This window comes from Novosphingobium sp. fls2-241-R2A-195, from assembly GCF_030209485.1.
Classification (GTDB): Bacteria; Pseudomonadota; Alphaproteobacteria; order Sphingomonadales; family Sphingomonadaceae; genus Novosphingobium; species Novosphingobium resinovorum.
The window spans coordinates 1-57,671 of sequence record NZ_JARVRY010000024.1 but is presented as its reverse complement, the minus strand read 5'-3'; the positions used below and the strand labels follow the sequence as shown (position 1 = coordinate 57,671).

At 63.4% G+C, this 57,671-nt stretch carries 48 protein-coding genes and 1 pseudogene; 19 read left to right on the top strand and 30 right to left on the bottom strand.

Annotation, left to right across the window (positions count from 1 at the left end; all coding sequences use genetic code 11):
* Nucleotides 1–104 precede the first annotated feature (104 nt).
* A complete protein-coding gene (locus QRN25_RS18090) occupies nt 105–971 on the top strand; it encodes an NmrA family NAD(P)-binding protein (protein WP_285020596.1) in 867 nt (288 codons plus the stop codon).
* A 36-nt stretch (nt 972–1,007) separates the two neighbouring features.
* On the opposite strand, the gene QRN25_RS18085 is transcribed toward QRN25_RS18090, so the two are convergent.
* Genes QRN25_RS18085 through QRN25_RS18070 form a run of 4 tightly spaced genes read right to left on the bottom strand, consistent with a single transcriptional unit; the run spans nt 1,008 to nt 3,208 of the window.
* The gene (locus QRN25_RS18085; RefSeq protein ID WP_285020595.1) at nt 1,008–1,700 is read right to left on the bottom strand and encodes an EthD domain-containing protein; all 693 of its coding nucleotides are present in this window, start codon (nt 1,698–1,700) and stop codon (nt 1,008–1,010) included.
* Between the two features lie 40 nt (nt 1,701–1,740).
* Nucleotides 1,741–2,166 (bottom strand): nuclear transport factor 2 family protein, encoded by a 426-nt coding sequence (locus QRN25_RS18080; protein WP_285020594.1) that lies wholly within the window; start codon nt 2,164–2,166, stop codon nt 1,741–1,743.
* 11 nt (nt 2,167–2,177) lie between these two features.
* Nucleotides 2,178–2,774, bottom strand: coding sequence for a VOC family protein (locus QRN25_RS18075; protein ID WP_285020593.1), 597 nt, complete (start codon nt 2,772–2,774; stop codon nt 2,178–2,180).
* Between the two features lie 29 nt (nt 2,775–2,803).
* Nucleotides 2,804–3,208 (bottom strand): nuclear transport factor 2 family protein, encoded by a 405-nt coding sequence (locus tag QRN25_RS18070; RefSeq protein ID WP_285020592.1) that lies wholly within the window; start codon nt 3,206–3,208, stop codon nt 2,804–2,806.
* A 114-nt stretch (nt 3,209–3,322) separates the two neighbouring features.
* Between QRN25_RS18070 and QRN25_RS18065 the strand changes: the two genes are divergently transcribed.
* Nucleotides 3,323–3,808 carry a VOC family protein gene (locus tag QRN25_RS18065; RefSeq protein WP_271181531.1) on the top strand — a complete coding sequence of 162 codons (486 nt, stop codon included), beginning with the start codon at nt 3,323–3,325 and terminating at the stop codon, nt 3,806–3,808.
* 149 nt (nt 3,809–3,957) lie between these two features.
* Here the strand turns inward: QRN25_RS18065 and QRN25_RS18060 are convergent, their stop codons facing one another.
* The 10 genes from QRN25_RS18060 to QRN25_RS18015 form a co-directional block, all read right to left on the bottom strand.
* Nucleotides 3,958–4,710 carry a TetR/AcrR family transcriptional regulator gene (locus tag QRN25_RS18060; RefSeq protein ID WP_051587163.1) on the bottom strand — a complete coding sequence of 251 codons (753 nt, stop codon included), beginning with the start codon at nt 4,708–4,710 and terminating at the stop codon, nt 3,958–3,960.
* Nucleotides 4,711–4,859: 149 nt separating this feature from the next.
* Nucleotides 4,860–5,714: a fumarylacetoacetate hydrolase family protein gene (locus tag QRN25_RS18055; protein WP_285020591.1), complete on the bottom strand. Its 855-nt coding sequence runs from the start codon at nt 5,712–5,714 to the stop codon at nt 4,860–4,862.
* A 23-nt stretch (nt 5,715–5,737) separates the two neighbouring features.
* Nucleotides 5,738–6,553 carry an SDR family NAD(P)-dependent oxidoreductase gene (locus tag QRN25_RS18050; protein WP_285020589.1) on the bottom strand — a complete coding sequence of 272 codons (816 nt, stop codon included), beginning with the start codon at nt 6,551–6,553 and terminating at the stop codon, nt 5,738–5,740.
* Between the two features lie 24 nt (nt 6,554–6,577).
* Nucleotides 6,578–6,925, bottom strand: coding sequence for a hypothetical protein (locus tag QRN25_RS18045; RefSeq protein WP_285020588.1), 348 nt, complete (start codon nt 6,923–6,925; stop codon nt 6,578–6,580).
* A complete protein-coding gene (locus tag QRN25_RS18040; RefSeq protein ID WP_285020587.1) occupies nt 6,922–8,187 on the bottom strand; it encodes an aromatic ring-hydroxylating oxygenase subunit alpha in 1,266 nt (421 codons plus the stop codon). The genes QRN25_RS18045 and QRN25_RS18040 overlap by 4 nt, the downstream gene beginning before the upstream one ends.
* A 239-nt stretch (nt 8,188–8,426) precedes the next feature.
* Nucleotides 8,427–9,227, bottom strand: coding sequence for an enoyl-CoA hydratase/isomerase family protein (locus tag QRN25_RS18035; protein ID WP_285020586.1), 801 nt, complete (start codon nt 9,225–9,227; stop codon nt 8,427–8,429).
* Nucleotides 9,224–10,858: an AMP-binding protein gene (locus tag QRN25_RS18030; RefSeq protein ID WP_285020584.1), complete on the bottom strand. Its 1,635-nt coding sequence runs from the start codon at nt 10,856–10,858 to the stop codon at nt 9,224–9,226. Before QRN25_RS18030 ends, QRN25_RS18035 begins: the two co-directional genes overlap by 4 nt.
* A 66-nt stretch (nt 10,859–10,924) precedes the next feature.
* Nucleotides 10,925–13,252, bottom strand: a complete 2,328-nt coding sequence (locus QRN25_RS18025) for a TonB-dependent receptor (protein WP_285020582.1) — start codon at nt 13,250–13,252, stop codon at nt 10,925–10,927.
* Between the two features lie 26 nt (nt 13,253–13,278).
* A complete protein-coding gene (locus tag QRN25_RS18020; protein WP_285020580.1) occupies nt 13,279–14,586 on the bottom strand; it encodes a cytochrome P450 in 1,308 nt (435 codons plus the stop codon).
* A gap of 12 nt (nt 14,587–14,598) precedes the next feature.
* Nucleotides 14,599–15,699: an NAD(P)-dependent alcohol dehydrogenase gene (locus tag QRN25_RS18015; protein WP_285020578.1), complete on the bottom strand. Its 1,101-nt coding sequence runs from the start codon at nt 15,697–15,699 to the stop codon at nt 14,599–14,601.
* Nucleotides 15,700–16,039: 340 nt separating this feature from the next.
* Here QRN25_RS18015 and QRN25_RS18010 point away from each other — a divergent pair, with 340 nt between their 5' ends.
* Nucleotides 16,040–16,831 carry a MerR family transcriptional regulator gene (locus tag QRN25_RS18010; protein ID WP_271181540.1) on the top strand — a complete coding sequence of 264 codons (792 nt, stop codon included), beginning with the start codon at nt 16,040–16,042 and terminating at the stop codon, nt 16,829–16,831.
* Between the two features lie 7 nt (nt 16,832–16,838).
* On the opposite strand, the gene QRN25_RS18005 is transcribed toward QRN25_RS18010, so the two are convergent.
* Genes QRN25_RS18005 through QRN25_RS17985 form a run of 5 tightly spaced genes read right to left on the bottom strand, consistent with a single transcriptional unit; the run spans nt 16,839 to nt 22,958 of the window.
* Entirely contained in the window at nt 16,839–17,846 is a 1,008-nt protein-coding gene (locus QRN25_RS18005) for a DUF7064 domain-containing protein (RefSeq protein WP_285020575.1), read from the bottom strand.
* A gap of 42 nt (nt 17,847–17,888) precedes the next feature.
* Complete coding sequence (locus QRN25_RS18000) at nt 17,889–18,398, bottom strand: hypothetical protein (protein WP_285020573.1); 510 nt, start codon at nt 18,396–18,398, stop codon at nt 17,889–17,891.
* On the bottom strand, nt 18,395–19,642 hold the full coding sequence (locus tag QRN25_RS17995; RefSeq protein WP_285020571.1) for a phosphotransferase family protein: 1,248 nt from the start codon (nt 19,640–19,642) through the stop codon (nt 18,395–18,397). The genes QRN25_RS18000 and QRN25_RS17995 overlap by 4 nt, the downstream gene beginning before the upstream one ends.
* On the bottom strand, nt 19,639–20,610 hold the full coding sequence (locus QRN25_RS17990) for a DUF7064 domain-containing protein (RefSeq protein WP_271181544.1): 972 nt from the start codon (nt 20,608–20,610) through the stop codon (nt 19,639–19,641). The genes QRN25_RS17995 and QRN25_RS17990 overlap by 4 nt, the downstream gene beginning before the upstream one ends.
* 20 nt (nt 20,611–20,630) lie before the next feature.
* Entirely contained in the window at nt 20,631–22,958 is a 2,328-nt protein-coding gene (locus tag QRN25_RS17985) for a TonB-dependent receptor (RefSeq protein WP_285020569.1), read from the bottom strand.
* A gap of 374 nt (nt 22,959–23,332) precedes the next feature.
* Between QRN25_RS17985 and QRN25_RS17980 the strand changes: the two genes are divergently transcribed.
* Entirely contained in the window at nt 23,333–24,589 is a 1,257-nt protein-coding gene (locus QRN25_RS17980; protein ID WP_285020567.1) for a TetR family transcriptional regulator, read from the top strand.
* Between the two features lie 804 nt (nt 24,590–25,393).
* Nucleotides 25,394–25,690 carry a hypothetical protein gene (locus tag QRN25_RS26450; protein ID WP_285020565.1) on the top strand — a complete coding sequence of 99 codons (297 nt, stop codon included), beginning with the start codon at nt 25,394–25,396 and terminating at the stop codon, nt 25,688–25,690.
* 187 nt (nt 25,691–25,877) lie between these two features.
* Here QRN25_RS26450 and QRN25_RS17970 read toward each other — a convergent pair whose 3' ends face one another.
* Together QRN25_RS17970 and QRN25_RS17965 are read right to left on the bottom strand one after the other, a co-directional pair.
* Nucleotides 25,878–26,153 (bottom strand): HU family DNA-binding protein, encoded by a 276-nt coding sequence (locus QRN25_RS17970; RefSeq protein ID WP_271181550.1) that lies wholly within the window; start codon nt 26,151–26,153, stop codon nt 25,878–25,880.
* Between the two features lie 288 nt (nt 26,154–26,441).
* Nucleotides 26,442–26,735 carry a hypothetical protein gene (locus tag QRN25_RS17965; RefSeq protein ID WP_285020563.1) on the bottom strand — a complete coding sequence of 98 codons (294 nt, stop codon included), beginning with the start codon at nt 26,733–26,735 and terminating at the stop codon, nt 26,442–26,444.
* A 129-nt stretch (nt 26,736–26,864) separates the two neighbouring features.
* On the opposite strand from QRN25_RS17965, the gene QRN25_RS17960 reads away from it, so the two are divergent.
* Nucleotides 26,865–28,154: a glycoside hydrolase family 27 protein gene (locus QRN25_RS17960; protein ID WP_285020763.1), complete on the top strand. Its 1,290-nt coding sequence runs from the start codon at nt 26,865–26,867 to the stop codon at nt 28,152–28,154.
* A gap of 250 nt (nt 28,155–28,404) precedes the next feature.
* On the opposite strand, the gene QRN25_RS17955 is transcribed toward QRN25_RS17960, so the two are convergent.
* Nucleotides 28,405–30,093, bottom strand: coding sequence for a chloride channel protein (locus tag QRN25_RS17955; protein WP_285020562.1), 1,689 nt, complete (start codon nt 30,091–30,093; stop codon nt 28,405–28,407).
* 162 nt (nt 30,094–30,255) lie between these two features.
* On the opposite strand from QRN25_RS17955, the gene QRN25_RS17950 reads away from it, so the two are divergent.
* The gene (locus QRN25_RS17950) at nt 30,256–30,666 is read left to right on the top strand and encodes a MarR family winged helix-turn-helix transcriptional regulator (protein ID WP_285020560.1); all 411 of its coding nucleotides are present in this window, start codon (nt 30,256–30,258) and stop codon (nt 30,664–30,666) included.
* 551 nt (nt 30,667–31,217) lie between these two features.
* On the opposite strand, the gene QRN25_RS17945 is transcribed toward QRN25_RS17950, so the two are convergent.
* Nucleotides 31,218–31,589: a hypothetical protein gene (locus tag QRN25_RS17945; protein ID WP_285020558.1), complete on the bottom strand. Its 372-nt coding sequence runs from the start codon at nt 31,587–31,589 to the stop codon at nt 31,218–31,220.
* Nucleotides 31,590–32,176: 587 nt separating this feature from the next.
* Between QRN25_RS17945 and QRN25_RS17940 the strand changes: the two genes are divergently transcribed.
* The 10 genes from QRN25_RS17940 (at nt 32,177) to QRN25_RS17895 (ending at nt 44,364) form a co-directional block, all read left to right on the top strand.
* A complete protein-coding gene (locus QRN25_RS17940) occupies nt 32,177–32,917 on the top strand; it encodes a Crp/Fnr family transcriptional regulator (protein ID WP_285020556.1) in 741 nt (246 codons plus the stop codon).
* A gap of 262 nt (nt 32,918–33,179) precedes the next feature.
* Nucleotides 33,180–34,619, top strand: a complete 1,440-nt coding sequence (locus tag QRN25_RS17935; protein ID WP_285020554.1) for an NAD-dependent succinate-semialdehyde dehydrogenase — start codon at nt 33,180–33,182, stop codon at nt 34,617–34,619.
* 28 nt (nt 34,620–34,647) lie between these two features.
* A complete protein-coding gene (locus QRN25_RS17930) occupies nt 34,648–35,154 on the top strand; it encodes a DNA-deoxyinosine glycosylase (RefSeq protein ID WP_285020553.1) in 507 nt (168 codons plus the stop codon).
* A 279-nt stretch (nt 35,155–35,433) separates the two neighbouring features.
* On the top strand, nt 35,434–36,930 hold the full coding sequence (locus QRN25_RS17925; protein WP_350224261.1) for a carboxylesterase/lipase family protein: 1,497 nt from the start codon (nt 35,434–35,436) through the stop codon (nt 36,928–36,930).
* A 12-nt stretch (nt 36,931–36,942) separates the two neighbouring features.
* Entirely contained in the window at nt 36,943–37,704 is a 762-nt protein-coding gene (locus QRN25_RS17920; RefSeq protein ID WP_285020551.1) for an SDR family NAD(P)-dependent oxidoreductase, read from the top strand.
* A 234-nt stretch (nt 37,705–37,938) separates the two neighbouring features.
* Entirely contained in the window at nt 37,939–40,095 is a 2,157-nt protein-coding gene (locus tag QRN25_RS17915; RefSeq protein ID WP_285020549.1) for a TonB-dependent receptor, read from the top strand.
* Between the two features lie 8 nt (nt 40,096–40,103).
* A complete protein-coding gene (locus QRN25_RS17910; protein ID WP_285020548.1) occupies nt 40,104–41,513 on the top strand; it encodes an FAD-binding oxidoreductase in 1,410 nt (469 codons plus the stop codon).
* Between the two features lie 3 nt (nt 41,514–41,516).
* A complete protein-coding gene (locus QRN25_RS17905) occupies nt 41,517–42,818 on the top strand; it encodes an MFS transporter (RefSeq protein WP_285020547.1) in 1,302 nt (433 codons plus the stop codon).
* A 68-nt stretch (nt 42,819–42,886) separates the two neighbouring features.
* The gene (locus tag QRN25_RS17900; RefSeq protein ID WP_285020546.1) at nt 42,887–43,666 is read left to right on the top strand and encodes a helix-turn-helix domain-containing protein; all 780 of its coding nucleotides are present in this window, start codon (nt 42,887–42,889) and stop codon (nt 43,664–43,666) included.
* A gap of 32 nt (nt 43,667–43,698) precedes the next feature.
* Entirely contained in the window at nt 43,699–44,364 is a 666-nt protein-coding gene (locus QRN25_RS17895) for a FadR/GntR family transcriptional regulator (protein ID WP_285020544.1), read from the top strand.
* 228 nt (nt 44,365–44,592) lie between these two features.
* Here QRN25_RS17895 and QRN25_RS17890 read toward each other — a convergent pair.
* The 7 genes and pseudogenes from QRN25_RS17890 to QRN25_RS17860 all read right to left on the bottom strand — a co-directional run bounded on the left by QRN25_RS17890 (nt 44,593) and on the right by QRN25_RS17860 (nt 55,391).
* Nucleotides 44,593–45,354: pseudogene (locus QRN25_RS17890) on the bottom strand (IS5 family transposase).
* A gap of 956 nt (nt 45,355–46,310) precedes the next feature.
* Nucleotides 46,311–47,456: a hybrid sensor histidine kinase/response regulator gene (locus QRN25_RS17885; protein ID WP_285020542.1), complete on the bottom strand. Its 1,146-nt coding sequence runs from the start codon at nt 47,454–47,456 to the stop codon at nt 46,311–46,313.
* Complete coding sequence (locus tag QRN25_RS17880; RefSeq protein WP_285020541.1) at nt 47,453–48,049, bottom strand: chemotaxis protein CheB; 597 nt, start codon at nt 48,047–48,049, stop codon at nt 47,453–47,455. The genes QRN25_RS17885 and QRN25_RS17880 overlap by 4 nt, the downstream gene beginning before the upstream one ends.
* Nucleotides 48,046–48,873, bottom strand: a complete 828-nt coding sequence (locus QRN25_RS17875) for a CheR family methyltransferase (RefSeq protein WP_285020758.1) — start codon at nt 48,871–48,873, stop codon at nt 48,046–48,048. The genes QRN25_RS17880 and QRN25_RS17875 overlap by 4 nt, the downstream gene beginning before the upstream one ends.
* A gap of 16 nt (nt 48,874–48,889) precedes the next feature.
* Nucleotides 48,890–52,231, bottom strand: coding sequence for a response regulator (locus tag QRN25_RS17870; RefSeq protein WP_285020757.1), 3,342 nt, complete (start codon nt 52,229–52,231; stop codon nt 48,890–48,892).
* Nucleotides 52,232–52,632: 401 nt separating this feature from the next.
* The gene (locus tag QRN25_RS17865) at nt 52,633–53,244 is read right to left on the bottom strand and encodes a class GN sortase (protein ID WP_285020540.1); all 612 of its coding nucleotides are present in this window, start codon (nt 53,242–53,244) and stop codon (nt 52,633–52,635) included.
* A complete protein-coding gene (locus tag QRN25_RS17860; RefSeq protein WP_285020539.1) occupies nt 53,241–55,391 on the bottom strand; it encodes a marine proteobacterial sortase target protein in 2,151 nt (716 codons plus the stop codon). The genes QRN25_RS17865 and QRN25_RS17860 overlap by 4 nt, the downstream gene beginning before the upstream one ends.
* A 156-nt stretch (nt 55,392–55,547) precedes the next feature.
* Between QRN25_RS17860 and QRN25_RS17855 the strand changes: the two genes are divergently transcribed.
* Nucleotides 55,548–56,324 carry a helix-turn-helix domain-containing protein gene (locus QRN25_RS17855; protein ID WP_285020538.1) on the top strand — a complete coding sequence of 259 codons (777 nt, stop codon included), beginning with the start codon at nt 55,548–55,550 and terminating at the stop codon, nt 56,322–56,324.
* 507 nt (nt 56,325–56,831) lie between these two features.
* Nucleotides 56,832–57,446: a class I SAM-dependent methyltransferase gene (locus QRN25_RS17850; protein ID WP_285020537.1), complete on the top strand. Its 615-nt coding sequence runs from the start codon at nt 56,832–56,834 to the stop codon at nt 57,444–57,446.
* Nucleotides 57,447–57,671: the final 225 nt, after the last annotated feature.

Here is a 57,671-nt window from a genome sequence, read left to right as displayed (position 1 = left end):
CATGAATCGCAGCCTGATTATGAATTCATATGGTCAATTTAATTGCACTGACCAAGCACCGCGGCCATAGTCCTTCGCAAACTCAGCCAGATGGGAGAGCAGGCATGGCATCGCGTACGATAACGGTCTTCGGGGGAACCGGAACGGCAGGAGGCGGCGTGGTCCGCGCGCTGCTGCGGGACGGCTGGACGGTCCGCGCCGTCACCCGCGATGAAACGGGCGACAAGGCAAAGGCTGCGCGGGCGCTCGGCGCCGAAACCGTGACCGCCGACATGGAAGACCGCTCGGCCCTGCGCCGGGCCATCGAAGCGGCCGACGCGGTCTATCTATCCGGTGCGTCCCTGCAGGACCGCTGGGACATCGGGCAGGCCGTTCAGGGGATCATGGTGGCGGAAACGGTGCGCGAAGTGGGCACCGGGCACTTCATCTATCAATCCGCACAGGCGGCGGGCAGCCGGGGCGTGCTTTCGGTCGGCTCCAAGCGTGCGGTGGAAGAACGGATCGCCGAACTCCGCCTCGATGCCACGATCCTGCGCCCGGCATGGTTCATGGACAACTTCCTGAACTACTTCCCGATCACGCAGAACGACGGCACGCTTACGATCGCAATGGCCTTGCCGACCGACGTGCAACTCGCGCTGATCTGCGCCGAAGACATCGGGCGCGCGGCGGCGGCGGTGCTTGCGTCGCCAGACAATTGGCGCGGGCGCGAGGTCGATCTCGTCGCCGACGTCGGCAGCACCGCACAGATGGCTGCGATCGTCGGTGAACTTACCGACAAGCCGGCGGTTGCCGTCGAAGTCCCGATGGCCGCGATCGAGGAGCACTGGCCGCAGGGCGTGGACCTCTATACCTGGCTGGCCACGAAACCCGCGGAGAACGACACCGGCGCGCTGACGGCGCTGGTCGGCTCGCCGATCGACTTTCGCGCATGGGCCGAAAAGCACCTCGCGCCGACCTTGCGCGGCTGAGCAGAGGCGGGGTCGGCACGCCGACCCCGCCCTTCGTCACATGAAGCGCTCGGCGCTGGCGAGGTAGGCGATCGACTCCGCCGGACGGCGCAGCAGTGTCTCCCAGGCCTGCGGATCGCGCGCGACGCCCTCCTCCATCGCCGTCTGCGTCGGCCAGTAGAGTTCGCGGATACCGACGCAGAACGCGCCTTCGGGATGCAGGGCAGGTGAAGGGCGGCACCGGACATGGCGCAGCGCCCCGATCCGCCGGCCTAGCGCAAGGTCTTCCTCATCGTCCCAGGCGGTCGTACCCTCGCTGATGACGTATTGCAGCAGCTTGATGCTGATCGGACGGCGATCCAGCCGGAACAGTCTGTCGCCCGTTTCGACGCCCTCCTCGTTCCAGTCAGCCCCCGACTGCAGCACTTCCTCTTCGGCGAAGACGAACCGCAGCTTGTCCATGTCGACGAACAGCGGTTCGTCGGGGATCAGCAGTTCGACGTAATTAGGCTCGCCGGGAAAATCGATGGCATCCTGTACGCAGTCGAACCACACTTCCGCCGTCGCCTCGAAATGCGTCTGCCGCGCGTCCAGCAGGTCCGAGTGAACCTGATGGCTCTGGGTGTAGGCGCGCATGGTCGATATCGTGCGGCCCATCGTTCCGTGAGGGTGCCGGTAGTGGTCGTGAAACCACTGCGCCGTCACGCCGGGTTTGCGCGGAATCGCGCCGAACATCTTGATACGAGACAAATACCCTCTCCGCCTTGTCGTTATGGGAACGGTGGCCCGGTCACCCCGGCTGGAAAACCGGGAGGATGCTGCGATCCGCGATCTTCCAGACGCCGCCTTCCTGCACGCACACGTCGATCACGTCGGCCACCGAACGCACCACCGGCGAAAGGTCCGCGTCGGGCGAGCGGAACAGCGTCAGCAGCGAACGCACTTCCGCCCGCCCGTCGCCCAGCGCCGAAATCAGCGTGTTGGACAGGACATGGCGCGAGGTAACGTGCGCCTCGGCTTGCCGGGCCGCCATCGCCGCCGCAATCGCAGCGCCGCTGATCGTGCCGGGCCGAGGCGCGCCGGGCCCGAAGGTCAGGTTCGCATCCTCGGCGAACAGCGCCGCCGCCTCGCCCGCACGGCCATGGTCGATGAGCCAGAAACCGCGCAGGGCCAGTTCCGCAAGGTCGAGCCGATCTTCGATGGTGAGCTTCGTCATTGCCGCCTCCGTCACCGCAGCTTCACCGCTTCGAGCCCGCGCTGGCCGATATCCGGCCGCCGCTTGAGCACGGCCTGATCCTCGCCCGCCTCGACGCGGCGCAGCAGATCTTCGGGATCGAACTCCACGCCGATCGGGTTCTCGGCAAACGCGGGGGAATAGAAGAACGCCGTCGCGTCCTCGATATTGTCGTAGTTGTCGACCTGCAGTTCGATCTGATTTCCGTCGGGATCCTGATAGTACATCGAAGTCGTCGGCCCGTGATTGATCGGGAAAACCGGCGTTATGCCGACATCGCGCAGTCGCTTGTACGTCGCCATGAGGTCGCCGAGGCTGTCGTAGGTGAACGCCGCATGGTGGAAGCCCGCCACGCCGTCTTTCTGCTCCTCCAGATCCGGCATGTTCAGAACGGCGACGCGGTGGTGCTCCTCGTCATAGGAGAGGAATGCAAGGATTTCGTTCTCGAAAGCAGCCTCGGCGCCGAGCACGGTCTTGTACCAGTCAATCACCTCGCGAAAGCGCGATGTGCGCAGCACGAAATGGGCAAGCCGGACGGGCGGGATGATCGCCGCAGTCTCCGTGGCGGCCTCACTGGATTGCTGTGTCATGGTTGTTGTCCTTGTGTCTGGAGAAGGCGTCAGTGCGCCGCTTGCTCGCCGAAGACCGCCGACTGGAGCATCATCGTGTCCATGAACTCGATCACTTCGACGAGGCGCCCGCCTGCCGCGCGCATCACGAAGGCATAGTAGGGTTGATCGTAAGGCCCGGTCGGCCCCACGCCGCGCCCGCTGCCCAGCAGCACGGCGCGGTCGCCCTGCACGATCGGCTCCTCGAAGCGGACGACCGGCGGCTCGACGAAGTCCGACAGCAGCGGCACCAGCCGCGCGATCAGGTCCTTCGGTCCGTGATAGACGCCCGACGCGGGCGTCGTGCCGATCACGGTGTAGACGCCGTCGTCGGCGAGCAGTTCGAACGCCTCCGGAAACCGCAACTGCGCCAGCAGTTCGCCGAACCGGCGGGCAAGCCCTTGTGCATCCTCCATCGAATCCTCCTCTTCCTTGCCTGTCTTATATTGATCTTTTGGTCAGGAAAGCATAACCCAAGGCGGATGACAAGGAGGCGTGTCGCACAGACCGCCCGATCGGGAGAGAATGGCATGAAGTTTCATCACATGGCGCTGATGGTGACCAATCTGGAAGACGCCATCCGCCTCTGGCGCGACGTCATGGGCTTCGAACTGGGCGTCGAAACCGTGATCCCCGACGGACCAGAGCCAGGACCGAACACCTTCATGTATCCGGCGCTGCTGGACGACATCTTCAAGATCAAGGGCGCGCGATCCCGCATGGCCCTGCTCAGTTCGAAGGATGGCGCCTTCATCGAGCTACAGGAATGCCTGAACCCCGCGATCACCAAGACGCCCGAGGAGAACTTGCGCTATGGCCATACCGGCATTCACGAACTCGGCCTGCTGGTGACAGACATCGACGGCTGGTTCGAGAAAGTCAGGGCCGCCGGCTACCGCACGCAGACGGACTACGTGTGGCAGTGCGCATCGATGGGCCGCTCGTTCCTGTTCTACGACCAGGACGGCAACATGATCCAGCTCTGGGAGAACCTCGGCGAGCCGGAATGGAGCTGAGGCCGAGCCGCCGCCCTACGGCGTGACGACATTACATTGCATCGTCATTGCGAGCGTAGCGAAGCAATCCAGAGCAGTTTTACGCCGCCCTGGATTGCTTCGCTACGCTCGCAATGACGAAGGTTGGTTCAATCCAATATCATCGCGCCCTACGGCGCGTCGATGAAGACGAGTTCGTAGAGGAATGCGATGTTGCGCAGGATTTCGGTCTCCGAAAACACGTCGCGGCCCGTCAGTTCACGGTATTCGGTCGAGACCGTGAACGGCGTGCCGCCGGCGCTGATTATCATGTAGTACATCCGCGCCGGATCGCACTGGCGCACGATGCCCTGGTCCTGCCCGGCGCGGATGAGTTCGCGGATCGCGCCGAAGTGTTCGCGCAAGTAGTTCTCGATGACCCACTGCAGGCGCGAGGTGTCCTGGTTGCTCTCCATGGTCAGGATACGGTGGATCTGCGGCTGGCGGGCGGACATACGGATGAACTGCTCGATGAACGTGCGCAGTCCCGCCGCGGCGCTGTCGCCCGCCTTTTCCAGATGCGCCTTCATTTCCGCCGAATAGCGCTTGAGCGCATTGTCGATCGTCGCGATCCACAAGGCTTCCTTGGACTGGAAGTGATAGAGCACCAGCGTGTGCGTCACGTCCGCCCGGTCCGCCACGGCGCGGGTGGAGGTGCCTTCGAAGCCGAACGCCCCGAAGCATTCCAGCGCGGCGGCCAGGATGCGCTCGCGCACATCGTCGCCCCGGCGGCTGGCGCGCTTGCGCTGTCGCTGCGGCGCCTTCTGGTCGATCGCGACCGGGTGCGTTTCCGCCCCGTCGAGCCGCACCGCGATGCGGCCGCTGCTCGCACGGCGGCGCTTGGCGGGCGCGGAATCTTCGGGAATATCGCTCGTTTCGGCCATTCGATCGCTCCGTCAGGCCGTTCGCCTGACCAAAGATGTGCATTTCGTGACACCCTCACATCAGGATATGCAGCAAGGTCAAGCGATTTTGCAAAAACCGCAGCGAGATTAATCCACCATTAGGTCAGTTTTTGGACAAAAATTGACGGTCAGGCGACGATCCTGTTCTCGATGGCACCGATCCCGTCGATCTCGCAGCGCACCACGTCCCCCGGCGACAGGAAGCGCGGCGGCTGCTGCGCCGCGCCGACGCCTTCGGGCGTCCCGGTGGCGAGAATATCGCCCGGCTCCAGCGTGAAGGCGGCCGAAAGGTGGGCGATCTGCGCCCCGATCGAGTGGATGAACTGCTCGGTATTGCTGGACTGGCGCACCTCGCCGTTGACGATGCAGCGGATGCCGAGCGCGGCCGGATCGGCGATCTCGTCCGCCGTGACGATCCATGGCCCGATCGGCCCGTGCGTATCGAACGACTTGCCCATGGTGATCGTCGGGGACTGGAATTGCCAGTCCCGCGCCGACACGTCGTTCACCACAAGGTAGCCGAAGACATGCGCCATCGCATCGCCCTCGGCGACGGACTTGGCCGCGTGGCCGATCACCACGCCCAGTTCGACTTCGTGATCGAGCTTGGTGGTCGGCCCCTGCACCACGTCGTCGTAGGCCCCGTTCACGCACGTCGTCTGCTTGTTGAACCACAGTTGCCCGTCAGGCACCGTGATGCCCAGCGCACGCGCCTCGTCCGCATGACGGCGGTAGTTCATGCCAAGACCCAGGAACTTGCGCGGGCGCAGCGGAGCCAGCAGATGCACATCGGCCAGCGCCAGCCGCTCACCGCGCCCCGATGCCAGCGCAGCGGCGATCTCACCCAGAGCGCCCTGCCCGCCCTCGATCAACGCGATCATGTCGGGATGGTCGATGCCGATAGTATCGAGCGGGACGATTCCATCGCCGTCCACCACGCCGAGGCGCGGCACGCCTCCGTTTTCGAACCGGGCCAGCTTCATCGTTGTTCCTTCGTTTCGGGAGATCAGGCGGCTGCAAGGCCGTCGTAGAACCGCCGGGCGTCGGCGTAAGTCGGCAGGTGCGCGGTCGAGCCGCCGTCCACCCGGATCACCTGCCCGGTGATGTAGCGCGCCTCGTCCGACGCCAGCCAGGCGACGGCCTGCGCGACATCGTCAGGCGTGCCGAGATAGCCGGTAAGCGTGGCATCGACGTTCATTGCGATGAAGGCTGGCGGGATCGAGGCTTCGAGCAGCGGCGTCGTGATCATCGACGGCGCCACCGCGTTGCAGCGGATTCCCTCGCGGCCGAAGGCCGTGGCCACCTGTTTGGTCAACTGGATCACCGCCGCCTTGGACACGCAGTAGGCGGGCATTTTGTAGAACGCATCCACCCCGTACATCGAGGCGGTGTTGACGATCGACCCGCCGCCCTGTTTGCGCATGGCGAGGATCGCGTGGCGGCACCCCTGCATCGTCCCGCGCACCGTGCCTGCGAAAATCTGGTCCCACAGCACGTCGGGGATTTCCAGGATATCCGTATCCCCCGAAATCGCCTCGGGCGAAGTGAATGCCGCGTTGTTGTGCATGATGTCGAGCCGACCGAAGCCATCGACCATCGCGCCCACTGCCGCGCGGAAATGGTCTTCCACGGTGATATCGAGATGCAGCGCGCGCGCCGTGCCGCCGGCGTCGGCGATCTCCTCGGCAACGGTCTTCGCCGCTGCATCGTTGATGTCGGCGATGCCCACTACGGCGCCTTCCGACGCCAGCCGCAGCGCGGTCGCGCGGCCGAGGCCCGATGCTCCACCGGTGACGATGGCGACTTTGCCCTTGAAACGCATGACAGTCCTTTCCCTTGCGCCCGATCAGCCGAGAAACGGCAAGCCGCGGGCGATCCTTATCGAATTGGGCCACGGCGTTCCCGGCGCGCGGGGTTGCCCGTGGATTTCAATGGCGACGTGCGCCTGCGCCAGCCCAAGCACCAGCGCCATGAGATTGCGCGCATCGTCCGGCAGGTCGTCGAGCCCGAACCGGTCGACGTAGCCGATGGCCTCTTCCGCCCGCGCGCACATGGCCTCGTAGAACACCCTGATCTCGTCCATCGAGCGCTCGCAGCGCGCGGCCAGCCGCCCGGCGATGGTATGGCTCCCCCAGCTGTCGACGAAAGGTTCGAGTTCCGCGAACGCCTGCGGCAAGCGCGCCGCACCGCTCACGCCAGCGCCTCGGTGACGGTTTCCGCCTCGACCCATTTGAGCAGTTGCTCGACCGAGTGGCGGATGCCGACCTCGCTGTCCTGAAGCTGCATCTCGTCCTTGCCGGAACTGTTGATGCCGCGCTGGGTGCGCGCCACGTTGGCAAGGTCTTCCAGCACCACCTCGATCACCCGCGCGACGTAGAGTTCCTGCTGCAGGCGCTGACGCGCGTTCAGCGCGTCGGGGACATAGAAGCGCACTTCGTAGCGCGAAGTGGTCGGCGTCAGCGGCCAGAACTGGTGGACCCAGAAGCCGCCGGGGCCGAAATCGATCTGAGTGTTCGGAAACAGGTTGTTCACGTCCATAGACCAGCACCCCGCCCGCGTCGGATTGACGGCGGGGTGATCGAGGAACTGCGCCATCTGCGAACTCGTGCCCGCCGCGATCAGGCTGCCGGTGTCGCCAGAGGCATAGGCCAGCATCTCCACCTTGTTGCGCTCGTCGAGCGGCATCGTCGGGTTGCCATACATCGAGACGGTGCGGTGCGGCCCGAACGTGCGCGCATCGAGCAGCCGAGCGAAGCGGTTCTCGCTCGACGAAAAGGTCTGGGCGATCGTCTTCTTGTGGATCGCGGGGATGTGGTAGCTTTCGATGAAGGCATCCTGCACGACCTTCCAGTTGGCATCGAGGTCCGCCTTGAGCACGATCGGCTTGTCCGCCGCCACGTAAGGCACGCCGGCCAGACGGTCGGCGAAATCGCCGAGGAAGGTGCGCAGATCGACTTCGGGCTGGCGCTGGAGGTTGACGAAGATCCAGCCCTCCCAGGTTTCCGTCGCCATCTGCGTCAGCCCGCAGCGCTTCTTATCGACCGCGAAGAAGCTGGCTTCATCCGGGATCGAGATCAGATCGCCATCGGCCGCATATGTCCAGTTGTGGTAGGGGCAGACGATGCGCCGCGCATTGCCGGTGGGTCCGTCGAGGACTTGCGATCCGCGGTGCGAACAGGTGTTGTAGAACGCGCGGATGCGTCCATCCTTGCCCCGGTTGAGGATCGCGGAAACGCCGCCCGGCAGCAGTTCGGTCGCGAAATAGTCGCCGTAGGCCGGGATTTCTTCCTCGCGGCCGACCAGCAGCCAGGCCCGCTCGAAGACTTGCGCGCGTTCGCGTTCGAAGAACTCGGGCGATCGGTAAGGCTCCAGCGGGACCGGGCCGGTGCCAAGGCCGCAGGCCTCGGTGAACGCCGTCTTGCCTTCGAAAGCCCGCGCGGAAGCGGTGATGTTCATGTCCCAACCCTCTCCAATCGGAACCGGCGCCGACGTCGGCATCAGATGCCGCGCCGAGTCTTTATTTGACCGTTTGGTAAACTTAAGGTTGAGGAGGGGAATGTGTCAAGCGTTAGAGGTCGATGCTATCGGATTGAACGACCATCTCGTCATTGCGAGCGCAGCGAAGCAATCCAGAGCAGCTTGAAACTGCCCTGGATTGCTTCGCTACGCTCGCAATGACGATTCAATATGGCGCCCTAAAGATCGCGATATTCCGGGGCGGCGCGGTTCCTAAAGGCTTCCACCGCCGTTTCGTGATCGGCGGTCGCGATCAGCATGCATTGCTGGCGATCCTCCAGCGTCAGCGCGGCGTCGAGCCCCGGTGCATCGACGGTGAGATTGAGGGTCTCCTTCGTCATGCGCAGCCCCATCGGCGAGGCGCGCAGCATATCGCGGGCCATTGCCAGGCCCGCTTCCATGAGCGCCTCGCCAGCGACCACCGAACTGACCAGTCCGGTCGCCAGCGCGCGCGGCGCGGCGATGAAGTTGCCGGTCATCAGCAGTTCCGAGGCCACCGACAGCCCGACAAGGCGCGGCAGCAGATAGCCCGAACCCATGTCGCAGCCGCCCAGCCCCACGCGCAGATAGGCAGCATTGAGCCGCGCATCCTCCGCAGCGATGCGCACGTCGGCCGCCAATGCCAGCGAGAACCCCGCACCGCAGGCCGCACCGTGCAGCAGCGCGATGACCGGCTGCGGGCACGCCCGCATGGCGCGCACGATCCCCGAATAGAGCCGCTGCATCGCCAGTTGCCGCTGGTTGCGCCCCGGTCCTTCATTGGCGAAAGCGTCGGAGCCCAGTTCGGCACCCGCGCAGAACATGCGTCCGGCACCGCGCAGGATCACCACACGCGTCTCCAGCCGTGCGGGCAGGCCGCTGAAGTAGTCGAGCAGCGCCTGTGCCAGTTCGGGCGACACCGCGTTGAGCTGGTCGGGGCGATTGAGCGTGACGATCTCGATCGCGCCTTCGCTTTCCACCGTAAGCACCGTGCCGCTCATGCGATGATGTTCTCCGACCGTTGGGCATAGAGGCGCCGCAGCGCCATCTTGTCGAGCTTGCCGGTGCTGGTCCGGGGCATCGCATCGATAACCCGGATCGCATCGGGCAACCACCACTTCGCGACGAAGTCTTGCATATGCTCGCGCAGCGCCGCCTCGTCGAGCGCCTCGACGCCCTCGGCCAGCGTGACCAGCATCAGCGGTCGTTCCTGCCAGCGCGGATGCGGGATGCTGATGACGCCTGCCTCAGCAACGCCAGCGAAACTGGCCGCCGCCGATTCCAGTTGCAGCGTGCTGATCCACTCGCCGCCGGACTTGATGACGTCCTTGGCGCGGTCGACAATCTCCATCGAGCCGTCGGGATAGATGCGCGCGATGTCCCCCGTCTCCAGCCATTCGAAGCCTTCCGCATCGCTGAGGCCCACGTAGCTGCCCGAGGCGATCGGCCCCCGCACTAGCAGGTGGCCCGCGTGCTCGCCGTCGAACGGAAGCGGCTTGCCCTCGTCATCGACGATGCGCATCTCGGACAGGAAACCGACGCGCCCCTGGCGGGCGAGGTGGCGTTCGTGCTGTTCGTCAGCCGGTAGATTGTCGGAGCCCGCCGCCGGGGCGCTGCGCGAGCAGCCCGGCACTTCGGTCATGCCCCAAGACTGGCACAGGGTGATGCCGAAGCTCTCGAAGCGCTCGGCCAGCGCGCGCGACGGGCGAGTACCGGCAAGCAGGCCTGTGCGCACCGTCTCCAGCTTCGAGCCCTGACGGTCGGCGGCGTCGAACAGGTCCATCCAGATCGTCGGCACGGCGCCGGTGATCGTCACGCCCTCCCCGTCGATCAGTTCGATGATGCCCTCGGGCGAGAAATCGCGGCCGTTGAGGACAAGCTTGTGGCCGTTCATCGGCGCGGTGAAGGGCATCATCCAGCCATTGGCGTGGAAGATCGCGGCGATCGGCAGCATGCATTCCAGCGAGCCGCGCCGGTGGGTGCCGTACATGTCGGCCATCGACATGTTCATCGACCCCAGCGTGATCGAGCGGTGCGTATAGGCGACGCCCTTGGGCCGCCCGGTCGTGCCCGAGGTGAAGCAGATTGTCGCGGCCTGGTTCTCGTCGAAGCTGGGCCATGTGAAGTCGGCCGAAGCGTCGCCGATGAAATCGGTCTTGGTGACGAAGCCGGGCAGTGCGCTCGCCGGAACCGGCGCGCCGGGTTCGTCCATGAACACCCAGCGTGTGACCATCGGCGTGATAGCCGCGACCTGCTCGGCCAGCGGCAGGGTGTCGGCATCGATGAAGATCGTGATCTCGCCGACCTTCTCGATCATGTAGCGCAGATCCTCGGCCGTCAGGCGCGGATTGAGCGTGTGCAGCCCCGCCCCGATGCCGAGCGCGGCATAGAACAGCTCTATGTGGTTCGAGGTATTCCACGCCAGCGAACCGACGACGTCGTCCACCTTGAAGCCATGGCCGGTCATGGCATTGGCCAGCCGCTTTGCCCGGTCGCGCATCCGCGCCCAGTCCGAACGCTCGATCACGCCGTCGATGCGGCGCGCTACGAAGGGCGTATCCCCGTGATGCTCGGCGGCATGGTCGATCAGCCGCGACAACAGCATCGGGTTCGTCATCATCGTCCCGCGCAAGTTCAGATCCTCTCTGTTTATATCCGGCTCGGGAGAGGAGGTGCTGCCCCCTCCCCCGGCCACCCGTCAGAAGCGGGCCGCGAGCGCTACGCCGTAGCTCGCCGGCCGCCCGGTGTACCGCACCTGGGTATCGTACAGGATTGGTGCATTGGTGTAATAATACTCGTTAGTGACGTTGTTGGCGAACACCGTGAGTCGATACGCATCGTCAGAAAACGACAATCCAGCACGAAGGTCAACCAGTGTATAATCTTTCAGCTTGGCGGTCGGTACGGTGTCGATCACCGAATAGGTCGAGCTGTTGTGCGTCACCGTACCGCCGAGGAATGCCGAGACGCCCTCGCTGAGCGCGAACTCGTAATCAGCGGAACCATTCACCGAAAGCTTGGGCGCGAAGGGGATCGGGTTGCCCTCGAAATCCTGCACGCCGCCGTTGAAGCCGACGCCGGTATATTCGTCGATGCGGGTATCGACGTATGTGCCGCCCAGACGCAGGTTCAGGCCATCGACCGGCTCGGCCATGATCTCTGCCTCGACGCCCATCAGGCTCGACTTGGGCACGTTGACCAGCGCGTCGAGCACGCCGAACACCGGGTCGATGCGCTTGCCGCGGATCTGCTTATCCGTGTACTTGTAGTAAAATCCGGCCAGATTGAACTGCATGCGCCGGTCGAGCATGCTAGCCTTGAAGCCGCCTTCGAAGGCCAGCACCGATTCCTGCGTGACCGGCGCGAACTGCGCGGTGCTGGACGCATTGGTAAACAGGAAGCTGCCGGCCTTGTAGCCCTTGGACACGTTGGCATAAAGCAGCAGTTCGGGAAGCGCCTGATAGTCGATGCCGCCGCGCCACGAGACGTTGTCCTGGTCGAGCGAGCCTTCATACAGCGTCGGCAGGAAAGTCGCCTCGTCCAGCGTCACGCATCCGCCGACTGGGATCGCCGGGGTCGGCGCAGCGGTCGGATCGATCGCCTGACGCACCTGGGTCGAGACGGCGGTGAAGAACGCCGCCGCGCCGCCGTTTCCGGCATCGCGCGTGCAGGTCTGCGCGTCGCGCTGGCTCTTGGTGTAGCGCACGCCGCCCTTCACCGTCAGGCCGGGCAGGATCTCGTAGTCCGCATTGGCGAAGACCGCGTAGTTGTCGATCTGCGAGTTCAGGAAGAACGTGTTGGTATTGGCCGGGAAGCCGAGGTTCGCCACCACCGAGCTTTGCCCCGCATACTGGTCGGCGAATTCCTTCGAGGTGGTGTGCTCGTAGTTGCCGCCGATGATCCAGCTGAACGGGCCGGAGCCGTTGCTGGCGATGCGCAGTTCCTGGCTGAACGACTTGAGCGAACCATCGAACAGGAACTCCAGCGATTCCACGGCGACGCCATCGGGATCGTTGACCTGCTTGCGGCTGAAATCGACGTAGGAGGTGATCGAGGTCAGCTTGAGGCTGTCCGAAAGCTCATAGTCGGCACGAAGGGCGGCCTGCCACTGGCGGTCGTCGCCCTTGGGACGGCGATTGGGGTTCCAGTCGGCGGTGCGCGGCTTGGACGGCGCGAAGGGCGTGGCGGCAAGACCCGCGCCGACCGGTCCGACTTGCGGGAACAGGGCGATGTACTGGCCCGCCTGCGGGTCCGACTTGTCGATCATGCCATTGACGTTGAGCGACACCGAGAGCCGGTCGGTCGGCGTCCAGTCGAGCAGGACGCGGCCCATGTAGAGTTCCTTGTCGCCCAGCTTGTCGTCGTCGGGCCGGGTCTGGCTCTTTTGCCAGGCGCCGCCCTGCGCGGTCTTGGCCGCGACGCGGACGCGCAGCGTGTCGCTGATCGGACCACTCACGAAGCCGCTCGCATCGACTTCGCCGAAGCTGTCGATGCTGGCATTCACGCCTGCCTTGAAGTCGGCGGTCGGCTTGGCGGCGATGTAGTTGATCGCACCGCCCGTCGCGTTCTGGCCGAACAGCGTGCCCTGCGGTCCCTTGAGGACTTCGACGCGCTCGACGTCCAGCGCCGCCGTGCCGACCAGCGCCGGGAACGGCATCGGCACTTCGTCGACGTAGACGCTGACCGCCGGATAGGCCGCCAGCGAGTTCTCGTAGAAGCCGACACCGCGCAGGGTGTAGACCGGCGTGTTGTAGATGCTGTTGGCGACCGTCAGCGCCGGGATCACCTTGGCGAGATCCGACACGCTGTTGACGCCCTGCTTCACCAGATCGTCGGAGGACAGCGCCTGGATGGTCAGGCCGACCTTGTTCAGCGATTCCGAGCGCTTCTGAGCAGTGACGATGATTTCGCCGACGCCCGCCGTGGGCTGCGCCGCGCTCGCCGCTTCGTCCTGCGCCATGGCGAGGCCCGGCGTGGCTACAAGGCCGATGAAGGCGACGCCCGCCAGTAACTTGCTGGATTTCATGTATCTTCTCCCGTGAACTTTGTTTTTCAGTTGGTTTCGAAAGCGATCGGCAGAGACTTCAACCCTCCCACGAAGTTGGTCTCGATGTAGCGGGGGCTGCCGTTCAGCCGGACGGCGGTGAGGTGCGGCATCAGTTCTTCGTAGAGGATGCGAATCTCGAGCTTCGCAAGGTTCTGGCCGAGGCACATGTGCGGGCCGGAACCGAACGAGAGGTGCCGGTTGCGCTTGCGGGCAAGGTCGAATCCTCCCGCATTCTCGAACACGTCCTCGTCACGGCTGGCGGAAGGGTAGGACAGCATGAGGCGCTGACCCTTGCGGATCGCGGTCCCGTGCAGGTCGAAGTCGTCGATCGCGGTGCGCGTGAAGTGCCGCACCGGCGCCGCCGTACGCAGGGCTTCCTCGACAAAGGACGGGATGAGGCTCGGGTCCGCCTTGAGCCGCTCGAACTGGTCGGGGTGCTCGCACAGCGCCTTCATGCCGGTGGCGGTCGTGGTCGACGTGGTATCGTGCCCGGCGGTGGCGATGGTGATGTAATAGCCGTTGGCGAAGAAATCGCTGATCGGCTCGCCGTCGATCTCGGCATTGGCGATGACGCTCATCAGGTCGTCGCGCGGGTTCTCGCGGCGATCGCGGGTCATCGGCGTAAAGTAGTCGTAATATTCCTGGATCACCCGGTGGAACTGGCGCGCGGCCATGTCGGGGGTAATCTCGATGTCGCTGCGCTGCTCTTCGGGGTCCTTGGAGCCGAAGAATTCCTGCGTCATCTTCAACATCTTGGGCAGGTCCGTCTCGGGGACGCCGAACATGTTCATGATGACCCTGAGCGGGTATTCGAGCGCGAAATCCTTGACGAAATCCACCTCGCGCGGACCGGCCAGCAGCCGCGCCACGGTGTCCTTGGCGATGATGCGGATATCGCTTTCAAGCCGGGTGATCCTCGCGGGCGAGAAGTACGGAACGGCGATCGAGCGCAGCGCCTTGTGATCGGGATTGTCCATGTGCGTAAGCGCCGCGACGACCTGGCAGGTACCGTTGTTGGCCGACCGCAGGAAGGCATCGTCGGCCTGCGGGTTGTAGATCGGATTGTCGACCATGTTCAGGAACACGTCGGCGCGGCGCTCGACAGTGACGACGTCGTTGTACTTCGTGACCATCCAGATCGGATCGTAGCCGCCGAGATGCGCCCAGCCGATCGGCCGGTTCGCGCGCATCCATGCCAGCGCCTCGTGAAACGAAGCCTCGTCGGCGCAGAGGTTCGGGTTCACCACCTTTTCGGCGATGTCATCGGGAATGCGAAGTTCGTCCGGCCCGAACGCGAGTGTGTCGGTCTGCATGATCGGTTGCCTTCAGAAGGTGAGAACGGGCTTGACCACCAACCCGGCAAGCTGGTCTTCGATAGCCTGGTTGATCTGGTCGAACGGGTAAGTGCGCACGAGCTTGTCGAGCGGCAGGCGTCCCGCTTCGTAATGAGCCAGAAGCTCGGGAATATAGGTGTCGGGGTCGGTATCGCCCTCGATCACCGCCTTAAGCGTCGCGCCGCTGGCGAGGAAACCGAGCATCGAGGTCGAGAACACCGCATCCATCTTCTTGGGCACGCCGAGGAACGCCATCGTCCCGTGCGGGGCGAGCGAGGCCAGCGCCGCCTGCACCACCGCGTCCACCGCCGTGGTATCGACCACGTAATCGACACCGCGCGCGGCGATGGCGCGGATCGCCTCAGCCACGTCGCCGGCGGCCGGATCGACCGCGTGCGTCGCGCCGAGTTCCGCCGCAAGGGCCCGCCGCGCGGCTACGGGTTCGACGACGATGATCGGATCGCAGCCCGCAAGCTTCGCCCCCATGACCGCGCTCAGCCCGACCGAGCCGCCACCGAAGATCGCGATCGAACGCCCGGCCTTTGCCGCGATCGAGCGCATCACCGCGCCTGCTCCCGTCTGGATGCCGCAGCCCAACGGCGCGGCCATGGTCAGGTCGGCATCGGCGTGGACCTTCACGGTATTGTGCTGCGTCGCGATCGCATACGTCGCGAACGACGACTGCGCGAAGAAGTATCCGCCCACGGGCTCGGAACCGCAGCACAGAGTCGCGCTGCCGTCCGGGCGGCGGCCGCTGTAGTTGAGCGTCATCCCCTTTTCGCAGTAGGCCACGTCGCCCCGGCGGCAATTGGTGCATTCGCCGCAAGAGCCCACGGTGAGCACCACCTTGTCACCCGGCGCGACCTTGGTGACGCCCGGGCCGACGCGCTCGACGATGCCCGCCCCCTCGTGCCCGAGCACGATGGGCATCTGCACCGGCAGCGACTGGTCGCGTGCCGCGATGTCACTGTGGCACACGCCCACCGCCACCAGGCGCACGAGAACCTCGCCCTCGCGCGGTTCGTCGATCTCGATTGTTTCAAGCGCAAAGGGGCGCTTGGCCTCGCGCGCAATGGCGGCCGTAATCTGCATATGCCGATTTCCAGTTCAAGAGGGTTTGGCGCGGAGGCGGGGAGAGAGCTCGCCCCCGCGCCGGGACCGTCAGCCGCCCCGGAGGACGGCGACCGCTTTCGTATCGGTGCGGTTCAACACACTTGATGCGCCGCGTCGGCCACACCCGCCGGGCATGGTTTCGCAATGCATCTGAGAGCATTTCCACTTCGGTCTTTTCAGATGGATGCTGCCTTGCATCTTCGTCTCCCAAGCCATCGCTTTGCACGATCGGCTTCAAGTGCTACGTACTTCGTATACGCAGTTTGTAATCTGATTTACTTCCCGTGACAAGCGGCAAAATCAAAACTAGGAAAATGCGATGAAGATGGGGGAATTGGAGCACCTTACGGGGGTAAACCGGGAGACGATCAGGGTGCTGATCCGCAAGGGTTTGGTACCCCCGCCCGACAAGCCGAAGGCAACCGTGGCGCATTACAGCGACGAGCATGTGCGGGCGATTCGGGCGGTGCGTAATCTGCAGCGCGAACATCAGGTAACGCTGGACGAAATCGGAGCGATGCTGCGCGGCGACAAGCTCGACAAGCGGTTGGAGGCGCCTGCATTCCACCATCTCGAAAATCTGGTGGCCGCACGCTTCGGCGAGGACGACCGCACGATTGCGCTGGAAACATTACAGCAGGGAAATGCACACGCGGAACGCGACGCACGTGGCCTCGCGGCACTTGGCGCCGTCGAACTCATCGAGACGGAAGAAGGAACCGCCGTCAGCTACACCGACGCGAACCTGATCGGCATCTGGGCACGCATGCGCGAAGCAGGCTTCGAGGAATCGGCCAACTTCTTTCCGGAAGTGCTGGATCACTACACCAAGTCGGCCGACTATCTCGCCTTCGCCGAAGCCACCCGCTTCATCACCCGCACCGAAGGCCTGATCCGCGAAGAACGGGCAGCCGATATGCTGAGAACCGGCCTCCCCCTCATGCTCGACTTCTTCGGGGTGCTGAGGATGAAGTATTTCATGCGCTACCTGACCGCTGAAAGTGAAGGTCGGCTCCACGAGATCGTACCGCCGCGCCTGGACCGCGCAGGCGCCGCCGATGCCGCGCCCAGACAAGAAGGACGCAGCAATCGGAAGCCTCCCTCGAAGTGAGGCGCTATTACCCCGACACGGGGCGCGCATTGGCAAGACGCGACAGCTTCTTGGAAAGCGTCGTGACGCCGATGACGTCGGTCACGTTGCTGAACCCTACCCGGTCGCCCATCGTCCAGCGATAGAGGGTCTGATACGAGATGAAGGCGGCATAGGCGTTGTGCCAGGGCGCGGCGGCGACGGCGGCGCCCACCATCTCCCACTTGCGGCCCTTGGCGTCGGTGATCCGCACCACGCGGTGCATGCCGAGCAGCGACAAGCTTTCCGCATCAACCTCTGCCGCCACGATGGCGCAGCTTTCACCATCGACCAGGGCATAACCGAAGCGGAACGTGGTGTAGACGGTCTGTCCATCGACGATGTCCAGCGTCATGATGAGATGGAACGCGAGGTCGGTCCCGAACGTCATGTGCATCCACGAGACGGGCGCCGAGTTCCACTCCGCGCGCGGCCCCCAGCTGCGATCGAGGCCGTCCACGCAATCGACCGCGAAGCGATGGCCGTGCACTTCCAGTTCGCCGGTGATGTGGCCGACGAGGTCGTAATGCCCCTTCGACCAGGAATCGCCCGCGCCGCTCGCAGCCTCGGTGTCACCGCCGAAATGCTCCAGCATCGGGTTCTGGTTCGGGTCCAGCGGATCGAACGGGTCCATCAACCCCTTGAACCGCAAGTCGAAGCGGCACAGGCCGTCGGTGCCTTCGTACCGATAGTGATAGTCACGGGCATTGTTGCTGCCGGTGACCGCGAGGCCCGTGGACAGGCGGAAGTCCGACAACTTTTCCGGGCACTGGACGTGCATCTGCGCATCGGAATAGTCGGCCGCGCCGGCATGGGCCACGATGCCCTGGTGGATGTAGACGGACGACAGGCACACGCCCGCGTTCGGCCGCCCAAGGAAGTAGGCATTTCCGCTGATCCCGGCTTCGGGCACGGAGAAGATGAGGAACATCGTCTCCGCATAGTTATGCTCGGTCGAGCCGTGATGGTGAAAGTCGAGGTCTGCCTTGGTGATCATGATCCGGCCTTGCCTGGTTGGGGGAAGTGTAAAACGGGCGCGTTACCAGGCGGGTGCCGGCAACGCCTCGGGGGTCAGCTCGAAGCCGAAGGGCAAGGCCCATAGCCGCGCCTGCGCCAGCATTGCCTCGCTGCCATCGAGGATGGCGGTGGTCAGGTCCCGTTCGCAGGGAGAGCCATGCGTGGTCGCCACCAGCGCCGCCAGCTGTTCGCGCAAGTGACGGCTGGCCGCCTCGCAATCCGCCGCGTCGCGGACGCAGAGCGCAAGCACCTCTTCGCCCACCGAGATTCCGGCGGCCAGCGCCTCGCTCTCGGCCGGCAGGCTGGGCTGCACGATCGCTCTGGCCCGCTCCGCCAGCGCAAGGCAGGACGACAGTTCGAGCCGCGCGAAGCGGGTCGCTTCGGGAATGCGGTCAGCTACGAAGCCCAGCGTGGCGATCGTCAGCTGCAGTTGCTCGACCACGTGCTTGTCCGCACCGGCGAGCGCGGGCGCTATGACGTCGCTGAGCGCGCGGATCGCGATGCGGACCTGCGTTTCGAAAGACTGGTTCATCGTGTGACCTCCAGAAACCGCTCGCGCAGGTCGGCGATGGCCGTGTGCCCCATCTGCGACACGAAGTTCACGAGCACGTCCTGATGCGTCCCCGCCTGCAGCGAAGCGCGCGCCGAGGCGGCGAGCGTCAGGACACAGACGAGATAGCGGTTGAATATCTCGAAGTAGCGGATTCGCACCGGATCGACCGGGAGCCCCGAGGCCGCCTCGTATGCGGCGTAGAAATCGTCCTTCGACATCATCCCTGACGCCAGCACGCTTCCGCCGTCCTCCGAAAGATGCTGGAAGGTGGGCAGCGTGGCGTAGGTGAGGTCCTGATGGCGGTCACCGATGACCGCGCCTTCCCAGTCGAGCCAGGCGGTGATTGCGCCGGACGCCTCGTCGAACAGGAAGTTGCCGCTGCGATAGTCGCCGTGGACGATCGACGGACGGTCCACCGACGGCGCGTGGGCGATGAGCCACTGGTAGACGACTTCGAGGAAAGGCTCCTCCTCGATCCGGTCCTCTTCCCAGATCCGGCGATAGGCGTTCACCTGCCGGATTACGGATGCGTTTGAGCCCGCCTGTGCCTGCATGAACGAGACCATCGCGGTGCACTTGCCGGGGTCTACGGTGTGCAACCGTGCTAGCAGGGAAACGAAATGCGGCGCGAGTTTCGCGCGCAGCTCGGGGCCGTAGTTCTGCCCAAGGCCCGACACCTTCTCCACGCCGACGCTGGGCTTCGCGGCACCCTGTGCGAAGGCATAGACCATTCCCGGGTAAGGCAGATAGCGCGCCTCGGGGTCCACCCAGTACGGGCGCGGCGCCGGGATCACGCCTTGGACCGCGTTCAGCACCTCGAATTCGCGTCGGCGGCTGGATTCGGTGACCGAGGCGGCGGGCTCCATGCGCAGCACCAGCGTCTCAACGCTTTCGGGAGCCTGCCCGTCCAGCCCGCGCCACGCAAGGTCGAAGACCATCTGCAGCTTCGATGCTCCACCCGACAGCCAGCGGGCGTTTGAGACTTGCGCCTCGTAGCCAAGCTCCTCGCCGATCATCGCCGTAACGCCAGCGACCAGCCGTTCGATCGGAACCGCCTTGTACGGATCGCCGCGACGGCGGCGCATCTTGCGGGTCAGGACCGCATCGATCTCGGGCTCGGTGGGGTAGCGATCGCGGATGCGGGCGATCATCACGTCATCGGGATGGCGCCGCTGCGCCTCGGTGAAGGACAGCACCGGCTGGGACATCACCGCCGCCGTCATTGCGCGAACTCGTCGGCCATGCCCTCGGACAGGAAGTTCAGCCCGCTGAAGTCGGCGATGTGACTGTAGCCGACGCCATGGTCGCTCTCCCAGCGCATGAGCGTCTGGTAGGCTGCGCTCGACGGGTTGAAGTTGTACCAGGGCGCCGCCGCCACGGTCGATCCGCGCGCGGTATAGACATTGCCGCGGTCGTCCTCGAACCGCACGTCGGCCCGGGTCACCAGCATATCGGAACGCTTGGCGGTCATGCTCGCGGACACGATCGGGCGCCGTTCGCCGTCGATCGCCAGGAAGCCGTACTTGAAGGGCCCGTAGCGCAGTTCCTTGTTCTCGAACCCGAGCCCGAAGACGAGGAACGCGCCCGTCTCGCCGTCGAGGTCGACATGGACCCAGCTGGCCGCCTTGTTGCCCCAGTCGCGGCGCGGGCCCCAGCTCTTGTCCATGCCGTCGACGCAGCGGATGGCATAGCGCCGGCCGCGCAGCAGCAGCGATCCTTCGATGCGCCCCTTGCTTTCCATGTGCCCGTTGTTCCAGCCGTCGTAGCCATCGACCTGGCCGCCTCCCAGCGCCGGGACTTGTGCTGGATCATGCGGATCGAACGGATCGCAGATCGCCCGGAACGACAGGTCCACCTCGCAGGCGCCGTCCAGCGACTTGTAGGTGAAGCGGCTGTCCCGTTCGTCGAACGCCTTGAACGACAAGCCGTTTTCCAGCGTGAAGTCGGAAAAGTCCTCCGGGCAGGGCAAGTGCATCTGGCTGTCGTTGTGATGTATCTGCCAGGGATGGAAACACATCCCCTTGTGTATCTCGATCGAGCTGTGACAGATGCCCAGGTTCGGCCGCGCCAGCACGTAGAGGTTGCCGCTGACGCCTGCTTCGGGGACCGAGAAGATTACGAAGATCGTCTCGGTCCAGTGCGGATCGGCCGGATCGCGGGGGTGGAACTTGAAATCGTCGGCAGTAATCATGGCTCTGCTTTCTACGAAATTCAGAAACGATAGCGGGCTTCGAGCATGAAGGTGCGGGGCTCACCGGGAACCACGAAGTTGAGGCCGAACAGGCTCGCGAAGCCGATGCCGCCGCTGTAGTAGGTCTTTTTGAAGGCGTTCTTCACCAGCACCGACAGCGACAGGCCGTCTTCCTTCTGCTCCAGCCCGACCCGGAAGTTGGCGAGCGCGTAGCCCGGGATCTGGGTGTTCGGATTGAGCGACTTGCCGGTAGAACTATAGTAATTGGAAGTCTGCGCGTAGACATCGCCATGAAGGACAGCGTTGAACCGCTCGCTCACCGGGATCGTGATGTCCGAATAGAACACGCCCGACCATTTGGGCGTATCCGGATAGGTATCGTAGACGGCGGTGCCAGTGCTGGTCCCGTCAGTGCCGATCACCGACACCACGTTATCCGTGAAACGCGCGTGGGTGTAGTTAACGTTGCCGCCGATCACGAGCCAGTCGGCAGGCCGAATATTACCGTCGAGTTCGAAGCCCCTGATCTTGGCCTTGGGCACGTTCACGGTGATACCGGCCAGCCCGCCATAGATCGAGGTGTAGAAGGCGCGCTGCACGTTCTTCACCCACATGTTGTAGAGCGCCAGATTGAGATTGACCGGCATCGTTCCGGCATAGCCATGGAACTTCGCGCCCAGTTCGACATCGGTGGCGATCTCGGGGCGGTACTCGCCGCCAGATTCATCCGCGAAGCCCGGCGTCGGCGGTGCGTGGAAGTTGAACCCGCCGCTGCGGAAACTGCGCCGCGACGAGGCGTAGAGCAGCAGGTCCGGCGTCACCTGGTTCTGGATGCCGGCGGTCCAGCTCAGCTTGTTGAAGGTGTCGCGCTGCGGATCGATGAAGCGTCCGTCGGCATAGAATGGCGCGAATTCGGGATGGGTCGCGGCGGAGAACAGGTCGTCGGCGTCGCGAACGAAGCTGACCTTTTCCGATGTGTAACGGATGCCGCCCGTCACCTTGAAACCGGCAAGTCCCGTGTCGAACGTACCCTGCGCGTAGCCTGCGATGGCCTTGCTCGTGGTCGTCCCCGCATTGATCTGGGGCGGCAGGCCAAGCTCGTTCAGGATGTAGCTGGTGTTGCGCGTGTGATCGGTGATCTTGGCGGCATAGACGCCGGTGACATACTCGAGCCGCCCGTCGATCGCCTTGCCCACCAACTGCAGTTCGTCCGATATCTGCTCGATCGTGCCCCGGCTGCCCTGAGCGCCCGTCTGCGCATTGCCGCGTCCGTCGATGCCATAGGAGGTCCCATCGAGGTCACCCGCGTCGAGGAAGCCGACATGGACATAACCGAACACGTTCTTGAGCGTGACATTGTCCGCGATCTCGAACGACGTGATGTTCGACACCACCCATTTCGAAATGCGGTGATCCCCCAGCGAGTCGACGTCGACCACGAAAGGACCGCGTTCACGCTGCGCCTGCGCGAAATCGGCGAGCCCCGGGAACAGCACATTCGTCGGCACGAAAGGATAGCCCGGCGCATTCGCGCTCGTCGGCACGACGTAGGACACCGAACCGGAAATGTTGGTGCCCTTGTCATGGTAGTATTCCGCGACAAGATCATTGGTGAAATCGGGCGACGGCTTGAGCGTAAGACTGAACCTGACGCCTTCCCGCTCGATCTTGCCGAGCTTGCTGCCGTCGTAGAGATTGAGCTGATACCCGTCCCGCGACCGGTAGACCCCCGCCACCCGCACGAGCACCTGGTCCTCCACGATCGCGCCGCCCACCGCGCCTTCGAGCTGGAAGTCGTTGAACCGGCCGTAACGGACCGATCCGTAGCCGGACAGTTCGTCGGTAGGCTTGCGCGTGGTGAACAGCACCGCGCCGCCGGTCGCATTGCGGCCGAACAGGGTGCCCTGCGGCCCCTTGAGCACCTGCACCGACTGCAGATCGTAGAAGGCCGTCTGTCCCACGCCGCCCACCTGCACCTCGTTCACGTAAGGCAGGACTGCGGGCAGCGAGCTGGTGAAGGTATCGACCGTCTGCCCGCGCAGGGAATAGTTCAGCTGGTTATCGTTCTGCTGCGCTTTGACCGTCAACCCGGGCGCCGCCATCTGGAGGTCGCGCTCGGACACGATCGCCTGTCTGGCAAGGGCGTCCCCGGTGACGACGGACACGGCTACGGGCGTACGCTGCAGGCTCTCCGAGCGGCGCTGGGCGGTGACGATGATTTCGGTCGATGCGGCAGTCGCGGATGCGCTTTGCGGCGTTGAAACCGGTGCTTCCTGGGCAGCGGCATGGCTCGATACGGCAAGCAGCGCCACGCCGGCGCTGGACGACAGAAACTTCTGCAAGGCCATTTGGTGTCCCCTCCGACATCATTCCTTTCCGGCTTTGTCGCCGGATGAAGGCTCTCCTCGTCCGCGCGATTGATTTTTTGGCCCTAAGGCAGTGCGCGAACTCCGACTCAACTTACCACAAGGTAACTGGTTTACAAGTAGGTCATTCGTTATATTTTTCGGACAATCCTGACGCAGAGCCTGCCTATATAACGTGTTGGAATTAGATCAGTCGTTATATTACAATCGAATCTCGACCGTGCCCACAGCTTTGAACCAGCCTGATCTGGCATCGGGAGGGACGTGACGCATAAAGAGAGGAGTGCACATGCCAAGCATGTGCAAAACGGATCGAACGGCAGAAATCGCCAGTTCACGTGAGCGAGATACGATCGATGTTAGACGACAATGCCTCACAGAATGAACCGTCAGCCGCCATCGCGGACCAGCTGGTGATGCACACGATAGCGATGATCGCGCATCAGGGATTGGACAAGTTGTCGCTGCGTACCATCGCCGCGCGATCAGGCTGTTCCACCGCCTACATCTTTCAGAAATTCGGCAACAGTGAGGGCCTTATGCTCGCCGCCCTCGATCGGGCCATCGCCATCGAGGAGGCGAGCCATGCAGACCTGCTGGAACAACTTTCTCCGCTTCCCGTCGGGCAAACGACGCTCGGGGATTTCCTCTGCTATTACGTTGAGACCAGGGCTACAGCGGATGTGCCCCGCTTCATGCTATCCTGGGTGACGACAACCGCGCCTGCCCACATTGCAAGCCTTTTGGGCACATGGCACGCCATGCGCCGGGACTTCTGGAAGGCAGCGAGCCTGCAATGCGGACTTCAGCCCGATATGCCCGCGATCCTGGCCGACTACGCACTCATGGAAGAAAGCTACGCGACCGCACTTCAGGGAAGCTTGCGTTACGACCTGCTTCTGAAAGAAACTATACGCGCCCTATTGGGAATTAGCCCGTCCGCCAACAAGCGCGAGGAAGTCAGCATTGCCGACACGCTCAATGTCGTCCCTCCGCCTTTGGGGCCGGGCACGCCCGATGCCAACGGCTCCATTCGTGACCGCCTGCTGTTTCACGCCCGGGAGGAAATACTCCAAAATGGAATCGGCGCGGTCAACCAAAGGTCGACGGCACGCAACGCAGGAGCGTCGAATTCCGCGATTGCCTACTACTTCGGCTCGATGGATGCCTTCGTGGACGAAGCGATCTGGCGCGCCATGCTATCCGATATACCTCCGGAACTCGACCCCAACAGGACCATCGAAGGACGCCGTCTCTCGGTGCAGCAGTGGCTGACAGCCCTGAACCGGCACCTGCAGGGCGCGGATGACGGCGAACCCGCAGGGTTCTATTGCACCTATGCACGGCTGACAGTTCAAACCTGCCTGCTCGCGCGCTCGCGCCCTTCCCTCAAACCGCTGGTGGTGTTCCTGCGCGAACTTGACGGCTGGGGCACTTATCGAACCAGTCGTATCCTCGAAGCGACCTTCAAGCCCATCGGCCGGGACCAGGCATCCGCCTTCGCCATCTGGATCAAAGGCTCGGCCGTAATCAACACTGCAGTAAATCTAAAAACTCGCATCAGTGTTAGCAACCTTAATTCAGGAGCTTCCTGGATATTCGGGAACCAATAATCGTAAATATCATACATACATACATACATAGTAGGAGTAAGATAAATATACTTAAGAAATATTTTGCGCTGTATCGCTGACGCGCGATCAAGACCGCTCGGCACCACCGGACCTATGATGGACGTGGTCCAAACTACGATTATGGTCGATCAGCAAGTTCAGCCATCTGCCGATCATCTGAACCGCAGATTACGCCCAGCCAGCGACGCGCCCCGGAAAATGGAGCCTTTCGAACAGAAGCTTACGGTCCTCGGTCCACAGCTTCACGCCGAACCGTGCCCGCGGGGTCACAGTTTAGTAGTTCTGCCGGTAGCGAATGGGGATGCGATCGGGGCAAGGACGAAGACCGGTCATCAGGCCTTCGACTGCGCGCAGTAGACAGGCTCGGCATATCCGTGATCCCAGGCCATGTGCGCGGAAGGTCGATACCCTGGGCTTTCGCATTGCAATCCTGTGGGACGGTCGCGACACTTCCTCTATCGGTTCGACAGTTCCGCGCTCGGCATTCTTGAGCCCGAGCTCGCGGTTTACAAACCGCCACTGAATTCGGTCGCCAGCGGAGAGGTAGCGCATCTCTTCCCTGAACACGTTGGATCCGCGCAGCCCGGCATACGACCTGAACCCGGTACTTTGCATCCCCGACGATGAAGCCAGCCGGAGATAGTATGGCAAGCCTGGTTTCTTCCGCAGCGACAGGGCCTGCCCTTCTTCTTTGGCGATGTCCGCGATCGTGATCCGGGGCGCCTTCTTCGACGTTAAGCCGTCCAGGCCGATGCCGCTGTCACCTCCGGTGCGATCGCGATCTTGCCGCTCAAAAGATCGGCTATTGCATATCTTTTCAGCCTAATTCTATTTGAAATCCGGCACGCTTCTTTACATGAACGCGCCGTTATCGACCGTCAGTACACGCCCGGTGATCGCCTTGCTCATATCGCTGACAAGGAAGAGAATGGCGTTCGCCTGATCCGTCGGCTACGCCGCAAGCAGTTCGGTATTGGTGTAGCTGTCGGGGTACTTGAGCATCACATCCCCGCTGGCAAGATCGCGGTGTTTCCAAGCGCAGCGTCCGAGGCGATTCCGGTGAACTTTCGCAGCCATTGACGTAATCGACACGCAGCGGGGCCTACGAACCATCTGGCCGGAGCGGCGTATGCAGGTCGTCCAGATCAGCCTAGCTGGCCCAATGCAATCCATACGATCATATTCGCTCGGCCTCGGAAGCTCGACGGAGATATTGTGGCCGGGGGGCGGCGCTGGGAATCCACATACGCCGCCCACCGGTATCGCATCAGCCGTTGAGCTTGTCCTTGACCGCCTTGGCGGCCGTGAAGGTCAGCTTCTTCGAAGCCTTGATGGTCATTGCTTCGCCGGTAGCAGGATTGCGACCTTCCCGCTCGGGGCTGTCCTTGACCTTGAACTTGCCGAAGCCGTTGAGCGAGACTTCCTCGCCCTTGGCGGCCGCAGTGCCAATTGCGTCAAAGACGGCGTCTACAATCTTGCGGGCGTCGGTCTTGGCAATACCGTGATCGTTGGCAATTGCGTCGGCGAGATCGCTGTTGTTCATGAGAAGTTCGTCCTGTCGATGTCTGTGTTCCGCCGGCCACGCTGATTTACGGGCTGTGCGGTCTTCCACCATGGAACAACTGAAACCTCGTTCAAAGCCGTGCAGTTGCATCAAACGCTCCTCCAGGCCGTTTTGTCCACAGCGCGTGGATATGTGCCACCCCTCCGGGCCGAACAGCCGTACGGATCATGCAACAAGCGCCGCGGCGGCGCGGGGCGAGTTGCCGCTCTCAAGTCGTCCGTCAGCAGGCTTCCCGGCCGAACTCGCGATCTTCTGGTTCGAGGGATATCAAGGGCCGGAAAGCCCATCGCTCGGGACACGATATTGCCTGACCAGCGACACCGCGGAACTGAACGATGACGAGGGCATACGTTTGGTCGGCAGGGCCGATGAGGCGATTACGCCTTCGGAATAACATATCAGGCCGTTAAACGTCGAAAGCATCTTGATCGAGCCTACGGTGGTGGTCGATGCCGAATGTCGGCCCGTGCCCACCCCCGCGAAATCGAGTTCGTCGATGAACTGCCCAAGACGCCCCGAGGGACCCGTCGGTCGGCCCCATGGCCGTTCGGGTTTAGTCATGTTGACAGGTTCCCTGTTGAAGTTCCATTACTCCGACAAATTTTCGCAGCGAGGCCGGGGAGGATATTAAAGGTGGACCTATCTCGTCGGGCGGCGCTTTTTTCCGCCGCCGCTGGCCCCTTGGCCGGAATGGCGCACAAAGGTGTCGCAGCGGCTGTCAACGTAAAGCCGGGCACGCTGGCATCGCGCCCGCCCATGGGCTGGAATAGCTGGAACAGTTTCGCCGGCACGATAACAGAGGCGCAAGCTCTCGAAACGGCAGCGATCATGCGGGATACGTTGCTGCCGTTCGGCTACGACGTATTCACCGTGGATATCCAGTGGTACGAGCCAGACGCGAAGAGCTACACGTACAACGCAGCACCCGTCCCCGCGCTGGATGGCTATGGCCGCCTGATTCCGGCCCCCAATCGTTTCCCCTCTGCAAACAGCGGCAAGGGCTTCGCTCCGCTGGCGGCGAAAGTTCATGCGATGGGAATGAAGTTCGGCATCCATGTGATGCGGGGTATCGCGCGGGCCGCGGTGAAGCAGAATCTTCCGGTGATGGGGACGCACCTGCGGGCACAGGACATCGCGGATACCTCAAGCATCTGCTCATGGAATCCGGACATGTATGGCGTCGATATGAGCAAGCCGGGCGCTCAGGAATACTATGACGGCCTCTTCCGACTCTACGCCTCCTGGGGCGTCGATTTCGTGAAGATGGATGACATGAGCCGCCCTTACGACGCGCACGCGCCAGAGATCGAGGCCGTCGCCGAGGCCATCGCCCGCTGCGGAAGGCCGATCACGCTGAGCCTGTCGCCTGGTGAAACGCCGGTCCTGCACCATGACCATGTCCGTCGCCATGCGCAGATGTGGCGCATTTCCGACGACTTCTGGGACGAATGGCCACAACTCGAAGCGCAGTTCACCCGGCTGGAAAACTGGACGCCGTATCGAGGCCCCGGGTCATGGCCCGACCCGGACATGCTCCCTCTTGGCCGACTTGCATTGGGAGAGCGCGAGACTCGCTTCACGCCGCACGAACAGCGAACGCTGATGAGCCTGTGGTCGATCACCCGCTCACCCCTCATCATGGGCGGCGACTTGCGTCACCTTGACGGTGCCACTCTGGCCTTGCTGACCAACCCCGAAGTTCTGGCCGTGAATCAGGCCAGTCGGGATAATCGGCCACATTTTCTGTTTGACGGAATCCGCGTCTGGTCGGCGACCAGCGAGCATAGCGGCGCCCGCTATCTAGGGGTGTTCAACCTCGACAAGGGCACGCGGGACCTGACGATTCCCTTGTCCGCACTGAACGCAGGCCAGACTGTATCGGTCCGCGATATATGGGCTCGACAAGATCTTGGAATCAAAACGCGCAACATCGCCTTGCAGCTGGAATCCCATGAAAGCGCTCTTTACCGGTTGACCTAGACCCGTCTTGCATGACCCGTCCGGCGATCACGCCGGACGGGCATCGCAGACTTTAAGCAGCCTCTCGGCCACCAATTCCGGCGGCTCGCAACCAGCTTTAGGACCTGTCCTTCCGATTATATGGCCGTAGTCAGACTGGCTCAGCCGTTCGGCTTAGTTCGGACGACGCCCTTCGCAGTGTAGGCCGATATCGCAGATCAACTGCGTAACCGAGCCAAGGCACAAAGTACCACGATATCAAAAGCTCAGGTCATGTTCGTGCCCGCATCGTCTCGAGGCTGTGAAGCACGTTGCGGACCTTCAGCAGGTCGTGTCTGGTCAGGATGCCGACAACCCGCTGAGTCTCAGTGGCGACGATCGGAATGCGACCGATGCCCGTCGCGACCATGAGATCCGCGATCCGGCTGAGCGGGTCATGCGGGCTGCCGCAGGGCTGCGACGCGTCGGACAGTGCGTCGGCGAGCGTGGCATCCGCCGGAACGCTATCGACCTGCCAGCGCAGCGCATCCGCGCGCGAAACGAGACCGGTGAGCGTGCCGTCTTCGGCCACAACCGGGTAGCTGCGATGGCGCGCATCGGTTCTGAAAAAGACGACCGCATCGGCGAGGGTCATGCTGCCGGCCAGCACCTCCGGCTCAGATGTCATGAACTGCGCGGCCTGGAGAAAGTCGAATTGGTCGACGGTGTATTCCTGCAGGATATGCCGGCCGCGCCGGGCAATTTTCTCGGTCAGTATCGAGCGGCGCATAACCAGCACGCTGATGGCGTAAGCTCCTGCCGACGCTGCCAGCGTCAGCGGAAGCATATCGAAATCACCGGTCAACTCTACCGCGAACAGCGCCGCCGTCAATGGCGCGCGCATGGCGCCGCTCAGGATTCCGGCCATTCCGGCGAGCGCCCACAGGCCGCCCCCGCCGGGCAGGTACTGGCCCAGAACGAAGCCAAGCGCGCCGCCCAGCAACAGCAGCGGCGCGAGCACGCCGCCCGAAGTGCCTGAGCCCAGTGCGATAAGCCATACCACCGCCTTGACCACCAGCAGCGCCAACACCACCCGCATGGCGAGCGAACCGTCCAGAAGACCCCGGATGCTCTCGTAGCCGGCACCCAGGACATGGGCGTCGATCAGGCCGCCCAGCCCCACTGCCAGCCCGCCGAGAGCCGGCCACCACATCCAGTGGAGGGGCAACCGGGCAAACATGTCCTCGATCCTGTAGAGCGCGCCTGAGAGCAGCGATGCCTGCGTCCCGGCCAGAACGCCCACCGCTACTGCCAGGCCGATATGCCCGGCGGCGAGGGCGATCGCATGGTGGACGGGAAACAGTGGCCCGGCCTCTATCAGGAGCGGCCGCCAGAGCCACGAAACGAGCACGGCGATGACGACGGGCACGAAGCTGCGCGGCTTCCATTCGAAGAGAAGCACCTCGATGGCCAGAAGGATCGCCGCCATCGGTGTGCCGAAGATCGCCGTCATGCCCGCTGCCGCGCCCGCAACGAGCAGGGTCTTGCGCTCGGCGGCGCTGAAATGGAACGCCTGAGCGAACAGCGATCCGATGGCGCCGCCGGTCATGATGATCGGTCCTTCAGCACCAAAGGGACCGCCGCTTCCGATCGAGATCGCTGAAGACAGCGGCTTTAGCAAGGCAACCTTAGGCGATAGGCGGCTCTCACCGTAGAGGATCGCCTCGATCGCTTCAGGTATGCCGTGGCCGCGAATCTTGTCCGACCCGTAGCGTGCCATTAGCCCCACGATCAGGCTTCCAATCACCGGCACGGCGATCAGCCACAGACCCAGCACGTTGTCTATGATCTGCACGGGCGCGCCGGAAAGGCGTCCGAACCAGAACAGATTGGTTGTGATCGCGATCGCCTTGAGCAGCACCCATGCCCCGATCGCACCCCCACTGCCGACGACCAGCGCCGCCGCCGCGAGCAGCAGCATGCGCCGATCCGCGCTGTGATCGGCAAGAGGGCGACGGGAGGGGAATGAGGTCGCGGGAATCATGATTGTGCTCGGCTCGCTGACAGGGTGGCTCGCGCAATATATCGCAACACGATATATATCAACGGTTGACAGAGAGGGCGCGAAGCCGGGACTGAGCTTATGGCCAGCAAACTGACAGACGCGGATTATCTCGCGCTCGCCGATTTCCGCTATTCACTGCGGCAGTTCCTGGCGTTTAGCGAAGGCGAGGCGGCTCAATGCGGGCTGACCCCACAGCAGCACCAGGCGCTGTTGGTGATCCGCGCGGCACTGCCGGGGACGGCCACGATCGGCCATGTCGCCGAGCGTCTTATCCTGAAGCCGCACAGTGCCACAGGACTGGTGAACCGGATGGAGGGTCTGGGACTCGTTCGGCGCGAGCCTTCGCCTCGCGACAAGCGGCAGGCTGTTCTGTCCCTGACCCCAGGTGCCCTGCAGATACTTGAAACGCTGAGTGCAACTCACCGCGAAGAGATCAGGCGCTTACTGCCCGTTGTAACCCGGCTGCTAGAGTCGCTCGAAGTTGCGTGAAGATTTACCTGCGGCTGCGGAATACCACAGCATGACTGGCCCGACTTCCCGCAAGGTGCGTCGGGCATGTGCCTTCACCAGTCGTCAGTCCATTCCCGGAAGCTACTCGTGCCGGCCAGCGGTAGTAAGGGTTGTGCGGGAATCGAACCGTCCGGCTATTCCGCTGCGTGCCCGGGTGGAAAAGCACGCTCATTAAGCACCGCTATGCAAAAGTAGCTGAGTGGGGCGATATCATACGATCACCACATAACGGGAGGTTGCTCGGCCTGCTGCGCTGCGAGGGAGGGCAATGCCACCCGCAACCTGCTGCAAAAAGGTCGGCGGAGCGTTCAAACTCCGCCGACAATATGATGGGTGGTCAAGCACAGACACACCCTTCGGGTCGCTTCATTGAACGTGGACCATTCGGTTCATCGCGCGTTTCTTGGCCTGCGTCATGCCAATAGGCGTGGAGATGAGGGTGAGAGCATCCGGATGCGGCAAGCGCAGAGCGTTGGTACTACACTTTTACCGATCCCCAGGAAAACCCCCAATCCAGCGCCCTAGCCCCCTCAGAACGCAGCCTCGGGCAGTGCGGCTTCCGAACTCCGGACCTTCGCAAGCGAGGAAGTGAGGTTCGACCACGTGTCCAGATAGAGCCGACCCCAATCCGCGAAATCGGCTGCCTGCGTACGTGCCGAGGCTATGGCCAGTTGCGCGAATGCGCCGATGCGGTCTTCGCCGGCACAACCCGAAAGTTCCTCGATTGCAGAGCGTACCCGGTCGCGCCCGGCAGTCGCCTGTGCTGCAAAAAGATTCTGCGCCGCTTGTGCGTGCGCTGCGAGCACCGTTTGGTTGGCTTCAACGGTCACGCTCAGACGCTCTGGAACTGCGAATGCCTTGCGAAACTGCAGGCCGAAAAAGTCGGAATATACGTTAGTCATCGACGCTCCTAATCTTGTAAAGAATCCGGGATGCTGCGCTCGCAGTCCGTTTTCGCTTTTCATGGGACGTGAAGGCGATCTGCATTGAGCCTTCAATCGGCCTCGCCATCGACGAGAGACCAGAATTTCCTTTGCCACGCGGCCATTTCGCAAGTCTCGAGCGGTTTACGTGAAAGAGCCCTGCTTTCCGACCACGAGCGATGCGCGGCACGTGGAATTCGGATGCCAGCGTTTCGCGCATGAATACCGTAAGCCATGAAGTACCCCCCAATACTTTTGAGAATCTGCGGTTTTATTGTCGGCGACTTTGCCCAAATCCGGACGAGTCCGAACAGGGCGCCTTCGCCCCTCCGTCAGAAACTTCGAATACCTGAAAATACGCTGATTCGGATACGAAAATCACGGTACGGTATCGCACCAAGTAAAGACTGTGAGCGATTAGCACCACTTGCCTGGTCAGGCTTGGCGACAAGAGGCGCATCCGCCTTGGCGTGCTATTTCATCATGGAACACCGCGCCAGGTGAACCGTTCTATACTATAGACAAAGGGAGTCGTTGTTCCGGTTTCAAACAGGAGGAGGGGGTCAATGAAAGCCGATAAGAGCTTTGGCAAAACGACCAATTGGCTGCTTCGCGGCCTTGGGTTTAATGAGCGGCAACTCGTCTGGCCATTGCTGTCTCGCCGACCTTTGGCAATCAGGACGTATCTCGAACGCACGGGCGTATGGCCTAGCGCCATCTGCTTTATCGAATCCGGCGTGGTCTCAAGCCTCGAAACCGGCGATCTTCGTGAACCAATCGAGGTTGGTGTCGTTGGACGCGAGGGTATGATCGGGCTCAGCGTGATCGCAAACCTAATACCGCAGCGAGATAGCCTTGTTCAGGTCGGGGGCGAGGGTCTGTTTGCGGATGTCGGTGCATTCCAAGAATGCGTCAGATCCAGCATAAGCCTGCGTGCATACCTTTTTCGCTACATTCAGGCTCAGACGGTACAGATCAGCCTGGCAGCTAGCGCAGCCGCGCGCGCCACTATCCAGCAGCGTCTCGCCCGCAAGCTGTTGATGTATCACGATCGGACAGGCATCGACACACTCCCGCTGACGCACGAGACGATCTCGCTCATGCTCGGCGTCCGGCGGGCCAGTGTGACTCACGCTATCCATAACCTTGAGGCCACCGGTCATGTCCATGCCCAGCGCGGTCTTATAACAATTCGCGATCGGCAAGGTCTTGAGGAGTACTGTGGCCGCTTCTACGGAGTGGCAGAAGCTCGCTATGCCGTAATTATGGGAGATCCGCCTAGGGCCGCATCGCTGCACAGCGTGTGAAGGCTCGGCCGTTCTTCGAAGAACGGGCGGTTGTCTGCCCGCAGTGACGGGAGCCTTTGAGGATGAAGGCGGCGCCGCCGCAGCGTGATACGTCCTCGATCGACATATTGGCCGGGCCCGCCTTCCTGGGTGCTTTAGGGGCGGAAAGCTGACTGCCAGCGGTTGCGGATCGCCGACCCTGCCACAATATGCGCGGTGCCCCGCCATCTCGGTGCCGTCCGTCCGGACGCGCCGCCGGCATGGCGCAACGGAGACGCATTGCATGGCTTATCTGGATACCCGCCTGTTCATCAACGGCACCTGGCGGGACGCTGCCGACGGTCGATCCCTGGCAGTCCTTAATCCCGCCAATGGTCAAGAGATCGGCCGCGTCGCCCATGCGAGCCGGGGCGATCTCGATGCAGCGCTGGCCGCCGCGCAGCGCGGCTTCGAAGTCTGGCGCGATTTCACGCCCGCCGCGCGCAGCAAGATCATGCGGCAGGCGGCCCAGTTCATGCGCGAGCGTGCCGACACCATCGCCCGCTTGCTCACGCAGGAACAAGGCAAGCCGCTGATCGAGGCAAAGGGCGAGGCGATGGCCGCCGCCGACATCATCGACTGGTTCGCGGAGGAGGGTTTCCGCGTCTATGGCCGCGTGGTGCCACATCGCAGCAATCCCTCCGTCCGCCAGACGGTGGTAAAGGATCCGGTCGGTCCCGTCGCCGCCTTCACGCCGTGGAATTTCCCGATCAACCAGGTCGTCCGAAAGATTGCGGCAGGCCTCGCCGCGGGCTGCTCCCTGATCGTGAAGGCACCTGAGGAAACGCCAGCCAGTCCGGCCGAACTGATCCGCGCCTTCCAGGATGCGGGGCTTCCCGAAGGCGTGCTGAACCTCGTGTTCGGCGATCCGGCGGAGATTTCGGAGTACCTGATCGCAAGCCCGATCATCCGCAAGATCACCTTCACCGGCTCGACACCGGTTGGCAAGCTGCTCGCAGGTCTGGCTGGCAGGCACATGAAGCGGGTTTCGATGGAACTGGGCGGCCATGCGCCGGTCATCATCTGCGAAGACGCCGACATCGCGCTTGCCGTGAAGACAGTCGGCGCGGCCAAGTTCCGCAATGCCGGACAGGTGTGCATCTCGCCCACACGCTTCCTGGTGCACAACAGCGTCAAGGACCGCTTCGCGCAGAGCCTTGCCGAACTCGCCAAGGGTATCGCGGTCGGTGACGGACTGGCCGAGGGCACGCAGATGGGCCCGCTCGCCAACGAGCGTCGCCTGACCGCCATGGCCGAGTTCCAGGAAGACGCGGTGGCGCGCGGCGCAGCGCTGCTGGCGGGCGGCGGACGCATCGGCGAGACTGGCAACTTCTGGGCGCCGACGGTACTCTCCGACGTGCCGCTCGATGCCCGGCTGTTCAACGACGAGCCCTTCGGCCCGGTCGCGGGTGTGCGTGGGTTCGACAAGCTGGAGGAAGCAATCGCCGAAGCCAACCGCTTGTCGTTCGGACTTGCGGGCTATGCCTTCACGGGCAGCCTTGCCAACGTCGATCTGCTCACCCGCCGCGTGGAAGTGGGCATGCTATGGGTCAACACCGGCGCGGCAGCGTCGGCCGAGCTGCCGTTCGGCGGCATCAAGGACTCCGGATATGGCACCGAAGGCGGGCCCGAGGCGATGGACAATTACCTCAACACCCGCAGCGTCGTGGTCGCCAACGGCTGAGCAGGCAGGGGCCGAAGAAATCCGGTCGATGACAGACGACATCCCGAAGCGCGCTTTCGCGCCGGTTGTCGACAGGCGTACCCGCGTGCTGATACTCGGCAGTCTCCCCGGTGACCGGTCGCTTGGTGCCGGGGAGTACTATGCCCATCCAAGCAATGCGTTCTGGTGGCTGATGGGCGAGGTGCTTGGCGATCCCGGCTTGTTGGGGGCGCCTTATTCGATGCAGCTGTCACGGCTGCTCGATCGCGGCATTGGCCTGTGGGACGTCATTGGCAGCGGTCGGCGGACGGGAAGCCTGGATAGCGCAATTCGGGATGCGAGCCCCCGTGACGTGCCCGGGTTCGCAGCGAGTTTGCCGCAGTTGCAGGCGATCGCGTTCAATGGCGGGCTGGCGGCACGGCATGGCCGCCGGCAGGTCGGCTATCCCGCCAGTCTCCAGTTCATCGACCTGCCATCATCCAGTGCGGCGCACGCGGGCATTCCGCGCACCGGGAAGCTCGCTGCATGGCGCGAGATCTATAATTTCCTTGGCTAGTTCGGGTTTGAGCGTTTGACGGCCCTGCGATTCTCAAGCTTACATTTTACGCAAATACGCTATCGATTTATCGAAGTTTGAGCCCCGCATGGAGCGGCTGTGCGCGACTTCGCGTGCAACTGGATGCTCGACAATTCAGCGCGAAAACCTCTGCGGGCAAAGATTCATTGCGGTCAATGGAATGATCCGATCGGCATAGCCGAACGCGGCTGCACACGGGGACGCGGCAATGTACGTTCGATTCCCTTCAAACGATCGAGCCTTTCGCGGAGAAGCACCTTGGAATTGGAAGTCGAGATTGCCTCAGGCAGACTTCTGGGACGGATAGCCGGTGAGGTCGCCGCATTCCTGAGCGTGCCTTACGCCGCTCCGCCCGTCGGCCCACTTCGCTTTGCGCCGCCACGCAAGGCGGAACCTTGGGAGCGCCCGCGTAAAGCGCTTGAGCAGGGCGCAAACGCGCCGCAGCGAGTGAAGGCAATGCCTGGGCTCGACGTCAAGGCGCTTATCGGAAACGGCTGGCAGCCCGGTGACGACTACCTCACACTGAACGTATGGGCCCCGGCCGACCTGCGCCCCGGCCTGCCCGTGATTGTGTTCATCCACGGCGGCGGCTTCATCCTCGGCAGCAAGGACGCGCCGGTGCAGGACGGCAGCGCCTTCGCGCGGGACGGCGTGGTATGCATCGCCATCAATTATCGCATGGGTGTCGACGGCTTCCTTCCGATCCCGGGCGTCCCAACCAACCTCGGCCTGCGCGACATGATCGCCGCGCTCGAATGGGTGCGAGACAATGCTGCCGCGTTCGGCGGGGATCCGGCCAATGTCACCGTGTTCGGCGAATCCGCCGGGGCCATGGCGATCGCCGATCTCGTCACCTCGCCGCTCGCCAAGGGACTGTTCCGCCGCGCGATCGTACAGAGCGGGCATGGCCGCATGACCCGCGACATCGGCGTCGCCCAGCGGCTGGTGCGCAAGCTGGCGAAGCTGCTGAAGATTACGCCCGACGAAGCCGGTTTCCGCAGCGTGGAGCCGAGCGAGCGCCTGCTCGATGCGGTCGAGACGGTCAGCCTGCCCAAGACCCGGCTCGATCTGCGCGATGCCGAAGGGCACGAGCCGGTGTTCGGCATCAGCCGCTTCGTTCCCGTGCATGGCGACGACGTGCTGCCACTGAAGCCGCTCGATGCGTTGCAGGCGGGCGCGGGGGCGGAGGTCGATCTGCTGATCGGCACCAATGCGCAGGAGATGAACCTCTACTTCATCCCTACCGGTGTGCGCGAGACGATCGGGCGACTGCTGGCGACCTACGTGTTCCACCGCGTCCATCCGCGCGCGCGCAGGCTGCTCAAGGCTTACGGCATGGGGCGCAAGGGGGTGAAGCCCGGCCATGCCTTCACCGATGCGGCGCACGACCTCGTGTTCCGCTGGCCCGCCCGCCGCTTCGCCGAGGAGCATCGCGGCCGCACGCATATGTACGAATTCGAGTGGGGATCGCCCTTGTTCGCCAAGCCCGGCTCGGGTGGCCTCGGCGCGGCGCATGCGATGGAACTGCCTTTCGTGTTCGACACGCTGGCCGCCGCCACCGGCCCTGAAGGGCTGTGCGGCGAGGCGCCGCCGCAGGAACTGGCCGATCGGGTCCACCGCATCTGGGTCGATTTCGCGCGCGACGGCACCCTGCCTTGGCCCGAATTCACCCGCGAGCAGCGCCACGTCTACCAGTTGGCGCGCGGCGAGGCGATCGAGGAGGCCCCCTTCCCGATCGCGCCCTTCCTTCCCTGACGGAGCACCCCCATGTATCTTGAACGACTGAAGCTGGATGGCCGCCGCGCGCTCGTCACCGGCGGGGCCAGCGGCATCGGCCTGGCGTGCGTGGAAGCGCTTGCGGAAATGGGGGCGCAGGTCGTCATCGCCGATCTTTCCGAAGCGGCGATCGCCACCGCCCGCGCGGCGATGGCGGATAAGGGCCATTCCTGCGAGGGCGCGGTGATGGACGTTACCGATTCCGCTCGTGTAACCGCAGTGGCCGACCGGCTCGGTGCCATCGACATCCTCGTCAACAACGCTGGCATCGCCCGCAGCGAAACCGCCGCCGAGACGGTGGCAGACGAGCACTGGCTGAACGTCATCGACGTCAACCTCAACGGCACTTTCTGGTGCGCGCGCGCCTTCGGGCGGCACATGCTGGAGGCGGGGCGCGGCAGCATCGTCAACGTGGGATCGATGAGCGGCTTCATCGTCAACCGGCCGCAGGGGCAAAGCTACTACAACGTTTCGAAGGCGGCGGTGCACCAGCTGACGCGCAGCCTTGCTGCCGAGTGGGCTGACCGGGGCGTGCGGGTGAATGCAGTCGCGCCCACCTATATCCGCACCCCGCTTAACGAATTCGCGGACAAGCAGGGCGAAATGTACCGCCGCTGGATCGATTCCACCCCGATGGCGCGACTGGGCGAGCCGGAGGAAGTGGCCTCGGTCGTGGCCTTCCTCGCCTCCGATGCGGCGAGCCTGATGACCGGCAGCATCGTGCTGGCCGATGGTGGCTATACCTGCTGGTAATCCCATTCGTCATTGCGAGCGCAGCGGAGCGATCCAGGGCAGTCTCAGGCCGCTTTGGATTGCTTCGCTGCGCTCGCAATGACGTCGGATGATGATCCGATCGGTCAATTCAACGCGCCGAACGGCATATCCGAATCCCCTCGCTTAACCTTTCAGATAGGTTAGACCTGTCATATAGGTTGCAACGCCGACTCCCCGGGCACGTACCCGAGAGAGCGGCGTCGGGAGAGAACTATGAAATCACGGATCTGCCTGCTCGCCGGTGTTTCGTTCCTGGCCGCAGTTACCGCTTCCGGCCCGGCGATGGCGCAAAGTGCCTCGCCTGCCGCCCCGTCTGCCAATGCCGAAACTGCGCCCGAAATCGTCGTCACCGCCCGCAAGCGCACGGAGACGCTGCTTGATGTTCCCGTCGCCGTCACCGCCGTCAGCGGCGATGCACTGGCCAGACGCAACATCAATTCGGTGCGTGAGGCCGCCGTGCTGACGCCGGGCCTCAACATCAGCAGCGACGGGGCGGGCCGTGCCTTCGTATCGATCCGCGGCGTCGGCGTGACGCTGGTGCAGTCTGTCCAGCCGGGTGTCGGCCTGTTCGTGGACGGCATCTACCGCCCCAACACCGCCTATCTCAACAACCCGCTGCTCGACGTGGAGCGCATCGAAGTGCTGCGCGGGCCGCAGGGCACCCTCTACGGCAAGAACACGCTGGGCGGCGCCATCAACGTCATCACCCGCCAGCCCGGCAACGACTTCGAGGCGCGTGGTCAGGCCAGCTATGCCGGGCCGGACAATGCCTGGCTGGTGTCCGGCTCGGTCTCGGCCCCGATCGTCACCGACAAGCTGGCGATCCGTGTCGGCGCCTCGCACCGCCAGCAGGACGGCTTCATCAACAACACCAATATCGGCGGCAAGGCGAACAAGCTGAACACCGATTCGGTCAGCACCACCATCCGCGCCACCCCCACCGACGACCTGACCATCGTGGTCAACGGCTACTACGACTGGGTGAAGGGCGCCAACGTCCCCTATGCCCGCGTCACCGGCCCGACCGACTATTCGCGCGACAACCAGTTCGACAGCCTCGGCACCACCACGTACAAGTACCGCGGCATCAACGCCCGCATCGAAAGCCCGATCGAGGCGCTGAACACCAAGGTCTCGCTGCTCGCCGCCTACGATCTGCGCAACACCAGCGCGCCCGACACCGATGGCGATTTCGGCCCGAGCGACCCTGCCCTGCCGATCCCCGCCGTGCGGCAGGGCGGCACCGATGCACTGCGCACCAAGACCGTGGAACTGCGCTTCGACACCGAATTGAGCGACCAGTTCTCCACGCTATTTGGTCTGTTCTACAGCCGCGAGACGACCCGCTCCGACCAGCTGACCAACATCGCCATCCCGCTGATCGGCCTCAGCCTCAACAACCGCGCGCAGAATTCGACCAAGGCCGATACCTACGCCGCCTTCGGCACCGCGTTCTGGAAGCCGAACCCGGAGTGGGAAGTCGCGCTCGGCCTGCGCTACGATCACGAGGACCGCTCCGCGACCGGCCGCGTCAACGGCGCCGCGCCCACCAGCGTCGGCCTGAAGTCCAACCAGGTCGAGCCCCGCCTTTCGATCACCCGCCACTGGAACAAGGAGTTCATGACCTACGCCTCGGTCGCGCGCGGCTATCGCGGCGGCGGCTTCAACGCGGTGACGGCGCCGGTGCGCGTCTACAAGGGCGACTCCGCCTGGACTTACGAAGTGGGCGCCAAGTACGCGTCGGCCGATCGCAGCTTCACCCTTGCGGGCGACGTGTTCTATTCCGATTACAAGAACTACATCGGCCTCAACTCGATCGCCCCGGCTTCGACCGGCGGGCTCGTCACCGTCGATCTCAACTCGGGCGACGTCGAAAGCTACGGAGCCGAAGTGGAGGCCACTTTCAAGCCGGTGCCGGAATGGACCCTCTCGGCCGGCGCCACCTACATGCATGCGCGCCTGACCGACAGCTCGCCTTACACCGCCGTCACCGGCCGCACCCTGGCGACCGACCGTCTGACCTTCCAGCCCGACTGGATGTTCAACCTGTCGAGCGATTACGTCGTGCCGGTCGGTGAAAACAGCCTCACCTTCAGCGCCAGCGTCAACGGCAAGGGCAGCCGCTCGGCCGCCAGCCTCAACCAGACGACGCCGACGATCCTCAAGAGCTACGTCCTCGCCAACGGCTCGATCACCTATCGCATGGGCAATGTCGAACTCGCGGTGTTCGGCAACAACCTGTTCAACAAGAAGTACTTCGACAGCTACATCGAGAAGACGACGCTGGCGCTTGCCGGGCTGCCCGCGTCCGACCTCGGCATCATCGGCGACCTGCGCCGCTACGGCGTGCGCGCCAGCTTCCGTTTCTGAGGGACATCATGTCAGCCCACTACACCCCGCAGCCGCGCAAGCCCCTGCCCGAAGGTTTCCTGACGGCGCTGCGCAGCCTGTTCGGCGATCGCCTGCAGATGGGCGAGGCGATCCGCCTGCAACACGGCAGCAGCGAGGCGCACTTCACGCCGAGCCTGCCCGATGCGGTGGTCTTCCCCCTCTCGACCGAGGAAGTGGTCTCGCTGGTCAAGCTGTGCGGCGCGGCGAAGGTGCCCGTCATTCCCTTCGGCGCGGGCACCTCGATCGAGGGCAACACCATCCCCGTGCGCGGCGGGGTGACGGTGGACCTCAGCCGGATGGACGCGATCCTCGAAGTCCATGCCGAGGACTTCGACTGCACGGTGCAGGCCGGGGTGCGGCGCGAACAGCTCAACGAGCACTTGCGCGACATGGGCTTGTTCTTCCCGATCGATCCGGGCGCCAACGCCACCATCGGCGGCATGGCGGCCACCCGCGCCTCGGGTACCAACGCGGTGCGCTACGGCACCATGCGCGAGGCGATCCTGTCGTTGCGAGTGGTGACGCCCGACGGCAAGGACATCCGCACCAGCCGCCGCGCCCGCAAGTCGGCGGCCGGGTACGATCTCACCCGCCTGATGATCGGCAGCGAGGGAACGCTGGGCATCATCACCGAAGTGACCTTGCGCCTCCACGGCATCCCGGAAGCGATCTCGTCCGCCGTCTGCAGCTTCGAGACGCTGGAAGGCGCGGTCGATACGGTGGTGCAGGCGATCCAGATCGGCGTACCGCTGGCGCGGGTGGAAATTCTCGACGACACGCAGATGCGCGCCGTCAACCGCTGGTCCAAGCTCGACTATCCCGAGTTGACGACGCTCTTCTTCGAGTTCCACGGGTCGCAAACTTATGTGGAGGAGCAGGTTCGAACGGTGGAGGAGATCGCCGGAATGAACGGCGGCGGGCAGTTCCGCTGGTCGAACCTGCCCGAAGAACGCTCGAAACTGTGGAAGGCCCGGCACGAGGCCTACTACGCCGCCGTCAACCTGCGCCCCGGCGCGGTCGGCTGGGCGACGGACGTCTGCGTGCCGATCAGCCGCCTTGCGCAGTGCATCACCGAAACGAAACAGGATCTTGAAACCTCCAGCGTGCCCAGCACGATCCTCGGCCATGTCGGCGACGGCAACTTCCACGTCGTCTTCTCGGTCGATCCCACCGTGCCCGAGGAAATGGTCGAGGTGGAAGCGATCAACGAACGCCTCGTGCGCCGGGCGCTGGCGATGGACGGCACCTGCACCGGGGAACACGGCATCGGCCTTGGGAAGCAGGATTGGCTGGTCGAGGAGCTGGGTGACGCGGTACGCCTGATGCGCCTCATCAAGCAGGCGATCGACCCGCACGACCTGTTCAATCCGGGCAAGATCTTCGCGAAGGAGGGCTGATCGGTGGCAAGCATCGCCCTACCCGCCGCTCCCACTTTCTCCAGCCGCCTGGTCCCGCTGCTGATCCTGGCTATCGCGATGGCCGCGGGCTTCACGATGATGGGCTCGTTCAGCATGGTGCAGGAAGGCGCCAAGGCGGAAATGGGCCTCAGCGATACTGCGCTGGGCGTCGTGCAGGGCGTGTCGGCGGCGGTGCCGCTGGTGCTGTTCTCGATTCCCATCGGCATCCTCGTCGATCGCCGCAACCGGGTGCGCCTGCTGATCGCACTGAGCCTGATCTGGACCGCTGGGACGCTGCTGACCGCCTTGGCGCACAGCATTCCCGTGCTGTTCGCCGCGCGCATGCTGGCTGGTATCGGCACCACCGGCGCGCTGACCGCCGCGCTCTCGCTGACCGCAGACTGGTGCGGCCCCGCCCAGCGCGGCCGGGCGATGCTGGTCGTCACCCTGGGCAAATGTCTGGGTCAGGCTGGCGCCTTCGCGCTGGCAGGCTGGCTGCTCGGCCTGCTGATTCACGCATCGATGCCCGGTCTTTCCAGCCTGGCACCGTGGCGCAGCACGCATGTCCTGCTGGCCGCGATCAGCCTGACGCTTACCCTGCCGCTGCTGACCTTGCGCGAACCCGAACGGCAGGAGGTGGTGGCCAGCACGCATGCGCCCTTGCGCGTCGTTGCGGGTGAACTGTGGGCCCGCCGCGCGTTCCTGATACCGCTGTTCGTGGGGCAGGTCGGCGTGGTGATGGCCGATGCCGCCGCCGCGATCTGGGCCTCGCCCGTCCTTTCGCGCAGCCACGGCCTTGCCCCGCAGGACTTTGCCGGGTGGATGGGCGCGCTGATCTTCGCGACCGGCGTGGCAGGCTCGATCCTCGGCGGCATCGCGGCCGACTTCGGTCACAAGAGCGCGCGGCGCGGCGGCCTTCTGACCGGCGCAGTCGTGGCGGCGGCGATCGGCGTGCCCGCCGCGCTGTTTCCCGTCGCGCCCGCCGTCCCGCTCTTCGCGCTGGCGATCGGCATGCTGATGCTGTGCGGGACGATCACCGGGCTCATCACCTCGGTGGCATTGACAGTATTGATCCCCAACGAGCTGCGCGGCCTGTGCATCGGCGCGTTCATCGCGCTTGCCGGCCTTGTCGGCTTCGGTGTCGCCCCTTCGCTGGTCACGGCGGTCAGCGGCCTGCTCGGCGGCGAGGCGCATCTCGGCCAGGGACTGGCCCTCGTCGGGGTGGGCGTCAGCGTGATCTCGGCGCTCGCCTTCGCGCAGGCCAGGCGCCACGCCCCACTGTCAGCGGCGCGCAGACCTATCTGATAGCTATTGTCGGCAGCTATCAGATAGGTTAAACTCTCTCCCGAAGAACAAAACGAGAGGCTGCCCGCATGCAAGGCCAGATGGCTGCGATCGAGGTTTCACCCGAGATGCTCACACTCGTAGGCCCCGGCAAGGTCGGCCGGATCGGCCCGCCACCGCGCGCGGTCGGGTTCGTCATGACGTTCGGCACGAAGGACAAACCCGCCAGCCTGCGCTACGTTTCCAGACCCAGTGTCCGCCTGCTCGACAGCGAGGTCGAAGCCCGCCTGATCCTGCTGGTCTCGCGCAATGCGTGCGAGCGGATCGCTGGCGGTCTCCTGCGTTTTGCCGAGAATGCTCTGTTCCACGTCCCCGCCCCACTGCGTACGATCGCGCTGGCGATCCGCGACTGCGACCTGCCGCAAGCGGCGGCCACGCCCTATCGACTGGCCAAGAGCATCGAACTGCTGTGCGACCTGCTGCGCGCGCACGGCGCCGATGCGCTGGTGCCGATGAGCGCGGATGGCGCGCTGTCTCCCGAAGACACCCAGCGCCTGCTGGCAGCGCGGCGGGTGATCGACGAGCGCTGGGCCGAGAAGCTGACGCTGGACATGATCGCCCGCGCATCGGGCCTCAATCGCGGCAAGCTGACGCGGGGCTTTCGCGAGATGTTCGACTGCACCGTGGCCGACGCGATTTCCGGGCACCGCCTTGGCGAAGCGCGGCAGATGCTGCTGGCGACCGACCTCCCGGTATCCTCGATCGGCTATCGCTGCGGCTATCTCAACAATGCCAGCTTCACCCGCGCCTTCGTGCGGCACTTCGGCGAAGTCCCCACCCGGTTCCGCGCGCGGAGCCTCGCGGCATGAGCACGCGCCCTGTCGAAAGCGGCGGCTCGCTGGTGGAGCACGCGGTGCAGGCAGTGCGCAGCCATATCCGCGATCACAACCTGAAAGTGGGTGACAGCCTGCCCGGCGAAGGCCATTTCGCCGCGGCGCTGGGCGTCAGTCGCGCGGTCATGCGCGAAGCGTTCGGCGCCTTGGCGGCGCTGCGACTGCTCGACGTCGGCAATGGCCGCCGGGCGCGGGTAGGCGCGATCGACGGATCGGTGATCGGCGCCTCGCTGGACCACGCGGTGACCACGTCACAGATCAGCGTGGCCGAAGTTTGGGATGTCCGGCGCACGCTCGAAGTCCGCATAGCCGCCCTTGCGGCAGAGCGCCGCAGCGACGAACAGGCCAGGCAAATCCTGGCTCTTGCGGATGCTATGGTCCGGGATCAGGCAGACATGGCGCTGATGACCGCGCATGACACGCAATTCCATCAGGTCCTCGCGGCATCGACCGGAAACATGCTCTTTGCCCAGATCGTCCGTTCCTTTGCGCCGCAAATGGAAATTGCCGTTCCGCGCGCATGGGAAACCCGCCATGCGCAGGCCGAGAAGATGGCGATCCTCTCGCTGCACCGGCGCATTGCGGAGGCCATTGTCAATAAGCAGGCTTCAGAAGCGATTGCAGCCATGGAAGCCCATTTCGATGCCTCGATCGGCGATAACCTGGCCTGGTAACTTTACAGGAACCTATATTCCAACGTCGTCAAACGAATTTCTCAGTAACAACTGCGACGAAGCAAACTCGCCAGCGAATGGGCAAGACTGCCAAACCGCATTCTTGCGCTTCCCTGATAGCAGGCGGCACAACTCACCGTACGATCGAAAGTAGCCGATCAGCAGCAAGAGGACGCCAAACCGATCATCAGCAGCTTTATCGAAACGAATAGGCCTTACCGTCAGGGCTCATTGATTGAGCCAGAAGATGACGGGTGCAGCGATGCAGATGGCGGACATGAAGGTGTGGGCACAGCGTTCGTATCGAGTATGAATGCGCCGCCAATCCTTAAGCGTGCGGAACATGTTCTCGATCCTGTGTCGCTGGCGATAGAGCACGGCATCGCGCGGGATCGGTGCCTTCCGGTTTCTCTTTGACGGGATGCAGGCGGTGATGCCGCGCTCCGCGAGCGCCTTGCGAAACCATTCGGCATCGTAGCCTCGATCCCCGAGCAGTGCATTGGCTTTGGGCAGGGCGTCGAGCATCAGGGCAGCGCCTTCATAGTCGCTCATCTGCCCTTCGCTCAGCAGCATGACCAGCGGTCTTCCCTGACCGTCGCAGACGGCATGGATCTCCGAGTTTCAGACCGCCTTTGGTGCGTCCGATACGTCGGGGAACAGCCCCTTTTTGAGCAGGCAGGCTACGCTACGATGCGCCTTGAGATGGGTCGCGTCGATCATCGACTGGTCGGGCTTGCCGCCTTTGGCCGAAAGAGCCGCGAAGATCTTGTTGAATACGCTAAGCCTGCTCCACCGGATGAAGCGGTTATAGATCGTCTTGGGAGGTCCATAATCAGCGGGCACATCGCGCCATCCCGGGCTATTCCTGATCACGAAGATAATACCACTGATGATCCGACGATCATCGACCCGTGGCACGCTGTGCGACAGCGGGAAATACGGCTCGATCCGGCGCTTCTGCGCCTCCGACAGCCAGAGCAGATCACTCATGGCGACGTCTCTCACGCAATCATTGAACCAACCTATCCCATCCTCGCAACCAATTTAATAGGTCCCAGAACCTAGATCACCTCAAGCGCGGCGAAGTGGGGATTGGGTGGGTGGATCGAACGGATGCGCGGTAGGCAGCGGAGCACTCGGGCACATCGCGACTTCAAACCTGGCCGCGTTATTGAAGGTCAATTCGATGTCAGGGCTTTTCGGCACTCGCTTTGTAAAGCTGCTTTATTTCGTCACGCCTTCAGACGTCGTAGCTCGCGTATGTAATAGTACGCTACTTCTAAAACCACCTCAAACTCTAGTTTTGCGCGCCGCGCCGATCCTGCACGTGAAAATCCGACCCTATTCGTGGTCATAATACTTCCTCACTCGTCGGACTCTTCCACCGGAAGAGGTACATTGTGGCGGCTACGATAGCGGCGCTGTGCCCCAACTGCGCTCCATTCACCGAGGCAGTCGATTTTTCCTGGATCGTACTTCGGCGAAAAGGGTTCCTGCCACGGCATCAGTCCGCAGCAGCCTTTTTGACGGCAACGTGATCGGATCTCGGCGGCTCTGCGAGCCGGGCACTCGTAGCCACGATCGCGACAGCAATTGCAAAGATGATAATTGTCGTCCTTGCCCAACCCTGCTGAGAAACCCTTCAAAAATTCGCCTGTTCGACTCCACCGGGCGCAAGTCAGTGCAGCTTTAATTGACGGCGGCATTACGCTTGCTGCAGCACATCAACTGTCCCAGCTGCTTCTTGATTGACGACGTCCAGGCAGCCCTTTTTTTGAGCTGCAGACGCAGATGCTTGATGTTTGTGAATTGCCCGCTCCGCGCGAGATCGAACGGTACGCTCAAAGGGCGTGTCGCTAGAAATCCATTTCCAACCCCTGATCATCGAACCGAACATGCAGACCTTTGGCATCTGGCTCGGAAAACACGCACCGCCTCAGTCGCGGCTATTCTCCGCCTTCGACTTGAACCAACCGAACCGTAAAGACGCTTCCTTGTCCCTGGCCTTCGCTTTCGACAGAGACGCTGCCGCCATGCAAGGTCACCAGTCGGTGCACGAGAGCAAGACCGATGCCTAGTCCCCCTTGCGCATAGGCGCGATGATCCTCCACTTGCGCGAAAGCCTCGAAAATGCGCGCCTTCATATCGGCCGGTATGCCCATGCCATTGTCTGCAACCTCAATGACTATCTCGCCGCCGATGGTGCGGGCCGATAGCTTGATGGCGCCACCAGGCGGGGTGTACTTCGCTGCGTTTCCGAGCAAATTTGCGACGATCTGGGCAACCCGGGAATAGTCGCCGTCAAACCAAACGGGTTCCTCGGGCAGCACGACGGTCAGGTGATGATTCCCAGCCTCCATGTGGTGCTGGCTGCTTTCAACTGCGAAGCTCAAGGCGTCTGCCAGCGCAATCCGTTGAATTTTCAAAATCATTTTGCCTTCGGTGATGCGGGAGACGTCGAGCAAATCTTCCACCAGTCGCGCGAGGTGGGACACCGTACGCTCCATTCTGGCATGGATGATACCCGCCTGATCCGCGGAACGCGGACGCCCAAGAAGCTCCACCGCCCCCATGAGCGCTGCGACCGGGTTGCGCAGTTCGTGAGCAAGTACGGCAAGAAACCGATCCTTCGCGCGATCGGCCTCGCGAAGCGCGGCCGCGGACGCCGCCAGTTCATCGCGCTGGGCCGCTATCTGTTGCCGTTGCCGATGAAGATCGCACAGAACGCGCACCTTGCTACGCAGAACATGCGGTTCGATCGGTTTGGAGATGAAGTCGACCGCACCTGCCTCGTAACCCTGGAAACGTCGATGCGTATCAGCTGCGCCCGCTGTCACGAAGATGATAGGAACATGGCGTGTTCGCTGCATGCCACGCATCAGTTCCGCGAGTTGGAAGCCGTTCATCTCGGGCATCTGCACATCGAGAAGCGCAACGGCAAAGTCGTGCGCGAGTAGCAACTCTAGTGCTTCTGTACCTGATCGAGCCTTGAGAACTGTTATATTTTCGTCTGTGAGCAAAGCTTCGAGCGCCGTCAGATTGGCGGGAAGGTCGTCGACCAGGAGAACAGGAACGTGATCACTCATGTTCATGCCGCTTTCCTTCCGGCCTCGAGGAGGCGATCAGCGATCTGCGACAGCGAGAGCACGTGGGCGCTGCCGCAAGCGGCCAGCGCGGCATCTGGCATCGCCCGGGCATAAGCGGTCTGGGGGTCCTGCACATAGACCTGTCCGCCCGCTTCCGCCACCGCCTTAAGGCCCCGCGCACCGTCTTCGTTGGCGCCGGTCAGCACCATTGCTATCAAGTCGGAACCATATGCTTCGGCTGCGCTCTCAAACAGGACATCAATCGATGGCCGAGAAAAGAAGACCGGTGCGTCTGTGGACAGCGACAGCGTTTGGCTTGAACCTTCGGTCCGTTCGACAAGCAGGTGGTAGTCCGGCGGAGCAAAGTAGATCGTACCCGCCGTGATCGGCTCTTTGTCCTCAGCCTCACGAACCGCAACCTGGCACTTGACATCGAAGAGCGCGGCCAGTTCGCTGCGGCGTCCCGGAGGCACGTGGACAACCACGATAATCGGCAGGGCGAAGTCGCCGGGCAGCACCGGCAGGATGTGAAGCAGTGCCTGAATCGCGCCAGCCGAGGCGCCGATCACAATGGCCGCAGAGGCAGAGGCAACTCTCATGCTTTTCGCCGCTGGTAGATTTTCTCTTCGCGAACGAAATCTGCAAAATCGGCCGAGTGGGCTGAAAATCGCAAGGATTCCTTCGAGCCCAGCCCGAGGAACCCGTTGCGGGTCAGCGAGTCGCGGAACAAGCCAACAGCGCGATCCTGTAGCGCTCGGTCGAAGTAGATCATCACGTTGCGGCAGGAAATCAGGTGCATTTCGGAGAAGACCGCGTCGGTAACCAAGCTGTGGTCCGAGAACACCACCCGCTCGCGCAGGGACTTATCGAACACTGCCCCTCCGTATCCGGTCGTGTAATAGTCGGAGAGCGACGATCGCCCTCCTGAAAGCCGGTGGTTTTCGGTGAAAGCCTTGATCCGCTCGAGCGGATAGATGCCGCGCTCGGCGGCTTCCAGCGCTTCGGAATTGATATCGGTTGCGTAGAACAATGTGCGCTTCTCCAGCCCCTCCTCGCGGAACAGGATGGTAAGCGAGTGCAGTTCCTCGCCTGCGCTGCAGCCCGCGATCCATACCTTGAGCGAGGGATAAGTGCGCAAGTGTGGCACGACCTTCTCGCGCAGCGCCTTGAAATAGCTGGGATCGCGAAAGAAATCGCTGACCTGCACAGTCAGGAAGCGCAGAACTTGCGCGGCCAGGGCAGGATCGTGGAGTAGCTTGTCCTGCAACGCTGAGAAGGTGGCAAACCCCATGCGCTCGCGTGCCTGCCGCAGGCGCCGCCTGATGGACGCCTGAGCGTAATTACGAAAATCGTAGTGGTAGCGGCGATAGATGGCCTCCAGCAGGAGGCGGATTTCGATATCCTCTATTTTATCCGCGTCCATCAGCATGACCTCATGCTCACCGCGGCATCCATACGCGCACCAGGCTGAGCAGCTTGTCGACTTCCAGCGGCTTTGCCATGTAGTCGTTGGCGCCGGCCTCGATGCACCGTTCCTGGTCGTCCGGCATCGCCTTGGCGGTCAAGGCGATGATCGGCAGCTTTGACCAGCGGGGATCCTGCCGCAACGCGCGAGTAGCGGTAAGCCCGTCCATTACCGGCATCATCACGTCCATCAGCACGAGGTCAATGCGCTTGGCAGGCTCGGATGCCGAGGCATCGAGCGCGTCGAGCGCCTCTTGGCCATTGCGGGCGATCTCCACGCTGGCGCCTTGCGGCTCGAGGATGTTGGTGAGGGAAAATACGTTGCGCACATCGTCCTCGACGACCAGAATTCGCCGCCCTTCCAGGATCGCATCACGATTACGGGCCGCGCGGATCATCGTCTGCTGCTCGGCCGGCAAGTCCGTCACGACCTGATGGAGGAACAGCGAAACCTCGTCGAGCAGCCGTTCAGGTGAGCGCGCGCCCTTGATGATGATGGAGTCGGAATAGCGCCGCAGCCGCTGCTCATCCTCGGGCGACAAATCATGTCCGGTATAGACGATCACGGGCGGGAAGGCGTACGCACCTTCCTTGCTGAGTGTTTCCAAGAGGCTGAACCCGCTGGCATCAGGCAAATTGAGGTCGAGGACCATGCAGTCGAAGGTCGTCTCGCGCAGCGCCGCAAGGCATTCGGCAGCGCTGGCGACGCCAACTGTCTCTACATCGCCGGTAGCCAGCAAACGGCTGACGGCGTCGCGCTGCACCGCATCGTCCTCGACAATCAGAACCCGCTGCACATCGGAGGAAAGCTTGGCGGCCAGCGCCTCCAGCACGCCCGCCAGTTCCTCGCGCTTCACCGGCTTGACCAGGTAGCCGATCGCCCCGAGCGCCAGAGCGGTCTGGGTATGATCACTGCCCGAAACCACGTGAACCGGAATGTGCCGCGTCTCGACGTCTTGCTTCAAGCGGTCGAGCAGGGCGAGGCCTGATTGATCGGGCAATCCCACGTCAAGCACGACCGCATGAGGCTTGAACTTGCGGGCAAGGTTCAGTGCTTCTTCGGCCGTTCCGGTGACAAGACACTGGAAGCCCATCTCGCGCGACATGTCGCGCACGATTCCCGCGAATGCCGCGTCGTCCTCCACTACAAGCAAAACCCGCTGTCCGGCGCCGAGCACCTCGCGATCGTCCTCAACCTGCCTCACGATCGGTACGGCACGCGGCTGCGGCGAACTGGGCTGGGGCGCGGCGGCTGGCACCGGCAAGGACACTTCCGCAAGCCGAGCCGGATCGAAGGTCAGCGGGATAGTCAGCGTGAAGCGGCTGCCTTCGCCAACGATACTGGTCAGGGCAATGGAGCCGCCGAGCAGCCGCGCCAGTTCGCGCGAAATCGACAGTCCGAGACCAGTACCGCCAAATTTGCGGCTGATGGTTCCGTCAGCTTGCCGGAAAGCTTCGAAGATGCCCTTCTGCTGCTCATGCGGTATGCCGATGCCGGTATCGACCACTGTGAAAGAGACCTGCCCCTGCCCGGCGAGCGCGATCTCCAGCGTGACAGACCCGCGCTCGGTGAACTTGAAGGCATTGGAGAGCAGGTTTTTGAGAATCTGCTCGAGACGCTGGCGATCCGTTTCGATTTCGCCGGGCACAGCGGGGTCTACCGTGACCGAGAAGCCAAGGCCGCGATCTGCCGCCACCGGTTCAAATACCGGGCGTAAGTCCCGCGCGAACCGCTCGACGAGCACGGCTTCCGGACGGATCTGGAGATGCCCGGCCTCAATTTTCGAAAGGTCGAGAATATCATTGATGAGCGCCAGCAGGTCGTTGCCTGCGGATTCGATGGTCCGGGCAAACTGGACCTGTTCATCGGTCAGATTCTCGCTGCGGTTATCGCCCAGCAACTTCGAGAGAATCAGCAGCGAATTGAGCGGAGTGCGCAATTCGTGGCTCATGTTTGCCAGGAAGTCACTCTTGTAGCGGCTTGCTTGTTCCAGTTCGGCCGCCTTGGCCTCGACCGTTGCGTTCGAGCGGGCGAGATCGTCGCGCTGGTTCTCAAGCAGCTGCGCCTGCTCTTCGAGCTGCGAGTTGGTCTGCTCCAGTTCTACCTGCTGCTGCTCAAGGTTGGCCTGGGATTCCTTGAGCGCGCGCCCCTGCTCCTCCAGTTCCTCGTTGGAAACCCGAAGTTCCTCGCTTTGCACCTGCAGTTCCTCGGCGTGGTGCTGAAGCTGAGATCGGTAGCGGGCCGAGCGGATCGCACTGCCCATCGAACTGGACGCTTCGGCAAGAAACGCCAGTACGTCCTCATCTATCCGCTGGAGAAAGCCAAGTTCGATCACACCCTGGACCGAACCGTCAGCGCTGGCAGGAGCAATGACCAGGTGGCGCGGCTTGTCGTTCCCAAGCGAAGAACCGATCGTCAGATAGCCGTCGGGAATGTCGCTGAGCACCACCGGCTCGCCGTCCACCGCAACCTGGCCGAGCAATCCCTGCTTGCGATTGAACCGCTCGATGATCTGGGCATCAGGCGCCACTCCGTAAGCGGCGACGCGGCGGAAATGCCCGTTCTCGGACGAGAACACGGCGCCGGCCTGCGCCCCAAGATAGCGGACGAGGAAACCGAGAATGCCATCCCCCAGCGTTTCGATCGGCTGATCACCAAGCAAGGCGGCGGCCATCTCGACCTGGCCAGTCTGTAACCACTGCCGCTTGCGATTGGCTACGGCGGAGCGGTACATCAGCAGGCCGATGATCAGGGTCAGCGCGATCCCCAGCAGGCTGGAAAGCAATCCGCTCACCCACGCCGAGCGGTACGCCTGCTCCATCTCGGCGATGCGCTCGGTGCGCAGGCGGATTTCCTCCTGCTTCATGACACCCAGCTGCGCGCGCAACTCGTCCATCTCGATCTTGCCGCGATCGCTGTTGACGATCGCCAGCGCCTGCGTCGTGCCGCCGGACTGCCGGAGTGCGATCGTTTCCTTCAGTTCAGCCAGCTTGCCGTCGATGCGAGCGCGCAGCGGCGCAACGCGGGCCTGCTGATCGGGATTGTCCCGGGTCAAGGTCGCAATCGTCGCGAAGCGGGCATCGATGTCGGACAGGGCCGCACGATAGGGAGCGAGATACCTCTCGTTTCCAGTCAGGAGATACCCCCGCTGCCCGGTTTCGGCGTCCTGCATGGAGGACGTGAGATCGTTCATCCCGACGATGACTTCGTGTGAATGAACGATCTTGCGCATATCGTCGCGCAGCACAGTCACATTCATGTAAGCGACGCTGCCGCTACCGATAAAGAAAACGACGGCCATCGCCAGGCCAAGCATTGTCCAAGGGTCCATCCCCCGGCGCGATCCATGGTCATAACGGGCCTCGATGCGGGCAGGATTGAATCTCATGTAGCGTCCACAACAAGAACCCGGGAAAGCCTTCGCTTGCGTTGATTGTGTAGCTGGAGCAAGCACTTCTTCACTTGGAAAGGGCGCGCAGATCACTTCCTGCGCCGAAAACGGTGACGCCGCCCGCAAACAGACCGCTCACAAGTGCGCTAGCAAGTGCGACTTTAAGGCCCGTCCCTCGCTCACGTTGCCAGGCGACCGTCAGCGGAGGCGTACCACAGCTTCCAGACGGACCTGCGCCTAGCAGCCGTTCCCATGGCCGATCCTTATGAGAAACTCGGCGATCAAATCTGGGTCGCGAGGTGTAAACGGTACGGGAAGGAAGGCATTTACAGAGACTCGGTATGGACAACATAGCGCCAGGGGCCGCTGCGGATCGCGTCGAAAGGATAGCAGGTCGCAAGGTCTAGCCGTTCGCCCATTGTGTCGTCCGGCGGAGCATAGCGGTCCCACCGCACGATGCTCGTACCGGTCACTCGGTAGCGCAGCAGCGTTCCCTCGCGCGTCTGAAGGGTGACAAAATCACCTGTGCGCATGTCATGCAGGAATCTGAAATGGGTGTCGCGGTGAGCGGCTATAACGGCGGTGCCGGCGTGCCCTGGCATTGCCCCGGCCGGGAGCAGCGTCGGGCCGAAAGCGAGGGCTTGGCCCGATCCTCCGCCGAGAACGATGCGCGTCACGCCCAGCCTTGCAACAGATAGACGCGCGACCGGCGCGGTATCGGCCCAGGGCCAGGGCCTGCGGGGCCGGTGGTCGACAAGACTCGCCTCGAAGGCATGGTCCAGCAGTTCTTGTGCGACCGCTGCCTTGGTGGGTATGTACAGCCCCCTGCCGATTTCGACCATTCCGCCCAGGCATAACGCCAGCAACAGGGTCGCCGCGACGCCGTGCCCGCAAAGGGCCTCTTTCGAACGGCGCGCAAGCTTGCCGGCTCGGCTCACGCCGCCCTCCGGCGCAGCAGGCAGGCGAAACCGGCAAGGCTCGCGAGCAGGAGGGCTAGACCCCGGCCGAGCAGACCGAGAAAACCGGTGCCTGTCTGGGGCAGTTCCAGCGCCGCAGCCTGCATCGCGGCGCTATCGCCCGAACCTTGTGGATCAGCGACGTCCGGAGCAGCGCCCTGGCCGAAGAGATTGTCGAAGTCCCAGCCCGCCGGAAGGTTGATCGGCAGTTCCTCACGCGTCAGACGGGCGCCGGCGGGCCGAGACGGTGTTTCGTCGACCGCGACGAGGCTGGTGCGACTGGTGATGATGGTGCTTTCCATGCCGATCCGTTCGACTTCGGCATCGGCCTGTTCGTCTTCCAGTTTGCCGAGCGCGCGGTCTGCCTCGATGTCGCTGATGCGGCTGCGGGCCCAGACTTTTTCTATGGCCGGGCTAGGCAGAGCGCTCGCCAGATCGACACGTCGCTCCCACGCCTTGCCGCCGATCGTGCCGCTCACGGTCAGGGTGCCCGAAAGGTGGTCGGTACGCCCCACCAGCACCAGCGGCCTGCCGGCATAGACGTCCGGAAGGCGCGAGGGGGTGAGCTCGAGCGAACCGCCTTCAACCCGCACGGAGAGGTCGCGCACTGCGGGATGACTGAGCACGTCTAGCAGCGGCATCATCTTGGCGGTGGCTTCCCCTGGGGCGCCGATATGCGTGTAGAGCCCCCCGCCGATCGTCGACATGCGCTCCATCAGGTAGTCGTTTGGCGCCGAACCTATACCGACCATGAAGACATGGCTGCGGCCCCCATCGGCGCCGATCGCGGCTACCATCTCGCGCTCGTTGGAGATTTCCCCGTCGGTCAGGAACACGATCTGGCGCAGGATGGATGGATCGCTGCCGCCACCGGTCGCGGCATCCGCCAGCGCCGCCTTGAGCGCGGGCAGCATCTCCGTTCCGCCCTGCGCCTCAAGCGATCCGGCGAAGCGCCGGGCGAGATCGACCTGGTCAGGCGTGGCGGCGACGCTGTGGTCGAACAGCCGAGTCATAGTATCGTCGAAGCGGATCACGTTGAAGTGGTCCTGCGGTCGCAGCGTACCCAGCGCATGGAGCAGGCTGGCCTTGGCCTCTTCCATCGAATCGCCGCCCATCGAGCCGCTGTTGTCGATCACGAACACCATCTCGCGCGGAGGTGTCGGCAGCGAGGAGGTGTCGGCGGGCGGGGTCACGGAGGCCATCACGTAATCGCCCTTGGCGGTATGCTGCGCGAACAGGCCAAGTGTCGGATCGGCGGAGGCGGAGCGCCATTCCAGAACGAAGTCCCGGTCCGCCGGGACACTGCCGTCCAGCTTGATCGTGCGATCGCCGAGTGGACCGGTGATATTGACGCGGTGGTAGCGGCTGATGAGGTTGGCGACCTCGAAACCGGGGGCGAGGCGGACCGAAATCGACGTCGGGTTGACCGTTTCTCCAAGTCCCGGAGCGAGCACCGGTGCGGCGGTGACGGCATTGGCGTCGGCGACGGCAGCCACCGTGCCCAGCGTGTGCGGCGGTGTATAACGCGGGCCGGCGACCAGCGGCAGTCGGAGCGAGAAGGTGCCGTTGGCCTGGCCTACAGGGGCCTGGTACTCGATAGCGATCAACACCGTCTCGCCCGGGCCGACGTTGGCGACCATGGTGGTGAACATGTTGGGTCGCTGCTGCTCGACGAGGCCGGCCTTGCGCCCGCTCGCTTTCGCCGCCTCGTAAGTGGCGCGGGCCTTTTCGCGGGGCTCTATGTGGCCGACGATCACGCGCTGGCCTACCACCATCCTGAGCGAATCCACCGCACCGTCCTGCGGCAGTGGATAAAGGTAGCTGGCCTCCATCCACTTGCCCGAGGTGTTGCGGAACGCCTGGACCGCGCGCACGCGGGCCGTCTGACCGGTCACGGTCACGTCGATGTCGGTGCCGAGGCGCACGGCGGGCATGCTCCGTTGGATGCCCTGGCCACGCAGCATCAGGGTGCCGGTGGCGGGCCCCTCATCGGCCGAAGCGTCGTCGGAGGCGCTCTCGTCGTCGGCGGCGGCAGCTGTGGTTGCGTCAACGGCAAGCGCAACGGGAGCGCCGAAGGCCAGCACGGCGGCGGGGATCAGGGCACGGCGGAGAGAGAGTGAATGCGGCATCGGATGGCTCCTGCGACTGGGGAGCCCACCCTCTATGCGCAGGGCGGTGCGCACAGCCACGAGCAGTTTCAGCCGGTTCCTGCCGGGCCTTCCGCATGGCGACGCAAACTAGCGGAAGGATTGACGCAATGTGCGGATATGTGCGCATATGTACGCATGGACACGACCCTAGGAGATGACCGGCCAGACGCCGAGGGCCTCTCAGTAGAAAGCGCCGAGACCGCGCGGCGCGTACGCGAGGAAATCGCCCGGCGCCGTTTGTCGCGCCAGGCGCTGGCGGACATGGCGCGCATCAGCCTGTCGACGCTGGAAAAAGCTCTTGCGGGCAAGCGGGCCTTCACGCTCGCCACACTCCTCCGAATTGAGGAAGCGCTGGGCGTCAGCCTTCGCCCCGGCTCCGCGCCGATGGCGGCGACCGGCGGTGACGTCGCGCCCGAGGCGATGGGAGCTTACGCCCGCTCGGCCGTGACTTGGCTGGAGGGATGCTATCTCACCGTCCGGCCCAGCTTCGGCACCGCAGGCGGCCTGTTCGCATACCTGACGACGATCCGCTGGGTTGCGGAGAGAGCCTGCCTCGGCTTTGCTGAATCGGGCCGTTCGGATTCCCGGTTCGAGCAGGCCGGTCAGATTTCCATGCCCAACCTCTCGGGCCACATCTATCTCGTCACCAACGAGCAGGGGCAGTACCGCCTCGCCATCCTGTCGCGCCCGACGATCGATGGCGGACTGTTCGGCATCCTGACGACCCTCGAAGTGGGCCATGGCTCGCAGCTGGTGCCGGCCGCTGCGCCCATCGCCTTGCGCAAACTGCGCGATGGGGAGGACGCACCGCTTGGCCTGATCACGCCCGACATGCTCTATTTTGCAGAATATCGGGAGATGCTGGACCGCTCGATCGAAGGCGACTTCGCCCGCCTGCACGTTCCCGGATGAGCCGGGCCATGCCGATGGGCCGCTTTCAGAAATGGATGTCTATGTAGTTTGTCAGGCCGTCGCATCATTCGAACTCGCGCAAGCGATAGTAGCGCCGCCTTTGGATGGTCGCGACCTGCCAGGTCTTGTCCTTGTCGTACACGCGGCTGCGTCGGGAGTGTGGGTGATCCCAATGCGGCCGGCGAGGGTGAAGTAGTCGGTGCCGATCTCTTTGATCGTATCGTCGAGGAGCGGGCGCTGGGCACGGCGCGGCCTCCGCTCGCGCAATTCCCATGAGCCGCCTTTGGGCACTTACTTAAGTAGTATCACGAGCATTGCACGGTCGATCCATTGCAGCGTCAGCCCATTGTTCGCGCGAAAGCGCTGTGCGGCCTTGCGATCGAGGATGCCGGTGGGGGCGGGAGAATAGTAACGCCGGGCTTTCGACAGCCCTTGCAATGCGTGCAATCGGTACCAGCAAGCAGCTTTTTAAGCACGTAGCCGCTATTCGCCTTTCAGTGTATTCCGATGAACATGCCTGAACATGCTCCGCTCACCGTGCTCGAGACGTACCAACTTCACGGCGGTGCTTGGCCCAAATTGCGTAGTGATCACTTAGCGGAACGCTCATGGCTCGATCGCTTTTGCGACCTTATACCGACTGGCGGTACTGTGCTAGATATCGGTTGTGGTTCCGGGCTGCCAGTTGCTGGCGATTTGATCGGCCGCGGCTTCAAGATCACGGGAGTAGATGGCACGCCGGCAATGCTTGAGCTGTTCCAACACAATCTACCTGGCGTTGAGGCGCATCTCATCGACATGCGGAAGCTCGCCTTCGATCGACGATTTTCAGGTCTTCTCGCATGGGATAGCCTTTTCCATCTCTCGCCTTCTGACCAACGTGGGATGTTTGCGTGCTTCCATGCGCATGCAGAATCTGGTGCGCCCCTTATGTTCACCAGTGGATCATCTGAAGGCGAAGCCATTGGCGATTTGGAAGGAGACCCACTCTATCATGGCAGCCTTGACTCTGAAGAGTATCAAAGCCTTTTGGACAAGGCTGGCTTCGTCGTCTTAGATCACGTCTTTGAAGACCCGTCTTGTGACTTTCGCACCATCTGGTTGGCCAAACGCAAAGAGTGAGGAGAACGACGACCAAGATCGTGGACGCGCTCGTCAAAAGTTTGAAAGTTGCGCACCGGTGGTCTCGACCCGACTCTTGTCGGCCGCTCAACGCCGAAATTTCGCTTACCAAGTGCGGACCGGCAGCATTTCAATCCCGCGCACGTAGAAGCGGCCGATTTCGGAATTCCGTAAGCGCGAAATTCCGCGCACCTGTTCGGTTGAGTGACGCGGTGTGAAGGATGT

Coding starts and splice junctions, on each gene's coding strand:
- QRN25_RS18090 (WP_285020596.1), top strand. CDS start 105: ATGGCATCGCGTACGATAACGGTCTTCGGGGGAACCGGAACGGCAGGA.
- QRN25_RS18080 (WP_285020594.1), bottom strand. CDS start 2,166: ATGACGAAGCTCACCATCGAAGATCGGCTCGACCTTGCGGAACTGGCC.
- QRN25_RS18075 (WP_285020593.1), bottom strand. CDS start 2,774: ATGACACAGCAATCCAGTGAGGCCGCCACGGAGACTGCGGCGATCATC.
- QRN25_RS18070 (WP_285020592.1), bottom strand. CDS start 3,208: ATGGAGGATGCACAAGGGCTTGCCCGCCGGTTCGGCGAACTGCTGGCG.
- QRN25_RS18065 (WP_271181531.1), top strand. CDS start 3,323: ATGAAGTTTCATCACATGGCGCTGATGGTGACCAATCTGGAAGACGCC.
- QRN25_RS18060 (WP_051587163.1), bottom strand. CDS start 4,710: ATGGCCGAAACGAGCGATATTCCCGAAGATTCCGCGCCCGCCAAGCGC.
- QRN25_RS18055 (WP_285020591.1), bottom strand. CDS start 5,714: ATGAAGCTGGCCCGGTTCGAAAACGGAGGCGTGCCGCGCCTCGGCGTG.
- QRN25_RS18050 (WP_285020589.1), bottom strand. CDS start 6,553: ATGCGTTTCAAGGGCAAAGTCGCCATCGTCACCGGTGGAGCATCGGGC.
- QRN25_RS18040 (WP_285020587.1), bottom strand. CDS start 8,187: ATGAACATCACCGCTTCCGCGCGGGCTTTCGAAGGCAAGACGGCGTTC.
- QRN25_RS18035 (WP_285020586.1), bottom strand. CDS start 9,227: ATGAGCGGCACGGTGCTTACGGTGGAAAGCGAAGGCGCGATCGAGATC.
- QRN25_RS18025 (WP_285020582.1), bottom strand. CDS start 13,252: ATGAAATCCAGCAAGTTACTGGCGGGCGTCGCCTTCATCGGCCTTGTA.
- QRN25_RS18020 (WP_285020580.1), bottom strand. CDS start 14,586: ATGCAGACCGACACACTCGCGTTCGGGCCGGACGAACTTCGCATTCCC.
- QRN25_RS18015 (WP_285020578.1), bottom strand. CDS start 15,699: ATGCAGATTACGGCCGCCATTGCGCGCGAGGCCAAGCGCCCCTTTGCG.
- QRN25_RS18010 (WP_271181540.1), top strand. CDS start 16,040: ATGAAGATGGGGGAATTGGAGCACCTTACGGGGGTAAACCGGGAGACG.
- QRN25_RS18005 (WP_285020575.1), bottom strand. CDS start 17,846: ATGATCACCAAGGCAGACCTCGACTTTCACCATCACGGCTCGACCGAG.
- QRN25_RS18000 (WP_285020573.1), bottom strand. CDS start 18,398: ATGAACCAGTCTTTCGAAACGCAGGTCCGCATCGCGATCCGCGCGCTC.
- QRN25_RS17995 (WP_285020571.1), bottom strand. CDS start 19,642: ATGACGGCGGCGGTGATGTCCCAGCCGGTGCTGTCCTTCACCGAGGCG.
- QRN25_RS17990 (WP_271181544.1), bottom strand. CDS start 20,610: ATGATTACTGCCGACGATTTCAAGTTCCACCCCCGCGATCCGGCCGAT.
- QRN25_RS17985 (WP_285020569.1), bottom strand. CDS start 22,958: ATGGCCTTGCAGAAGTTTCTGTCGTCCAGCGCCGGCGTGGCGCTGCTT.
- QRN25_RS17980 (WP_285020567.1), top strand. CDS start 23,333: ATGTTAGACGACAATGCCTCACAGAATGAACCGTCAGCCGCCATCGCG.
- QRN25_RS17970 (WP_271181550.1), bottom strand. CDS start 26,153: ATGAACAACAGCGATCTCGCCGACGCAATTGCCAACGATCACGGTATT.
- QRN25_RS17965 (WP_285020563.1), bottom strand. CDS start 26,735: ATGACTAAACCCGAACGGCCATGGGGCCGACCGACGGGTCCCTCGGGG.
- QRN25_RS17960 (WP_285020763.1), top strand. CDS start 26,865: ATGGCGCACAAAGGTGTCGCAGCGGCTGTCAACGTAAAGCCGGGCACG.
- QRN25_RS17955 (WP_285020562.1), bottom strand. CDS start 30,093: ATGCTGCTGCTCGCGGCGGCGGCGCTGGTCGTCGGCAGTGGGGGTGCG.
- QRN25_RS17950 (WP_285020560.1), top strand. CDS start 30,256: ATGGCCAGCAAACTGACAGACGCGGATTATCTCGCGCTCGCCGATTTC.
- QRN25_RS17945 (WP_285020558.1), bottom strand. CDS start 31,589: ATGACTAACGTATATTCCGACTTTTTCGGCCTGCAGTTTCGCAAGGCA.
- QRN25_RS17940 (WP_285020556.1), top strand. CDS start 32,177: ATGAAAGCCGATAAGAGCTTTGGCAAAACGACCAATTGGCTGCTTCGC.
- QRN25_RS17935 (WP_285020554.1), top strand. CDS start 33,180: ATGGCTTATCTGGATACCCGCCTGTTCATCAACGGCACCTGGCGGGAC.
- QRN25_RS17930 (WP_285020553.1), top strand. CDS start 34,648: ATGACAGACGACATCCCGAAGCGCGCTTTCGCGCCGGTTGTCGACAGG.
- QRN25_RS17920 (WP_285020551.1), top strand. CDS start 36,943: ATGTATCTTGAACGACTGAAGCTGGATGGCCGCCGCGCGCTCGTCACC.
- QRN25_RS17915 (WP_285020549.1), top strand. CDS start 37,939: ATGAAATCACGGATCTGCCTGCTCGCCGGTGTTTCGTTCCTGGCCGCA.
- QRN25_RS17910 (WP_285020548.1), top strand. CDS start 40,104: ATGTCAGCCCACTACACCCCGCAGCCGCGCAAGCCCCTGCCCGAAGGT.
- QRN25_RS17900 (WP_285020546.1), top strand. CDS start 42,887: ATGCAAGGCCAGATGGCTGCGATCGAGGTTTCACCCGAGATGCTCACA.
- QRN25_RS17885 (WP_285020542.1), bottom strand. CDS start 47,456: ATGAACATGAGTGATCACGTTCCTGTTCTCCTGGTCGACGACCTTCCC.
- QRN25_RS17880 (WP_285020541.1), bottom strand. CDS start 48,049: ATGAGAGTTGCCTCTGCCTCTGCGGCCATTGTGATCGGCGCCTCGGCT.
- QRN25_RS17875 (WP_285020758.1), bottom strand. CDS start 48,873: ATGGACGCGGATAAAATAGAGGATATCGAAATCCGCCTCCTGCTGGAG.
- QRN25_RS17870 (WP_285020757.1), bottom strand. CDS start 52,231: ATGCTTGGCCTGGCGATGGCCGTCGTTTTCTTTATCGGTAGCGGCAGC.
- QRN25_RS17860 (WP_285020539.1), bottom strand. CDS start 55,391: ATGCCGCATTCACTCTCTCTCCGCCGTGCCCTGATCCCCGCCGCCGTG.
- QRN25_RS17855 (WP_285020538.1), top strand. CDS start 55,548: ATGGACACGACCCTAGGAGATGACCGGCCAGACGCCGAGGGCCTCTCA.
- QRN25_RS17850 (WP_285020537.1), top strand. CDS start 56,832: ATGAACATGCCTGAACATGCTCCGCTCACCGTGCTCGAGACGTACCAA.